Below are 56,364 nucleotides of genomic sequence, written 5' to 3'. Positions count from 1 at the left end.
GCAGCACCTCGCCCTTGGTCGTCCCGGTGTCCGGGTAGAGCACCTTGTCGAGATTGCTGAGCGCCAGGCGCCGCCCCTCCACCTCCGTGATCGGCGTCATACGATAAGAATCACATGAAATCGCATGAATGAGGTCATGTCGGGTGTAAGGGGTGAACGGTGAGGTCCATCTGGAACGGCTCCGTCTCGTTCGGTCTGGTCAGCATCCCGGTCAAGCTCATGAACGCCACCGAGAACCACACGATCTCCTTCCGGCAGATCCACCTCGCCGACGGCGGCCGGATCCGCTACCGCAAGGTCTGCGAGCTGGACGAGGAGGAGGTGCCGGCCTCCGGGACCGTCAAGGCGTACGAGGACGCCGACGGCACGGTGATCCCGGTGACCGACGAGGACCTCGCCTCGCTCCCGCTCCCCACCGCCAGGACGATCGAGATCGAGGGCTTCGTGCCGGCCTCGGCGATCGACCCCCTCCAGCTGGACTCGGCGTACTACCTCCGCGCCGACGGCGTCCCGGCCGCCAAGCCGTACGCCCTGCTGCGTGAGGCGCTGCGGCGGAGCGGCAGGGTCGCCGTGGCGAAGTACGCCCTGCGCGGGCGGGAACGGCTCGGCATGCTGCGGGTGGCCGACGACGTGATCGTGATGCACGGTCTGCTGTGGCCGGACGAGATCCGCGCCCCCGAGGGCGTCGCCCCCGACTCCGGCGTCACCGTGCGCGACGCGGAGCTGGACCTGGCCGACGCGCTGATGAACACCCTCGGCGACGCCGATCTGGACACGCTCCACGACGACTACCGCGCGGCGGTCGAGGAACTGGTCGCGGCGAAGGCGGCGGGCGGGCCCGTCGCGCGGGAGGAGGCGGAGGAACCCGGGGGCACGGTGATCGACCTGATGGCGGCGCTGGAGAGCAGTGTCCGCGCGGCGAAGGAGTCGCACGGCCAGGACGGCGGGAACGCGTCGCCCGGGGAGGACGGCGGGGTCGCGGACGTCCACCCCATCCGGTCGGGCGGGGGCGCGGGGAGGAGCGGGAGGTCCTCGAAGCGGGCCCCGAGGACGGCACCGAAGAAGACGGCACCGAAGAAGGCGGCACCTGAGACCGCGGCCAAGGAGACGGCGGCCAAGGAGACGGCGTCGAGGACGGCGGCCCGGCGGACCGGCGGGAAGGAGCGCGAGGCCGGGGGCCCCGCGGCGAAGAGGACGGCCCCCGCGAGGAAGGCCACCTCGAAGAAGGCGTCCGCGAAGAAGGCCGCCTCGGAGGAGACGGCGGCGAAGGGGGCGGCGCCGAAGAGGACGGCCGCCGGGCGGTCCGCTCCGGAGCGGACGGCGAAGAAGCGGGCTTCGGGAGGCGGCGCCCGGAGGCGCACCTCGGCCTGAGCCGTGACCGGTCCGGCCGGGCCCGGGACATGGCGGGCGGTCCCGGGGGCCCGAGCCGCTCGTACAGGTGATGAATCGGCCGTTTCCGTGGCCGGGGGCCACGCGCGGACCATGATGGACACCGGTCCGACGCCCGGCCTCCCCCTGGTCCGGCCGGAGTGCCGGAGCAGTCCGGGGCACACAGGTCCCGGACCGCTCCGGAACGCCGTGCCGCCGACCCCGCGCGCCCGCTCTGCGCCCTGTGCGGGGGGCGGCCAGCCGTAGAGGCTGGGGGAGCAAGGATGCCGGAGGGGTGAACAGAGGGGGCACGATGCAGGATCTCAAGGTCACGTCATGGCAGCTCTTCGGGCACGACCGGCTCTACGTGAACCTGCCGGACGGCACCGCGATCGGATGGGCGGACCGGGGCAGCGGCACGATCACGGTCCTGCACCCGCGTTACCGGGACGCCGTGACCGACGCACTCGCGCGCCAGGTCCCCGGCCTGCCCGCCCTCGTCGGCGAGGACGTCCCGCCCCTGCCGCCGAGCCCGCCCGCGCCGCCCACGGCGCCGAGGATCCCGTCCATGCGGGGCATGCGGAAGCGCGGAGCGGGGCGGGAGACGGCGGCCGGGCCGCCCCCGGTCCCCGGGCCGGCCTCCGTACCGGGGCCGAGGACGGAGCCGGGGGCGAGGACGGAGCCGGAGGCCGCGCCCGGGGCGGACGCGGAGACCGCGCCCGTGTCCGGAGCGCAGGCGGAGGCCGCGCCCGGCCCGTCCGTACCGCCCATCCCGCCCGCCCCGTCCGTCCCGCCTGCCCCGCCCGCTCCGTCCGTCCCGTCGGAGGGGCCGGGGCCGGCGGCCGGTCCCGGCCCGGAACGGACCCGGCGGGCGGACCTGCCCGCGCTGACACCCGCCGGCGACCTCGCGTCGCGACGGCCGGGGGCCGCGCTCCGGGAGCAGCTCGGCGAGAGCGGTACCGGGGCGCTCGTCCGGGTGGCCACCGGCGCGATCCGGCGGCACAAGGACGCGGACCCCCGGCGCGGTGCCCTCGCGGGGGAGCGGCGGGTGGGGGCCGAGCTCAAGCGGCTGACCCGGCACGGCTGGAGGGTGCTGCACTCCGTCCCCCTGCCGGACGGCACCGAGATCGGGCACCTGCTCATCGGGCCCGGCGGGGTGTTCGCCGTGCGCACCGACCACCGCCCCGGGGCGGCCGTACGGATCGGCGACGGCACCCTGCGGATCGACGACGGCGACCCGCAGCCGTACCCGCTCGACGCCGCGCCCGGCGCCCGGCGTGCGCGGGCGGTGCTGGAGGCGCACTGCGCCTTCGAGGTGCCCGTGCGGACCGTGCTGGTGCTCACCGGCGTCACGGCGCTGGAGGTGGTCGCCGCGCCGGCGGACGTGAGCGTCTACCGGGAGCGCCAGGTCTCCGCCCTCGCCCCCCTCACGGGCGTGCTCACCGCCACCCAGGTGGAGCGCGTCTACGACGTCGCGCGGAACGCGGAGGCCTGGCTGGACGCGTGAGCCGGAGGCACGGCCGGTAGATTCCCCCCAGCCGGCCGTGCCGCCGCGGCCCGGAAGGGGAGAACCGCCATGAGACTCCGCTGTGCCGTGCTCGACGACTACCAGTCCGTCGCGTCCACCGCCGCCGACTGGTCCCCCGTCGCCGCCGACGTCGAGGTGGTCAGCTTCGCCGGGCACTGCGACACGGAGGACGAACTGGCCGAGCGGCTCGCCGGGTTCGACATGGTGGTCACCCTCCGGGAACGGGTGCCGTTCCCCGCGACCCTCATCGAACGGCTGCCCCGGCTCCGCCTGATCGTCGCCTCCGGCATGCGCAACACCTCCATCGACTACGCCGCCGCCGAACGCCACGGGGTCACCGTCTGCGGCACCGCCAGCACGGCGGCCCCGCCGGCCGAACTGACCTGGGCCCTGCTGCTGGCCCTGGCGCGCGGCATCGTGACCGAGGCCGACTCCCTGCGCCGGGGCGGACCCTGGCAGTCCACGGTCGGTGCCGACCTGCACGGGCGCCGGCTGGGCATCCTCGGGCTGGGGAAGATCGGCGGCAGGGTCGCCGCGGTCGGCCGTGCCTTCGGCATGGACGTGGTCGCCTGGAGCGCCCGTCTGACGCCGGAGCGGGCGCGGGAGGCGGGCGCCGGGTTCGCCGCCTCGCTGGAGGAGCTGCTGGAGACCAGCGACTTCGTCACCGTGCACCTGGTGCTCGGCGAACGCACCCGTGGGCTGCTCGGCGCGAAGGAGCTCGGGCTGATGCGGCCCGACAGCTACCTCGTCAACACCTCCCGGGCGGCGATCGTCGACCAGGACGCACTGCTGGACGTCCTGCGCAGGGGAGCCATCGCGGGCGCCGGGGTCGACGTGTTCGACACCGAGCCGCTCCCGGCGGACCACCCGATGCGCGGCGCACCGCGCCTCCTGGCCACCCCCCACCTGGGCTACGTCTCCCGGGCCAACTACGCGGCCTACTACGGGGAAGCCGTCGAGGACATCCGCGCCTTCCTCGCCGGAAGGCCCGTCCGCCGGCTCGGCTGACCCGCGGGCCGCGCGCGGGTCAGGGGAGCGAGCGCGTCTCCAGCGGCGCTGCAGCCGCGCCCGGCAGCCTGGTGGTGACGGCGGCAGCCAAGAGGGCGGCCGCCGCGAAGGGAGTTGCCATGTCTCAGCCCGTCGGGACCCTCCGCCCGCAGGTCACCGGTGACCTGTACGCCGAGGTGCAGACCTTCTACGCCCAGCAGATGCGACGGGTCGACGCCCTCGACATCGAAGGCTTCGCCGACACGTTCACGGCCGACGGAGAGGTCGTGCACGCGGGCGGCCAGCGGCAGAGCGGCCGGGCGGAGATGATCGCCGGGATGCGGGCCAACCTGCCCCGCTACCAGGACATCGCCGTGCGGCACTGGTTCGGGCACCTGCTCATCGACGCCGACCCGGCGGACGAGGACACGGTGCGCGTCTCCTACTACACGCTGGTCACCCAGACCGACCGGGAGGGGAAGGTCTCCTTCCAGCCGACCTTCACCGTGGACGACGTGCTGGTCCGCCGCGACGGCCGGCTGCTGACCCTGTCCCGTGTCATCCACCGCGACAGCCCGGTCGCTCCCGCCGCCTCCTGAACGCGGTATCCGGCGCATGGACGAGGGGCCCTTCACGAAGGGCCCCTCGTCCATGCGCCGGACGTCCGCCCGGCAGGCCGTCAGTCGATGCCGCGGCAGATGTGCGGTTCGCTCCCGTCGTCGTCCGGGTCCCCCGCCAGCAGCAGGGGGACCCATCCCGGCGGCTCCTCCGGGGGCGCGGGTGGCGGTACCACCGTGACGCGGTCCAGCAGCATCGTCTCCATCGACGATTCCTCCTTGAGTTGCGCGAGGGGTGCGGTGTGCGGGGCGTACGGTCAGGCGTGGCAGGCCGGCAGCCCCCCGTTGAAGACGACCATCTCCTTGAAGGACGCCGCCACGTCGATGCGGGCCCCCGGGGCGAGCCCTTCGAGTTCCGCGTAGGCGCGGTGCAGGTTCCCCACCAGACGCTCGGGGTCCAGGAACCCGGCGAACGCGCCGATGTCCGCCTCCCGGGCGGCCCGCAGCGGGTCCACGCCGCGCCGCAGACCGTCCTCGGCCAGCCGCTGGAGCAGACGCAGGTACGCCTCCGTCGCGTCGATGAGCTCCGGGCCGCCGACCGGGCCGTGCCCGGGGACCACCACCGCGGGGCCCAGCGCCCGCAGCCGCTCCAGCGCCCGCAGCGAACCGGTGACCGACCCCATCAGGACGTACGGGGTCACCCCCGACCAGACGACGTCACCGGTGAACAGCACCCCGCGCTCGGGCACCCACGCCACGACGTCGTTCGCCGTGTGGGCGGGCCCCACGTGGAGGAGCTCGGTGCGCGGCCCGCCGCCGTGCAGGGTGAGCTCGTCCCGGAAGGTGAGCGTGGGAAGCGTCAGCGGGGTCTCGCCCCACTCCACGTCCGGCCACAGGTGGCGCAGCCCGAGCCCCGCCTCCTCGGTGTCCGCCCGGGTCCCCGCGTGCGCCACGATCACCGCGCGGGGTGCGAACAGGCCGTTGCCGAAGGTGTGGTCGCCGTGGAAGTGCGTGTTGACGACGTGGTCCGGGCCGTCGGGCACGATCCGGGCGATCTGCCGGCTCAGGTGCCGGGTCCGGGACTCCGTCGCCGCCGTGTCCACCAGGACGGAGCGGCCGCCGCCCGCGACCAGGCCCGCGTTGTTGAGGCACCAGCCGCCCTCGGGCTGGACGAAGGCGTACACGTCGTCGGCGACCGGGACCAGCGATCCGGGCGGCGCCACCCGGCGGGTCGCCGTCGTCACCGGTCCTCCCCGTGCGCGGCGGGGGTCAGCCGGCCGAAGCGGCCGTGGTGGAAGAGGAGCGGGTCGGGGGCCGACCGGCCGCCGGACAGGGCGACCACCCTGCCGATGAGCAGCGTGTGGTCCCCGGCCGCGTACTCCGCCTCCAGGACGCACTCGAGATACGCCTCCGCGTCGGGCAGCACGGCGTTCCCGGTGATGCCCTCCTCGGCGGACAGCCGCAGCATGGCCTCCGTGCCCTCGGACCGGTCGGGGCGGCAGAAGTGCTGCGCCAGGCCGCGCTGCGCCTCGCTCAGGACGTTCACCGCGAAGCTCCCGGCACGGGAGATCCGGGGGCGCATCCGGCCGTCGGCCTTCACGGACACCAGGATCAGCATCGGGTCGAGCGACACCGAGGTCAGGCTGTTGAGCGTCATGACGATGGTGTCCTCGCCGCTTCCCCGCGTGAGCAGGGTGACGCCCGTGGGGAATCTGCCCATCGCGGTGCGGAAGGCGGCCGCGTCGGGTTCGGCCAGCAGTGCGCCGGCGGTCACAGGAGGCATGTCGGGTACTCCGATTCTGCTCGTGCCCTCAGGGCCGTGGATGACGTGCGGATGAGCACGGCGGGCTCAGTAGTTGCCGAGTCCGCCGCAGACGTTCAGCGCCTGGGCGGTGATCGATCCGGCGGTGTCGGAGGCCAGGTAGCCGACCAGGCCGGCCACCTCCTCGGGGGTGGAGTAACGGCCCAGCGGGATCTTCGCGTTGAACTTGTCCTGGATCTCCTGCTCACTGACGCCGTAGTGGCCCGCGTAGCCCTGGCGCACGCGCTGCGCCATCGGCGTCTCGACGTACCCCGGGCAGACGGCGTTGACGGTGATCCCGGTCGGGGCGAGTTCCTTGCCCACGGCCTTGGTGAAGCCGATCACGCCGTGCTTGGACGCCGAGTAGGGAGCGGCGAGCTCCACGCCCTGCTTCCCGCCGGTGGACGCGATGTTGATGATCCGGCCCCAGTCGCCGTCCCGCATCAGGCCGGCCGCGAGGACCTCACGGGTGACACGGAAGGTGCCGTTCAGATTGGTCTCGATCACGTCGTCCCAGAGGGAGTCCTCGATCTCGGCCGTCACCCCGCCGCCGCCCCGGCCCGCGTTGTTGACCAGGATGTCGATGCGCCCGTACGCGGCGACCGCGGCGCGCACCGCCTCCTGGATCTGCTCCAGGGACGTCACGTCGCACACCGTGCCCGCCACCTCGAGGCCCTCCTCGCGGAGCTGCTTGACCATGGTCCGCACGTTCTCGGCGCCGCGCGCCACACCGAACACCGCGACGCCCTGCCGGGCGAGCAGCTCGGTCACGGCCAGGCCGATACCGCTGGTCGCACCGGTGACGAAGGCAACTCGTCGTCCCGCGTCTGTCATCGTGCTCTCCTCATCGCTCGTGCCGGTCCTGTCCGGAGGCTCGACGGTGGGCCCGGGGCCTTGCGGGGTTCTCGCACGCCGGTGGACCCGGGGTGGAGCGCGGGCCCTCCAGCCGGACTGGACACGGGGCCTAGCGCGGACCGTCAGCGTGGGCGCCATTCGATGCGGCGACCGGGCGGACACCCGGCTGGAGCGAGGAGGCCCCGTGGCCGAGCAGACGCAGACCCTGCCCGACGTCAGGAAGTCGGTGACCGTGGCGGCGACGCCCGACGACTGCTTCAAGGTCTTCACCGAGCGCCCCGGGGACTGGTGGCCGCCGAGCCACATCCTGGTGCGCAAGGAGCGGGCCGGCCTGGCCTTCGAGGCGGGCGTGGGCGGGCGGTACTACGAGTGGGACGTGGAGGGCACCGAGGTCGCCTGGGGACGCGTCCTGGAATGGGTGCCCGGCCGCCGCGTCGCCATGACCTGGCGGATCGACCCCAACTGGCAGTCCATCCCCACCGACGACGGGGCGAGCCGGATCGAGGTGGACTTCGAGGCCGTCGACGAGGGCCACACCAAGGTGTCGCTCGCGCACGTCGAGCTGGACCGGCACGGTCCGGGCGCCGACCGCATCTTCAGGGCCCTGGACGGGCCGAGCCCGGGGGAGACGCTGGAGCGCTTCGCGCGGGCCGTCGCGAACGGGGCCGCGGCATGAGCGTCATCGACGCCCCGGCGGTCACCGGGGCCACGGACACGGACCTGGTCACGGCCGCCGGCCGGCTGCGGCTGCTCGCGGCCCTGCACGCCGCCGACGCGGACACCGGGCGCGTGCTCTCCCGCGAGGTCACCGAGGCGATACGCGAGGCCGGGTTCGCCCGGCACTTCGTGTCCGCCCGCTTCGGCGGAACGGAGGGCTCCTTCGCGGAGCTGACCCGGGCCGTCGTCTCCGTCGGCGAGGGCTGTGCCGCCTCGGCGTGGTGTGCGTCGCTCGCCGCGTACTCGGCGCGCTTCGCCTCCCACCTGCCGGAGGAAGGGCACCAGGCGCTGTGGGGCGCCGGCCCCGACACCGTCGTGGCGACCGGCCTGATGCCCGCCGGGCGGGCCAGGCCCGTGGACGGCGGCTGGCGGGTCACCGGCCAGTGGGCCTACGTCAGCGGGATCGACTTCGCGGACTGGGCGATGGTCTGCGCGGCCGTCGGCGGCGGGGAGGGCCCGCCGCAGCTGCGCTTCTTCACCCTGCCCCGGGGCGCGTACACCGTGCGGGAGACCTGGGACAGCGTCGGCATGCGGGCCACCGGCAGCCACACGGTGGCCGTCGACGACGTGTTCGTGCCGGCCCACCTGTCGTTCGACCGCACCGACATGCTCACCGGCCGCAACGCCACCTCCCGGGTGGACTCCCACAACGTGCCCTTCCAGGCCGTCGGCGGACTCACCTTCATCGCTCCCGTCGTCGGCGCCGCCACCGGCGCCCTGGCCGCGTGCGCGGGTTCGGTCACCGGCCGGCGCCGCAACCAGACCGCCGAGCTGACCATGGTCCGCGCGTCCGGCCGGGTCGACGCGGCACGGCACCTCGTGGAGCAGAACGCCCAGGTCCTGGACGGGCGGCTGTTCACCCCCGAGCACATGGCGCGCAACGAGCGCAACGCCACCTACGCCGCCGAGACCCTCCGTGAGGCGGCCGCGCTGCTGGTCGGCGCGGCCGGCACCGGGGGCCTCGGCGAGGGGCACGCCCTCCAGCGGTTCTGGCGGGACATCACCTCGGCCACCAGCCATGTCGCGCTCCAGTACGACACCGCGGCCCGGAAGAACTACGCGGCCGTGCTGCTGGGCCCCGCCGAGTGAGGCGGACCGCCGCACGGCGGGAGGGGGCGTCCGGGAGGTTCCGGGCGCCCCCTCCCGCGTGTGCGGGCGCCCGGCGGACTCCACTTCGGGGCGACTTGGCCTCCATCGGCGGTCCGTACGTTGAGGCCCGACCCGTAACGCCCCAAGCGGAGGTTTCGTCGTGACAGTCACCCAGGAGACAGCCACCCAGGAGACGGCGCCCCAGGGCACCGGCTGCCCGGTGGCCGGCACGTTCCCCTTCACCGGATCCAGCTACCGCGGCCCAGCCCCCGAGTACGGCCGGCTGCGCGCCCGGCAGCCGGTGGTGAAGGTGCCCACCGCGGGAGGTGTGGACGCCTGGCTGATCACCCGTTACGAGGACGTGCGCAGGCTCTCCGCCGACCCCAGGCTCAGCCGCGCACAGGCCTGCGGCGACGGTGCGCCACGGGTGGGCGGCACGATGCACACCACCCCCGAGATGATCATCTCGCTGGACGCCCCCGAGCACTCGCGGCTGCGCAAGCTCGTCGCCGGCGCGTTCACCATGCGGCGGGTCGAGCGCATGCGGGAGAACGTCCAGCGGGTCACCGACGAACTGCTCGACGACATGGAGGCCAAGGGCGGCTCCGTGGACCTCGTCCAGCAGCTGGCGGTCCCGCTGCCGCTCACCGTCATCGGCGAGCTCCTGGGCGTACCGTCGCAGGACCTGAGGGAGTTCGAGCAGTGGGCCCGTGCCTTCGCGACGGTCGACGACCGGGCCGGCGGTGAGGCGTCCCTGCACGCGCTGGGCAAGCTGAGCGAGTACATCGTCGGGCTGATAGCCGAGAAGCGGGCCAACCCCTCCGACGACATGCTGTCCGAGCTGATCGCGGCCCGCGACGACGACGACCGGCTCAGCGAGCCGGAGCTGGTCACCTTCGGCTTCACCCTGATCGGGGCCGGGTTCGACACCACGGCCAACCAGCTGGCCAACTCCGTGCTGGCCCTGCTGGCCGACCACCGGGGACAGTGGCGGTACCTCGTCGAGGACCACTCCCGCATCCCGAAGGCGGTCGAGGAACTCCTGCGCCACGTCAACCTGTTCGCCACCGACACCTCCGGCTTCCCGCGCATCGCGGCCGAGGACATCGAGGTCGGCGGCGTGACCATCCCGAAGGGCGACGCCGTCCTGCTGTCGCTCGCCTCGGCCAACCGGGACGCCGACGTCTTCGACGACCCGGACCGGCTCGACCTGGCCCGCGAGCGCAACCCGCACATCTCGTTCGGCCACGGGATGCACTACTGCCTGGGCAAGCACCTGGGACGGATGGAGATGGAGATCGCCATCGAAGGCCTCGTACGCCGCTTCCCGGACCTCAGGATCGCGGTCCCCGAGAGCGAACTGCCCTGGCACACCGGGGAGATCAACCACACGCTGACCAGCCTCCCGGTGGTACGGGGCGACTGAGCCGGCGCGGGAACGGCCCCGGCCCCCTCCTCCTTCACCAGCGCGGCCGAAGGAACGAGGGGGCCGGGGCCGTTCCGCGCGCCCGGGGCCCGGCGGCACGGGCCGCGCCCGCCTCCCGCTCGCGGGAGCGGGAGGCGGGCGCGTGGGGCGGGCGCGGACGGTACGTCAGGAGGCCGGGAGCCCGGAGACCCGGGTCGCCGTGGAGTCGACGTCGACCGGGCCCTGGAGCGGCTGGTTCGCGGCGACCATGACGAAGGCGTACGCGGTGGTGCTGAACGTCCGGCCGGTGATCCGGCCCATGTGGACGGCCTGGACGTCGCCCGGGATCGCACCGCCCTCGGCGCCCCCGTGGTTGATGTAGAAGGCGATGGTGCCGTCCGCCTTCTCCGTCCAGAACCCGGTGGCGGCGTACAGCGGCTGGCCGTTCCCGTCCGGCGGGCCCTCGGCGGTCAGCTGGTGGTTCGCGAGGAAGACGAACCTCGGGGTCGTGGTCGATATGCCGTCGGGCGCGTGGACGTTGACCGTGAGGTCCCAGACCCCGGCCAGCGAGACCCGGGCACGCGGGTGGTGCGCCTTCTCACCGGCGGCCGCCGACGCGGTGCCGAAGCCGGCCAGCAGTGCCAGCACGGCCAGCCAGACGCCGAGGACCCGCATCGGGACCGGACGGGGGCGCCGGGACGGCGCGGGGGCGGTGGACGTCGCGCCCGCGGGCGCCGACGTGGTTTCAGGCATGGACGGACAGCCTTTCCTCGGTGGTGGTGCGGGACGGTGATGCGGTGGTGGGGGTGCGGGGGAGCGCCTTGAGGTCGAAGCCCGGCCGGCGGACGGTCCCGGGCGACAGGTCGGTGCCGGCCGTGAGCAGCCGGCGCGCGATGCCGTGGTCGGCCGGGCGGTTCACCGACTCGACGCCGGTCAGCCGGCCCCCGCGGAAGCAGAAGACGGAGAAGCCGCCGCCCGCGGGGTCGCCGACCGTGACCGTCTCGTCGTGGCCCGCCGTCAGCCCCGCGATCTGCAACCGGAGCGCGTACTGGTCGGACCAGAACCACGGCACCGCGCTGTACGCGTACGGCTCACCGCAGATCGCGGCGGCCACGCACCGGGCCTGGTCGGTGGCGTTCTGGACGGACTCCACGCGGACGTGGCGGCCCGCGTGCGGGCTGGGGAAGCGCGCGCAGTCGCCGAGGGCGAAGATGTCCGGGTCGCTGGTGCGCAGCCCCGCGTCGACGACGACGCCGTCACCGACCAGCAGGTCGGCGGCGGCCGCCAGTTCCTGGTTCGGCAGCACACCGACGCCGACCACGATCAGGTCCGCGGCGATCCGCTCACCGCCGTCCAGCTCCATGACCTGGACCCGGCCCTCGCCGTCGCCGGACAGCGCGACCACCTCGCGGCCCAGCAGGACGCGTACGCCCCGCGCACGGTGCTCGGCCACGATCCGGTCCGACATCCCGGGGGTGAGCGCCCGGGCCAGGGCCCTGGGCTGCGCCTCCACCACCGTCACCTCGTGGCCGAGGCCGCGCGCGGTCGCCGCCACCTCCAGGCCGATGAAACCGGCGCCGACCACGACGAGTCTGCGCGGCGGCCCGCTGAGCCGCAGCCGCAGGTCCTCCGCGTCGGCCAGGCCGCGCAGCGTCAGCACCCCGGTCAGCGAGGCACCGGGCACCGGCAGGGTGCGGGGGCGGGAGCCGGTCGCCAGGACCAGGCTGCCGTAGGGCAGCCGCAGCCCGGAGTCCAGCAGGACGGTGCGCCGTTCGCGGTCCACGGAGGCCACCCGGTCACCGGTCAGCAGCTCGATGTCCTGCCCGGCGTAGAACGACGGGGGCCGCAGGGCGATCTCCTCGGCCGGCACCGTGCCCGCCAGGTAGCCCTTCGACAGCGGGGGACGGCTGGAGGGGCCCGGCCGCTCGTCGCCGATGAGCGTGATCCGGCCCCGGTAGCCCCGGCCGCGCAGGGCGCAGGCGGTGTCGGAGCCCGCCTGGCCCGCGCCGACCACGACGACCGCGTGCGCGGCCATCAGCTCTGCGCCTCGGGCAGGTGGACCAGCAGCCCGTCGATCTCGTCACCGACGGGCAGCTGGCAGCTCAGCCGGCTGAACTCGGTGCGCTCGCAGGCGGTGCCGTACAGCACGTCGTCCTCGACGGAGTCCATCTCGGGCAGCGGCAGCGTGTTCGCCTCGTCGACGTACACGTGGCAGGTGCCGCACTGGGCGGAGCCGCCGCACTGTGCCTCGATGCCGTCGATGTTGTTGAGCTTCGCACCGCGCATGACCGTGTTGGGCGCCTGGACGTCGACGACGGTGACGGTGCCGTTCGGATGCTTGTAGGTGATCTTGGCCATGGCGAGCTCTCCTCGTGGAATGGCGGCCGGCCGTCCGGAAGTACGGCTCCGGACTGTGGGATACGGCCCTTCAGTCCCGGTGGAGGGGATCTCGACCGGGACGGCCCGCGCGACCGGGGCGCCGCACGGGGTGCACCGGCGCTCGACCACGCGTCCACACGCGGTCCGGCGGCGGTCCATCAGGGGGGCGCAGCGTGCCCGCATGACTGTGACCGATCGGACACGACAGACGCCCGCCCCGCCCGGCAGGGCCGCCCCCCGGACCGGCCTGGTGCTCGTCGCCTGCTGTCTGGGCCAGTTCATGAACGTGCTCGACGCCTCGGTGGTGAACGTGGCGCTGCCCGTCATCGCCGGCGACCTGGACTTCGACCGGCACAACCTGCAACTCGTCAACAACGCCTACACCGTGGTGGTCTGCGGTTTCCTGCTGCTCGGCGGCCGGCTCGCCGACCTGTTCGGCCAGCGCAGGATCTTCCTGTGCGGCGTCGCGCTGTTCACGCTCGCCAGCGCCGTCGGGGGAGTGGCCGGTGCCCCGGGGACGCTGATCCTCGCCCGCGCCTTCCAGGGGCTCGGCGCCGCCGTCATGGCGCCCGCCACGCTCACCGTGCTCGGCACGACGTTCACCGAACCCGGCGCGAGGGCACGGGCCTTCGGCTGGTGGAGCGCGGTCTCCGGCACGGCCGGGGCGATCGGGGTGCTGGCCGGCGGTGTGATCACCGAGTGGTTCTCCTGGCGCTGGATCTTCCTGGTCAACGTGCCCATCGGGCTCGCCCTGCTCGCCGCCGTCCGCTGGGTGGTGCCGGAGACCCGGCCGCAGGGCGAGGGCCGGGCCCTGCACCGCCTGGACCTGCCCGGCGCGGTCACCGTCACCCTCGGGCTGATGAGCACCGTGTACGGGGTCTCGGAGTCCCACGTGTACGGCTGGACCTCCGCGCGGGTGCTCGGACCGCTGCTGGCCGGGGCCGCGCTCCTCGCCGCCTTCCTGGTGATCCAGGCACGGTTCGCCCGGCACCCCCTCGTACCGCTCGGAATCTTCCGCAACCGGTCCGTCGCCGCCGCCAACCTCGTCGCGTTCTTCGGTATCGCGGCCCTCTTCAGCACCTTCTACTTCTTCACCCTGCTGCTCCAGCAGGTGCTCGGATACAGCCCGCTGGTCACCGGCCTGAGCTATCTGCCGCTGTCGCTGGGCATCGCCCTCGGCGGCTGGGGCATCTCCTCCGTCGTGCCCCGCACCGGCCCGCGCCCGGTGCTGCTCGGCGGCCTCGCGCTGTCCGCCGTCGCCCTGTTCTGGCTCTCCCTGCTGGACGCGGACGCCACGTACACCGTGGACGTGCTGGGTCCCGCCGTCCTGCTCGGCTTCGGCATGGGCGCGGTGCTCAACGCCACGACCAACGCCGCCACCGCGGGGCTCCCCGGCCACCAGGCCGGGCTGGCCTCCGGGCTGCTCAACACCACCCGGCAGCTCGGCAGCGCGGCCGGGCTGGTGACCCTGGCCGCCCTGTCCGCGGCCCGCACCGACGCGCGCCTCGCCGCCGGGGCGGGCACCACGGACGCCCTCGCCTCCGGCTACGGGCTGGCGCTCACCTGCGCGGCCCTGTTCGCCGTCGCCGGGCTGGCCGCCGCCCTGTTCGTGCCGGTCCGGGAACGTTCCAGTGCCTCTCTAGGCGGACCGAAGAGGCTGGCGGCCTGACGAGAACGGAGGTGTGCGGCGGTGAGCGAGTTCCACACACAGCGGCCGGCCTGGTCGCCCGCACCGGACGACGACCGGACCGAGCACGCGACGATCGAGGTCCCCCGCGACTACACGGACCCCGGGGGAGAGCGGATCACCCTCGCCCTCAGCCGCCGCAGGGCCACCGACCCGGCGCGCCGGCGCGGTGTCCTGCTGGCCGTCAACGGCGGCCCCGGCGGCGACTGGGGACACGGCCTCGGGCTGCCCGGCCGGTTCGCCGGGACCCCCCTGGAGGAGGTGTACGACCTCATCGGCTTCGACCCGCGCGGCACCGCCGGGTCCACCCGGCTGTACGCCGAGGTGGCCGTTCCCTCCCAGCCGTTCGACTCGCGCCCGCCGGACGCCGCGTTCGCCGGGCTGGCCGAGGACATGCGGCTGCGCGAGGAGGCGTGCGCGCGGGGCGGCGGCGAGCTGCGCCGCCACATCAGCACCCCCAACACGGCCCGGGACATGGACGTGATCCGCGCCGTGCTCGGCGAGGAGCGGATCAGCTTCGTCGGCTACGCCTACGGCGCCTACGTCGGAGCCGTCTACGGCAGCCTCTTCCCGGCCGGCCTGGACCGCCTGGTCCTTGACTCCTGCGTCGGGCCGCAGTGGACCTGGCGTGAGCAGTTCCTCCAGCAGGGCGACGCCGTCCAGCGCAACGTCGACCTGTGGGCCCGCTGGACCGGCGAGCGGCACGGCAGCTTCGGCGTCGGCGCCTCGGCCGAGCAGGTGCTCACCACCGTGGAGGAGGCCGTCGCCGCCCTGGAGTCGCTGCCGCGGGACGCCGTACGGCTGCGGACCCTGTTCGACGGGGCCGTGGGCAACCGGGCCGCCGACCGCGGCCGGTGGGCCGACCTCGCCGTCCTCGTCGCCGGGGTGCGCCGCGCGGCCGGCGAGGGCGACACCGCGGCCTGCCGTGACCTGCTCGCCGAACAGGGGACCTGGCGGCCCGCGGACAACGAGGGCGATCTGCGCGTCGGCGTCCTGGAGGCCATCACGCTGGAGCACGCCTGGCCGGTGGACCTGGAGGTGTACTACCAGGACATGCGGGAGTTCCGTAAGCGGTTCCCCTACGGCTACGGGGTGCTGCGGGCCTCGCCCTGGGTCGGCGCCTTCCGCGCCTTCGAGGCCGCCGAGGAGCCGGTGCGGATCACCCGCGACGGCTACGCGCCGGGGCTGATCGTGCAGGCCGACGGCGACCCCATGGACCACTACGACGGCGGCGTGGCCATGGCCGGGCTGACCGGCCACCACCTGCTCACCGTCGAGGACTCGGGGGAGCACGAGGTGTACGTGCTGGGCGGCAACCCGCACGTCGACGCCGTCGTGCACCGCTACCTCGTGGACGGCACCCTGCCGCCCGCCCGCTCCGCGTGCCCGGGCCGCACCCCGCGCCCGGACGTCCCCGCGGACGCGGCCTGAGCGGTCGGGTCCGAAGCGGCCCCGTGCGAGGCAGCGCCTCCACGGTGCCGCGCAACCGTGTCAACTGTGGAGGTGCTGTTGTGACCGTGACCGAGTACGGGAGCCCGTCGTCGCCGGCCGGCGAGGACCGGGAGACGGACGTGTTCCCCCTCGCCGGTTCGTCCTACCGCTGCCCCGCCCCGCGGTACGCCGGGCTGCGGGCCGGCCGGCCCGTCGTACGGGTGCGTACCGAGGGCGGCGTGGACGCCTGGCTCGTGACCGCCTACGACGAGGCCCGGGAGGCACTGGCGGACCCCCGGCTGAGCCGGGCCGAGACCGTCAGACCCGGTGCGCCCCGGATCGGCGGGGCGATGACCTCGACGCCCGAGATGATCATCTCGATGGACGGGGCCGAGCACTCCCGGCTGCGCCGGCTCGCCGCCGGGGCGTTCACCGCCCGCCGGATCGAGATGATGCGCCCGGGCATCCAGCGCATCGCGGACGGACTGCTCGACGGACTCGCCGGGGCCGAGGGGCCCGTCGACCTGGTGGAGCGGTTCACCGTGCCGATGCCGCTGACGGTCATCGGTGAGCTGCTGGGCGTGCCGATGAGGATCCTGCGGCTGTTCGCCGCCAACGCGCGGGACTTCGTCACCGTCGACGACCAGGCCGAGGGCTCCGACTCGGTCAACGGGCTCGCCAAGCTCAACGAGTACATGGTCGAGGTCGTCGCGGAGAAGCGTGAGAACCCCACCCAGGACCTGCTGTCGGACCTGATCACGGCCAGGGACAGCGGGGACCGGCTCAGCGAGACGGAGCTGGTGACCTTCGCCTTCACCCTGATCGGGGCCGGCTTCGACACCACGGCCAACCAGCTGGCCAGCTCGGTCCTGGCGCTGATCGCGCACCACCGCGACCAGTGGGACCGGCTGGCCGAGGACCGTTCCCTGATCCCGAGGGCGGTCGAGGAACTCCTGCGGCACGTCAACCTCTTCTCCACCGACTCGGCGGGCAACCCGCGCATCGCGGTGGAGGACATGGAGCTCGGCGGGGTGCGGATCGCCAAGGGCGACGCGGTGGTGATCGCGATCTCCTCGGCCAACCGCGACGAGCGCGTCTTCCCCGACCCGGACCGCCTCGACCTCGGGCGCTCCCCCAACCCGCACCTCTCCTTCGGCCACGGCATGCACCTGTGCCTGGGCAAGCAACTGACCCGGATGGAGCTGGAGATCGCCCTCGACGGCCTCGTCCGGCGCTTCCCCGGCCTCCGGCTCGCCGTGCCCGAGAGCGAGGTCCCCTGGCACCTGGGCGGGATCAACCACGCCCTGGAGACCCTGCCGGTCACCTGGTAGTCCCCGGACCGAACCGGCCGAGCCCCCGCCCTTCCCGGGCGGGGGCTCGGCGCCGTACGGGGCCTTCGTCAGCCGATCGGCGCGTCCTGCTGCACCGCGGCCGGGTCGGCGCCGGCGATCCACGCGTCCATGGACGGCTTCATCAGGGTGTTGAGCAGCTCCACCCGGATACCGCCCAGCCCGCGGTGGTACACCCACATCAGGGCGCCGTCGCTCTCCGCGTCGTTGGAGGCCTCCACGTCGAGACCGAGCTCCACGAGCGCGGCGGACATGGCCTCGATCCGGTCGCTCTCGGCCCAGTAACCCACGTGGTGGGCCCCGTTGCCGCCGTCGGACACCCAGACGGTGCCCGGGATCGCCTCGACGAGTTCGAGCCTCGGCTCCTCCAGCGAGAGCACGAAGCGCTGGTCGCCGTGCTGGAGGCCGCCCGGGGTGCGCGCCGTCACCTGGAGCTCCATCACGCTCGTCCAGTGGTAGCCGGCGAGTTCGCCGAGCGTCTTCATGGCCAGCTCCAGGTCCTCCACGACGAGGCCCGTGTGGAACAGGGCCTCGGGGGTGAGGACCGGGCCCGCTGCGGGGCCGCCGTCCCGCCGGCCGGCTGTCTGCGACATCGGTGTGCCGTCCTTTCCTTCTCGGGTTCCGGTTTCCTGGGCCCGTGGGGGCTCAGACCTGCTTGGCCCGCACGAGGTCGGCGCCGCCGTCCATCGTGAGGATCTGGCCCGTCATCCACGCGCTGCTCGGCGCGGCCAGCAGCGTGATCCACTGCGACACGTCCTCGGGCACGCCCGTGACGCCCAGCGGCACGCTCCCCGCCGCCTGCGCGAAGAGCTCGTCGACCTGCTCGGGGGCCATGCCGTGGCTCTCGTACACCTCGGTACGCACCCAGCCGGGCGCCACCGCGTTCACCCGGATGCCCCTCGGGGCCAGTTCCAGGGCCCAGGAGCGGGTGAAGGTGTTCACCGCGGCCTTGCTCGCCGCGTACACCGAGGCCATCGGAGTCGGGTTGTGGCCGGCCGGGCTGGTCACGAACACGATGCTGCCGCCCGGCGAACGGAGCGCCGGGAGGAGGCGGTTGGTGAGGATCACGGTGCCCAGCACGTTGACGTCGAACAGCTCGCGGGCCGCGTCCGGGTCGATGTCGCCGGCCGCGCCGATGGTGTGGACGCCGGCGTTGTGGACCAGCACGTCGAGGGTGCCGCCCAGCTCGCCGACCGCGTCGGCGACCGCGTCCGCGCCGCTGCGCGTGCTCACGTCGGCGCGGACCGGGACGATGGCCGGGTGCAGCGCCGCCACCTCGGCCAGGCGGTCGGCCCGGCGCCCGGTGACGATCACCCCCGCGGCGCCCTGCTTGGCGAAGTCGAGTGCGGTGGCGCGGCCGATGCCGGTGGCACCGCCCGTGACCACGACGTACCGGCTGGTGAACGGATGGTCGGTCATGTCCCGTCCTTTCGGGTCGGCTCGGGGAGTCAGACGTAGATGGACTTCGACGTCCAGTCGGGGGCGGGCAGCGCCTTGCGGTCGGTCTTGCCGTTCCCGGTGATGGGCAGCTCCGGCAGCGCGACGAAGGCCGCGGGGATCATGTGCTCCGGCACCCGGGCGCGCAGGTAGGCGCGCAGCGCGCGCCGGTCCAGGACGTCGGCCTCCGGTACCACCCACGCCACCAGCCGGCGGTCGCCCAGGTGGTTCTCGCGGACCCCGGCCGCCGCGCCGCGCACCTGCGGGTGGCCGGTGAGGACGCTCTCCAGCTCACCGGGCTCGATGCGGAAGCCCCGCAGCTTGAACTGGTCGTCGTCGCGGCCGAGGAACTCCAGGACCCCGTCGGGGCGCCGCCTGGCCAGGTCCCCGCTGCGGTAGAACCGTCCGGCGGCGCTGTCCCAGGGGGCGGTGACGAAGGCCTTCCCGGTGAGGTCGGGCCGCCGCCAGTAGCCCCGGGACACCCCGGCGCCGCCGATCCACAGTTCGCCGGGGGTGCCGTCGGGCAGCGGCATCCCGGAGCCGTCGACGATGCGCACGTCGACGTTCTGGAGCGGGGTGCCGATCGGCACGGCGTGGCCGAGGTCCTCCCGGGCGCCGATCCGGTGGCAGACGGCGAACGTGGTCGTCTCCGTCGGCCCGTACCCGTTGACGATGCCGCAGCCGGGCACCGCCTCCCGCAGCTCGCGGATGTGCGGGACGGAGAGCACGTCGCCGCCGGCCAGCACCGTGCGCAGCCCGCTGAAGGCCTTGACGTCCACGTCGATCTGCCGGTGGAAGAGCGCGGCGGTCAGCCAGAGGACGGTGATGCCCTCGTCGCGCAGCAGGGCGCCGAGCTCCTCGGCCTGGATCTGCCGCGGCGGGGCGAGCACCAGGCGGGCGCCGTTGAGCAGGGCGCCCCAGATCTCGAAGGTGGCGGCGTCGAAGGCGACGGGCGCCAGCTGGAGGATCCGGTCGCCGGGGCCCAGTTCCACGTAGTTGGGGTCCGTCACCAGGTTGGTGATGTTGCGGTGCTCGACCATCACGGCCTTCGGGCGGCCCGTGGACCCCGAGGTGTACATCAGGTAGGCGAGGTCGTCGGGCGCGACCGCGGCCGTGGCCTCCGGCACGGGCCGGTCCGCCGCGGGCCGGTCCGGCACCCGCAGGACCGGGAGGCCGTAGGGGGCGAAGCGGCCGGCGGCGTCCGGCTCGCACAGGACGGCACGGATCTCCGCGTCCGCGAAGACCTCGGCCACCCGCGCGTCCGGATCGTCCGGGCCGACGGGCACGAACGCCGCGCCCGCTCCGAGCACGCCGAGCAGCGCGGCGACGAGTCCGGGGGAGCGCTCCAGGCAGACCGCGATCCGGTCGCCCGGCGCCGCCCCGGCGCCGTCCGCGAGCTCCCGCGACACCTCGCGCGCCCAGCGGTCGAGCTCCGCGTAGGTCAGGCGGTCGTCACCGGCGGAGACCGCCACGGTGTCGGGGGCCTCGGCGGCCCGTCGGCGAAACGCTGCGACTACCGATGTCATCGGCCTGTCTCCTCTCGAGGTGCCCGGGGCGGCAGGGTCCGCGAACCGGCTCGAATGCCGGTGGAACCGGCCCTCCCCCCGCGCGGGTCGAGGCGCGCGCGAGCGGGACCCGTTTCACTGAATCACCGGCTCCGCATAGGGACTTACGGCTGTGAGCAGCCGGACGGCCCCTCAGGGCCGACGGGATTCCCCGTCGGCCACCCCACCACCCGGGCCGGTACCGCAATCGATGGGAGTTCCACTGTGACCATTCTCGTAACCGGGGCACGCGGCAACGTCGGACGCCGCGTCCTGGAGCGTCTCCACGCCGCGGGCCACCCCCTGCGCGCGTCCGGCCGCACACCCGCGGAACTGAGCGTTCCGGCCGGGGTGGACACCGCCCGGCTGGACCTGAACGGTCCCGACACCTTCGAGGCCGCCCTGCGAGGGGTGGACAAGGTGTTCCTGTACGCCGAGTCCGACGGTGCCAAGGAGTTCTTCGCCGCCGCGGCCGAGGCCGGTGTCCGGCACGTCGTCCTGCTGTCCTCGTCGACGGTCGGCGGCCAGGACGCCGCGTCCGACCCCCTGGCCCAGCACCACGCGGCGGTCGAGGACGCGCTCCTGGCGTCCGCGCTGCCGGGCACCGTCCTGCGGCCCGGCGCCTTCGCCGGCAACGCGTTCGGGTGGAGCGACGCCATCCGAACGGGGAAGCCCGTGGAGCTGCCGTACGCGGACGCCCACACCGCGCCCGTCCACGAGGACGACATCGCCGACGTGGCCGTGGCCGCCCTGGCCGGCGAGGCACACCTCGGGCGCACCCTCACCCTCACGGGGCCGGAGTCGCTGACCTTCCGGGAGCAGCTCGCCGTCCTCGGCGAACTCCTCGGCCGCGAGGTCCCGGTGCGCGAGCTCACCCGGGACGAGGCCGTCGAGCGGATGGGCCGGTTCGTGCCCGAGCCGGTCCTGACCTCGCTGCTCACCCAGTGGGCGGCCGCGGTCGGGAAGCCGGCCGGGACCACCGGCACCGTGGAGGACCTCACGGGCAGGCCGGGGCGGACGTTCCGGCAGTGGGCCGGGGAGAACCTCGGCGCCTTCGCCGCCCAGGACTGATCGAGCGGGTCTCTAGAAGAGGCTGCGAAGGTGCCCTCAGATTGCTCCTAAGCCGGCGGGCCGGGCGTCGTGCGCCCGGCCCGCCGGCGAACCGAGGGGCATGTCCGTGACTTGGAGGTCCGGAATGTACGACGTCATCGTGGTGGGGGCTCGCGTCGCGGGTGCCGCCTCCGCTCTGCTCCTGGCGCGGGCGGGCCATCGGGTGCTGCTCGTCGACCGGGCGCGGTTCCCCAGCGACACGCTCTCCACGCACTACATCCACCAGCCCGGCATCGCCCGGCTCGCCCGCTGGGGGGTGCTGGACGCCGTACGCGCCACCGGCTGCCCGGCGCTGGAGCGGACGGTCTACCAGGTCGAGGACGTCAGGCTGGACGGCGGCACCGTCCCCCACGAGGGGCAGTCGGCGGCGTACGCACCGCGCCGCTACCTGCTGGACCAGATCCTGGTCGAGGCGGCCGTGGCCGCCGGGGCGGAGTTCCGGGACGGCTGCTCGGTGTCCGGGCTCGTCTTCGACGGCGACCGGGTCGTCGGGGTCAAGTGCCGGGCGGCGGACGGCAGACCGGTCGAGGAGCGGGCCCGCCTCGTGGTGGGCGCCGACGGGATGCGCTCGGCGGTGGCCAGGGCCGTCGACGCCCCGTACACGGTCAAGGACCCGCTGATGTCCTGCATCTACTTCACCTACTGGCAGGGCATCAGCTCCGGCTTCGAGCTGTACGAACGGCCCGGCCGCTGGATCGGGGCGATCCCGACCAACGACGACGCCACCCTGATCGCCGCGTACTTCCCGCAGGCGGAGTTCAACCGGGTGCGCGGCGACGCGCTCGACCACTACCTGGAGAACATCCGCACCACCGCGCCCGACCTTTACGCGCGTGCCGCGGACGGCGGCGAACGCGTCGAGCGGCTGCGCGGCACCGGGGACCAGCAGAACTACTTCCGCGCACCGGCCGGCCCCGGCTGGGCGCTCGTCGGCGACGCCGCGCACCACAAGGACTCGATCACCGCGCGCGGCATCAGCGACGCCTTCCTCCAGGCCGATCTGCTGGCCGCCTCGGTCACCGGCGTACTGGACGACCCGGCACGCCTCGCGGCGGGCCTGGCCCGGTACGCCGAGGAGCTCCAGGACGAGCTCTTCGAGGGCTACCGCAACACCCTGTTCGTGAGCCGCCTGGAGGTCACCCCCGACCGGCTGGCGATGCTCCGCATGGTCCAGGACTCCCCGGAGCTGACGGAGCGCTACTTCGCCGTGGCGGCGGGCGGCATGTCCGTCGACGAGCTGTACGACGAGGAACTGCACAGCCGGCTCGAAACCTCAGCGGCATGACCGCGACCGCGCCCCGGGACCGGGGCCACCGACCGACACCCAGGACAACGGAGGCACCAGTGACCGTGACGGAGTGGGAGAGGGAGCTCTGCCTGCTGTTCGGCGAAGTTCTCGGCATGCCCGACATCGACGGGGGGGACAGCTTCTTCGACCTGGGCGGGCACTCCCTCCTGGCGTCCAAACTGACCCGGCGCGTCCAGGAGGCGTTCGGGATCCGGGTCCCGGTGCGCCGCATCTACCAGGCGCCCACCCCCGCGACCCTCGCGGCGTACCTCCACGCCTCCTGAAGGAGAGACTGACATGCGCTGGAACAACCTGTACGTCGCCGGTGTGGGCGCGTACCTGCCGGAGCGGATCGAGACCGCCGAGGAGGCGATAGCCGCGGGCCGGTACACCGAGCAGAAGCGGGCGCTGAACGGCTTCCGCTCGGTCCACGTGGCCGCCGACGACGAGACCGGCCCCACCATGGCCGCCGTGGCCGGGCGCCGGGCGGTGGCCAGGTCCGGACACGGGCACGACGAGTTCGGGCTGGTCCTGCACAGCTACATCGGACACCAGGGGCTCGACTTCTGGACGCCCGCGAGCTTCGTGCAGCGCGAGACGGTCGGCGGCAGCGGACCGGCGTTCGAGATCAAGCAGGGCTGCAACGGCATGCTGGCGGCCTTCGAGGTCGCCTCCTCGTACGTCACCTCCCGGCCCGACGTCACCGCGGCGCTCATCACCGGCGGCGACGCCTTCCGGATGCCCTACATCGACCGCTGGGGCTCGGACGAGCAGAACGTCGACGGCGACGGCGCCGCGGCCCTCGTCCTGTCCGCCCGCGGGGGCTTCGCCCGGGTCCGTGCAACCTTCTCGCACGCGGACCCTTCGCTGGAGCCGATGGGCCGCAGCGGGGCCGGCTGGACGGACGCGCCGTTCTCCGGCGGGGGCCCGGTCGGCGTCAGCGAGCGCAAGTCGGACTACCTGCTCGCCGAGGACATGGACTTCGACGACGCGATCGAGAAGATCTCCGCCAGTGTGCAGCTCTCGATGAAGCAGGCCCTGCACGAGGCCGAGGTGGAACTGCCCGACGTGCGGTACTTCCTCCACCAGAACCTCGCCCTGTCGATCGTCACCCACGGGCTGTACGGCCTGCTGGGCGTCGACCGGGACAGGACGACGCACGAGTGGGGCCTGGGCACCGGCATGGTCGGCACCGCCGACCCGGTGCTCGGCCTGAACCGGGTCATGGAGAGCGGCGAGGCCAGGCCCGGGGACGTGGTGGTCCTCCAGGCCGCCGGCGCCGGCTACGTCTGGACGACGACGGTCCTGGAGATCCTCGACACCCCGGAGTGGCCGAACTGACGCCCCACGACGGCGGGGGAGGTACCGGGCTTCCGGTGCCTCCCCCGCCGCCGTGCGCCGTCAGCCGAAGCGGATGTCGCGCGTGGTGGCCGAGGCCGCCGCGAAGGCGAGGAGGGCGCTCCCCTCCTCCGCGAGCGCGTCGCGGTCCTTCGTGCCCAGCGGGGCGAACGGCTCGATCACCAGGGTCGCCGCCCGGCGCTTCTGCTCGATCCGCCACAGCCCGCGCACGAAGCCGTCCACCAGGAACGTCGACCTGATCAGGCCGTTGCGGGTGAAGACGAGCCGGCGCTGCTCCTCGGTGAGGATGCGGCCGCGGTCGGCGTGCGAGAGCAGGATGTTGTCGAACTCCGGCAGGAAGCGCACCGGAACGGGTGTCCCGGGGTCGGGCAGAGGCGCGTCGAGGAGGTCGAGCAGCTCCTGTCCGTTCTCGTCGCGGAAGCTGCGCAGCCGGGGCCTGAGCCGGCCCACCGACTCGGCCAGCCTGGTCATCCCGGACCAGGTCTGGATGTCCTTCACGGTGGCGGGCCCGAAGGCCGCGAGGTACCGCTCGACCATGGCGTCCGGCGAGGTGCCCTCAGCGAGCCGCCCGCCGAGCCAGGACTCCGCCGTCGTGTGCACCGCCTGCCCGCTCTCGCCCCACAGACCGCGCGGCGGCACCTGCACCAGCGGCACGAGATTGCGTACGGCGTTGGCCAGGGCGAACGGGTCCCGGTCCGGCCAGCGTTCGGCGAGCCGGGTGCCGAGGCCGCCCAGGGTGAGCGGCTCCTTCTCGACCAGCTCACGGCCCAGCGCCGCCACCTCCGCGGTGTCCAGCCCCGCCAGCTTCCGGCCGAAGGTGCCCTTCAGGCCCTGCTCCAGGGAGGCCTGGAGCACCGGCCGCAGCGCCAGGCAGTCCCGCGCGGTGACCAGGTGGATCGTGCCCCGCATCAGGACCAGCCTGACCACCCCCCGGTCGCCGACCCGGTCCGCCAGGTCCTCGATGCGGAACCCCGCCAGCCGGGTCCACAGGCCGATGTAGGGCGGGTTGGGTGCCTGGGCCTGCATCCCCACCAGATGCCCCACCGCCTCCACGGCCGGCAGGGCGGAGCGCTCCAGGAGCAGCTGACGGGCCAGCAGGCCCCGGTTGAGCGCACGCCGGTCCAGCACGTTCGGGTCTCCTGTCACCATGACCGGATCCTTTCCTCGTCGTTCATGAAAAGACGGTGGTGCCCCGGGACACGCGCCCCGGGGCACCACCGCAGCACACCTGCCGGTCTCAGCTCATCCTGACCAGCACCGTGCCGCTGTACTTCCGGCCGAGCAGGGACACGAAGGCCTCCGGCAGCGCCGCGACCCCGCCCTCGACGACCGTGTGCGGGAAGACGATGCGCTCCTCGCGCAGCCAGGCGCCGAACCGGTCGTTCCAGTCCTCGATCTGGTCGGGCGTGTGCAGCGTCGCGAAGCCGCGCAGCGTCAGGTCCTTGGTGATGGCGGACATCAGGGGCAGCCGGGGGCTGCCGCCGTCACCCGTGCCGTGCTGGCCGGACAGGACCCCGCACAGCGCGAACCGGGCACCGCGGGCCGCGACCTGGACCGCGGCCTCGAACTGCTCGCCGCCCACGTTGTCGAAGACCACGTCGAGCCCGTCGGGGGCCAGTTCGGCGAGCTGCTCGGCGACCGGCCCCTCGTGGTAGTCGAACGCGGCGTCGAAGCCGAGCTCCTCCACGAGGAAGTCGATCTTCTCCTTGGAGCCGGTGCTGCCGATGACGCGCTTCGCGCCCCGCAGCTTCGCTATCTGCCCGGCCAGGGCCCCGACACCGTTGGTGGCGCCCGACACGAACACCGTGTCGCCCTCGGCCACCGCGGCGGTGCCGACCATGCCGTGCCAGGCCGTCGGGCCCTGGGACAGGAAGTACTCCGGGCCCGGCAGCAGCGAGCGGTCCCGCTTGAAGAACCCGTGGGCGTCGCCGGCGGCGTAGTCACGCCAGCCGGAGAAGTGCTCCACGAGATCGCCGACGGCGAGGGCGGGGCTGTTCGAGGCGACCACCGTGCCGACGGTGCGGCCCCACATGGCCACGCCCGGCTGGAAGACCGGGATCGGCAGCGTGGTGTCCGGGTTCATCTGGTCGCGGGCCACCGAGCCCAGGGTCATCCAGTCGTTGCGTACGACGACCTCGCCCTCGGCCGGCGCGGACAGCTCCGACTCGCCGAACTCGAAGTGGTCCAGGGTCACCTCGCCGCGGGGGTAGGCCGCCAGACGGACCTCCCTGCTGACGGCGGGAAGCTCGACGCTGCTCATGTGGTGCTCCTTCTCAGGTGGACGGGGAGGCTGACCAGGTTGTGGTTCACGTCGCCGGCCCTCCAGAGCAGCTCGCCCTCCGGCACGGCCAGCCGCGCGTCGGGGTAGCGGGCGGTCAGCTCCTCCAGGGCGACGGCGAGCTCCACCCGGGCCAGCGGCGCACCCAGGCAGTGGTGGATGCCGTAGCCGAAGGCGAGGTGGGGGTTGGAGGTCCGGCGGAAGTCGGCGGTGTCCGGGTCGGCGAACACCGACGCGTCGCGGTTGGCCGAGGCGAAGGAGAGGAACACCGCGTCCCCGGCCGGGATGACGGCGCCGCCGATCTCCACGTCCTCGGTGGCGATCCTCGGCAGCCCCGAGGTGTCGTTGCCGGTCAGGTTGACCGTGCGCAGGAGTTCCTCCAGCGCCTCGGGAACCTCCTCGGGGTGCTCCCCGAGCCGCCGCCAGACATCGGTGTGGCGGTCCAGCAGTGTCAGCGCGAAGTTGGAGATCTGTCCGGCGGCCGAGTCGAAACCGCCGCCCAGCAGGGTGTAGCCGAGCCCGACCAGCTCCTCGAAGCCGAGCCGGTCCTCGCCGTCGCGGGCGGTGATCAGGGCGGAGAGGACGTCGTCGGAGGGCTGCGCCTGCTTGCCCGCCACCAGACCGGCGATGTACGCACCGAGGTTCTCGCGCCCCTCGACGGCCAGCTCCTCGGGGCCCGAGACGTCGGCGAACTGGCGTACCCAGGTGAGGAACTGGTCCCTGTCCTGCTCCGGCACACCCAGCAGTTCACAGATCACGGCCATGGCCAGCGGGGCCGCGAAGCCCTCGACCAGGTCCACCGGGGCGCCGTCCGGCTCCTTGTCCAGCGTGTCCAGCAGCCGGCCGGCCAGCTCGCGCACCCGGGGCCGCATCCCCTGGATCCGCTCCGGCGAGAACGCCTGCTCGGCCAGGACGCGCAGCCTGGTGTGGTCCGGCGGGTCGAGCGAGATGATCATTCCGGGCGGGGCCTGGAACAGCCCGCTGAACGAGGGGGCCTCCGGCGCGTAGGACGCGGCCCGGCTGAAGCGGGTGTCGTCCAGTACCGCCCTGATGTCGTCGTGGCGGGTCACCAGCCAGGCATGACCGCCTCCGCTCCACCGCACCCGCACGACGGGCCGTTCGGCGCGCAGCCGCGTGAAGATCGGGTCGGGGCCCCGGTAACTCGTACCCGGGAAGGGGAATTCGGGCAGGCCTTCGCTCACCCCGGTCGTTCGGGCGGTCATGGGCAGTGCCTCCAGACGGCAGGTCGCGGGTCTCAGGTCAGGGTGCGGAAGAAGGAGCGCAGCTCGGCGACGAGCAGCTCCGGCTGCTCCAGCGCGGGGAAGTGCCCGCCGTGCTCGTGGTCGGTCCACCGGCGCAGGTCGGTGAAGCGGTGCGCGCACCAGGCGCGCGGCATCCGGCCGTCCCGGGGGAAGACGGAGCAGGCCGTGGGCACGTCGACCCGGCCCAGAGCCATCTTGTTGTGGCTCTCCCAGTAGATCCGGGCGGAGGAGGCGCCGGTCCCGGCCAGCCAGGCGAGGGTCACGGCGTCCAGCAGCCGGTCGCGCGGGATGGCCTTCTCGACGTCGCCGTCGTGGTCGCTCCAGGCCCAGTACTTCTCGATCATCCAGGCCAGCTGGCCGGCGGGCGAGTCCGAGAGGCCGTACCCGAGGGTCTGCGGACGGGTGGCCTGCAGCACCGAGTACGCGCCCTCGTCGCGCTGGAACTCCTTGAGCGCGGCGAGTCCGGCCAGGTCCCTCTCGTCCAGCTCCACCTGCTCCTGCGGAGGCCGGGCGAAGGGCATCGCCAGGTGGATGCCGATCAGGTGCTCCGCGTCGGTCTCGCCCAGGATCCCGGTGAGGAAGGACCCCCAGTCGGTGCCGTGCGCCGCGTAACGCCCGTACCCGAGCCGGCTCATCAGCTCCGCCCAGGCGGCGGCGGTGCGCTCCACCGTCCAGCCCGTCCCGTCCGGCTTGTCGCTGAAGCCGAAGCCGGGCAGCGACGGGCAGACGACGTGGAAGGCGTCCGCCGGGTCCTCGGGGTCGGTCAGCGGGCCGATGACGTCCAGGAACTCGATGACGGATCCGGGCCAGCCGTGGCTGAGCAGCAGGGGCCGCGCCCGCGGGTGGGGCGAGCGCACGTGCAGGAAGTGGATGCCGAGGCCGTCGATCTCGGTGCGGAACTGGGGCAGGGCGTTCAGCCGCGCCTCGGCCGCCCGCCAGTCGTAGGTGTCCCGCCAGTACGCGGCGAGCTCCTGGAGATACGCCAGCGGCACACCCTGCGACCAGTCACCGACGGTCTCCTTGTCCGGCCACCGGGTCCGGGACAGCCGCTCGCCGAGGTCGGCGAGGTCCGCGTCGGGGAACCCGGCGCGGAAGGGCGTGGGTGCGGTGCTCATACGTCTTCCTCCTGGACTGCGGCCGGGGCGTGGTGCCTCGGCACCCTACGGACGGCTGCTCGAGCACGGCTGGACCTCACCACGCCACCGGCAGCTCCCACAGCCCGTAGATCACCGCGCCCTCCTTCCGGGGTATCTCCAGGAAGGGCTTGGCCAGCCGCAGCGTCGGAATGCGCTGGAACAGCTTGCTCCACACGATCTCCAGTTCGAGGCGTGCGAGGTCGGCGCCGATGCAGTGGTGCACGCCGTGGCCGAAGCCCAGGTGCTTGCGGCTGCCGCGGGTGATGTCGAGCTTCTCCGGCTCGGGGAACACCTCGGGGTCCCGGTTGGCGGCGAGGCCGAGGCAGAGGATGCCGTCGCCCTTGCGGATGGTGACGCCGCCGATCTCGATGTCCTCCAGGGCGACCCGGGGCACCGCGGTGTCGCCGATCGTCGCGAACCGCACCAGCTCCTCGACGGCCGGCTTGACCAGCGAGGGGTCGTTCAGGAGGAGTTCGAGCTGGTCGGGGTTCTCCAGCAGGCAGGCCGTGCCGAGCGAGATCTGGCTCGCCGTGGTCTCGTGGCCGCCGTTCATCAGGAGGCGGACCATGTTGAACAGGTCGCGGTCGGTGTACTCCTCGCCGGACGCCTCGTAGTCGGCCATCGCGCGGCTGAGCAGGTCCTCCCCCGGCTCGCGCTTCTTCAGCTGGATGAGGTCGCTGACATAGGCGTTGACCTCGACGATCGCGGCCTGGCGCTCCTCGGTCGTGCTGTGCCCGCCGAGCAGTGCCGTGCCGTGCTTGATGAAGAACTCGTGCCGGTCCTGCGGGATGCCGAGCAGCTCGCAGATGACGGTCATCGGCACCGGCAGCGAGAACGCGTGGTGGAAGTCCACCCCGGGCTCCATCGCCAGCAGCTTGTCGAGGTGGTCGTCGACGATCTCCTCGATCCGGGGCCGCAGCCTGCGCACCTGCCGGCTGGTGAACGTCAGGGCGGCCTTGCGGCGGGTGTCGCTGTGCGCCTTCCCGTCGTAGCCGATGAAGGACGTCTCCGTGCGGTACTCCGGCGGGGCGATGAAGTAGAACGGGAAGTTGTCGTGCCGCCGCGAGGCGCTGACGCGGGGGTCGGTCAGCAGCTGCCGGATCGTCTCGTAGCCGGCGATCGTCCAGATGCGCAGGCCCGAACCGGTCAGCGTGACCTGGGAGACGTCCTTCTCGACGATCTCCGCGTACTCCGCCGGGGGAGTGAAGGGGCACTGCCGTTTGTAGGGGAAGGTGCTGGTCTCCGCCTCGGCGGTGCCCGGCTCCGTAGCACTGGTGGTCACAGGGGATCCTTCCTCGTGGGGAATCGTTCCTCATGAAGGACGTCAGGGATCTGACGGCACGAAGTTCCCGGTGCACGGTGCCAGCGCCCGCTCGGGCACAGCTGGAGCCCGCGCGCCGGGGCGCGAGCGGCGCCCCAGCGCGGTTCGAGCGGGCCTCAGGACCGGCTCCCTAGCCTCCCGGGATGGGCATTGCAGCGAGTGAGGGCCGGTCCGCGCGGACCGGGCCCCTGAGCGGGCTGAGGGTGGTCGAACTGGCGGCGATCGGGCCGGCGCCCTTCGCCTGCATGGTGCTGGCCGACCTCGGCGCCGAGGTGATCCGGGTCGACCGGGCCGACGGGCGCCGCTCCTTCGAGGAGTGGCACCGGGTCCTGGACCGGGGACGCCACCGCATCGCACTGGACCTGAAGAGCCCGGACGACGTCGCGGAACTCCTGGACCTCCTGGAGAGCTCCGACATCCTCGTCGAGGGCTTCCGGCCGGGCGTGGCCGAGCGGCTCGGCATCGGCCCCGGGGTGTGCCTGGAGCGCAACCCCGGCCTGGTCTACGCCCGCATGACGGGCTGGGGGCAGGAGGGCCCGCTCGCCAGGACCCCCGGACACGACATCAACTACCTGGCGCTCAGCGGCGCCCTGTTCGCGATCGGCGAGGCCGGCGGGCCGCCCGTCGTCCCGGTGAACTTCCTGGGGGACTTCGCGGGCGGCTCGATGTTCCTGGTCGCGGGCGTCCTCGCGGCCCTCCACGAACGGCAGCGGACCGGCCGGGGCCAGGTCGTCGACGCCGCGGTCGTCGACGGCGCCGGGGCGATGCTCGGCATGCTGGTCGGCATGGCGGCGGCCGGCCGGTGGCGGCACGAGCGCGGGGTGAACCTGCTGGACGGCGGAGCGCCCTTCTACACCTGCTACGCGTGCGCCGACGGCGGGTACGTCGCCGTCGGCGCCCTGGAGGAACGCTTCTACGCCGCGCTGCTGCACGGGCTCGGCCTGGACGGCGCGGCCCTGCCCGACCGGGACGACCCGCACAACTGGCCCCTGCTGCGGCGGGAGTTCGCCACCCGCTTCATGGCCGGCGGCCGGGACCACTGGGCACGGCTGTTCGACGGCACCGAGGCGTGCGTCACGCCGGTGCTGAGCGCGGCGGAGGCGGCATCCCACCCGCACCACCAGGCACGCGGAAGCGGCCCCGCCACCGTGGCCCCACGGTTCAGCCGCACTCCAGCGGAATTCCACTGACACCGGGCATCCTGCGCTCCGATGGTCCAAGGCTGTCCGGTCACGTGCGGAACCCCCCAAGGACTACCCCGGTCCCACCAAGATCTGAGAGGTACACCATGGCTATTTCCTCCGAGCAGGCTTCGTCCAGGGGGACGGAGGTGGCGAGGGACGAACCGGCCGCGGAGACGCCGACCGGAGCGGCGCTGCCGGACCCGAAGCGCTGGATGGCCCTCCTGGTGCTGCTCGTCGCCGCCTTCATGGACATGCTCGACGGCACCATCGCCAACGTGGCCGCCCCGGCCATCCAGCACGGCATCGGCGGCGGATACTCCGTCATCCAGTGGGTGCTGGTCGGCTACCAGCTCAGCTTCGCGCTGCTGCTGATCCTCGGCGGCCGGCTGGGCGACATCTACGGCCGCAAGCGGATGTTCCTCCTCGGCGTCGTCGGCTTCACCGTCGCCTCGCTGGGCGCGGGAATCGCGCAGGAGCCCTGGCAGCTCGTCGCGTCCCGCATGGTCCAGGGCGCCTTCGCCGGCATCATGGTCCCGCAGATCCTCGCCATCATCCACGTCACCTTCTCCGCCAAGGAGCGGGCCGGCGCCTTCGCCATGTACGGCGGCGTCTCCGGTCTGGCCGCGGCGGTCGGCATGGGCGCGGGCGGGCCGCTGGCCGAGTGGGACCTCTTCGGCCTCGACTGGCGCCTGATCTTCCTCATCAACATCCCCGTCGGCATCCTCGGCATGATCTACGCCCCGCGCGTGCTGCGGGAGTCCAAGGCGCCGCACGCCCTGAAGCTCGACGTCAGGGGCGTCGTCCTGGCCACCGCCGGCCTGCTCCTGCTGATCTTCCCGCTGCTCCAGGGCCGCGAGATGGGCTGGCCGGTCGGCGGCTTCGTGTCGATGGCCGCGTCGGTGCCGGTGCTCGCCGCCTTCATCCTGTGGCAGAAGAAGAAGACCCGCCTGGACAACTCACCGCTCGTGGAGCTGGCGCTCTTCCGCATCCGCAGCTTCTCCTCCGGGCTCGGCGTCAACCTGGCCTTCTACATCGGCATGGGCATGTTCAACATCGGCTGGACCGTCTACATGCAGGTCGGCCTCGGCTGGTCGCCGATGCGGGCGGGCCTCACCAGCCTCCCGTTCTGCATCGGTGCCTTCCTCACCTCCTCGGCGGCCATGGTCGTCCTGGTGCCCAAGTTCGGCCGCAAGGTCCTGCAGAGCGGCGCGGTCGTCGCCGCGGCCGGAGCCCTCAGCTTCCTGTGGGCGGCCGGCGAGTACGGCAGCGGCATCAGCTCCTGGCAGCTCGTGGTGCCGATGCTCCTGGTCGGCCTCGGCTTCGGCCTCATCGCGGCGCCGCTGCCGCAGATCGTGATCTCCGAGGTGCCGCAGAAGGACGCCGGCTCCGCCTCCGGCATCGTCCACACCAACGCCCAGCTCGGCTTCGCCGTCGGCGGCGCCCTGGTCAGCGTCGTCTTCTTCGCCGGACTCGTGGGCAACACGGGCACCGCGATCGACGACCAGGCCGCCGCGCTGCGCAAGGACCTCGTCGCCACCGCCCAGCTCACCCCGGGCGACGCGGACGCCACCGTCGCGGCGTACCGCACCTGCGCGGTCGACCGGGTGGACGAGAAGGACCCGTCCGTCGTCCCGGAGAGCTGCACCGTGCCCGCGCTCCGCAACCAGCAGGCGGCCCCGGTCCTGGCCGGCTACTCCAAGGACGCCACCGGCACCTCCTTCGCCGGAAGCCTTCAGACCACCCTGTGGGTCTTCGGCGGGATCATCGCCCTCGCCTTCCTCCTGATGTTCGCGATCCCGCGGCAGATGAGGCTGGAAGCCCCCGAGGACGAGGACGAGCCCGGCAAGGCCACCGAGGCGGCACCGGCCACCTGACCGCGCACCACCCCGCTACACCCGCTCATGGTGCGGCGGGAGCGGACGGCCCCGGCCGCCCGCTCCCGCCGCACCGTCGTGTGCCCGGTCCATCACCGCTCCAGCCTTTCTCCGGCCCCCCGCCGGACCGTGGGGGGAGTATCCCGACAGCAGCCGGCCGGCGCCGGCGCACACACGACAAGGGAGGGGCGATGGCCGAGCAGAGCTTCCAGCTCTACGACACGACCCTGCGTGACGGCACTCAGCAGGAAGGCATGGTGCTGACGGTCGAGGACAAGCTCGCCGTCGCACGGCGGCTCGACGACCTCGGGGTGGGCTTCATCGAGGGGGGCTGGCCCGGGGCCGTGCCCAAGGACACCGAGTTCTTCCGCCGCGCCCGCACCGAACTCGACCTGAAGCACGCCGTGCTCGCCGCGTTCGGCGCCACCCGCAGGCCCGGCGTACCCGCCCCCCTGGACCCGCAGGTGGGGGCCCTGCTGGCGGCGGAGACCCCGGTGGTGACCCTGGTCGCCAAGAGCCACACCGGACATGTGCGCCACGCGCTGCGCACCACGCTCGCCGAGAACCTCTCCATGATCAGCGGGACGGTGCGCCACCTGGTGCACGCCGGCCGACGGGTGTTCGTCGACGCCGAGCACTACTTCGACGGCTACCAGCTCAACCGCGAGTACGCGCTGGCCGTGGTCCGCGCCGCCGCGGAGGCCGGCGCCGAGACCGTCGTCCTGTGCGACACCAACGGCGGCTCGCTGCCCGACGAGGTACGGGCCGTCGTCGCCGAGACCCTCGCCCTGACCGGGGTCCAGCTCGGCATCCACTGCCACAACGACACCGGCTGCGCCGTCGCCAACACCATGGCCGCGGTGGACGCCGGGGCCGTCCAGGCGCAGGGCACCGCGCACGGCTACGGCGAACGGTGCGGCAACGCCGACCTGTTCACCGTCATCGCGAACCTGGTGCTCAAGCGGGGCCGCGAGGTCGTACCGCTGGAGAAGCTGAGGGACCTGGCCGCCACCGGCCGGGCCGTCACCGAACTGACCCAGGTGGCGGGCGACCCGGCCGCGCCGTACATCGGCGGCTCCGCCTTCACCCACAAGGCCGGACTGCACGCCTCCGCCCTGCGGGTCGACCCCGACCTCTACCAGCACACCACCCCCGAGCTGGTCGGCAACAGCATGCGCACCCTCGTCTCCGACATGGGCGGACGCTCGTCGATCGAGCTCAAGGCGCGCGAGCTGGGGTACGACCTGGAAGCGGGCTCCGACGAGGTGGCCCGCGCCGCGACCCGGGTGAAGGACCTGGAGAACAGCGGCTACAGCTTCGAGTCCGCCGACGCCTCGTTCGAGCTGCTGCTGCGCGAGGAGCTCACCGGCGGCCCCGCCCCCCGCCCCTTCGAGGTCGAGTCCTGGTCCGTGGGGGTGTCCGGGGCGCTCGGCGGCGAGGTCCGCACCGAGGCCGCCGTACGGCTCCTCGTGCAGGGCCGCAGCGTCACCGCGACCGGGCACGGCAACGGTCCCGTCAACGCGCTCGACACCGCGCTGCACACCGCACTCGACCCCTGCTTCCCGGCCCTGGCCAGGCTCGAACTGATCGACTACCGGGTGCGGGTGCTCAGCGGCGAGACCGGCAGCGGCGCCGCCGCCCGGGTGCTCATCTCCTACCGCGACGGGGAGCGGCGCTGGGGCACCGTCGGCGTGGACGGCAACACCACCGCGGCCAGCTGGCAGGCGCTCCTGGACGCCGTCCACTACGTCCTGCTCGACGGACCGCCCGGCCTGGTCCACGACACCCCGCCGCTCGCCGCCGCGACGAGCTGAGAGTCCCGACCTTCCTTGGAGTGACAGTGCGTCTGGAAGACGTCTACATACGGGGGACCTCCACACGGCTTCCCTCCCGCATCCCGGTGGCCGACGCGGTCGCCTCCGGGGCGTGCCCGCCCCGGGTGGCGGCGGGCGCCGACATGGACTCGGTGGCGTACTCGCCCCACGAGTCGGCCGCCGAGATGGCCGCGACCGCCGCGCGGACCGCCCTGGAGCGGGCCGGCACCCACGGCGGCGAGGTCGGCCTGCTGCTGCACGCGGACACCTACCACCAGGGCCAGGACCTGTGGCCCGTCGCCTCCTACATCCAGCGCGAGGCACTGGGCAACACCTGCCAGGCGATCGAGATCCGGCAGATGTCCAACGGCGGCCTCGCCGCCCTCGACCTGGCCACCGCCTACCTCGCCGCGGGCCACGGGCACGGCGACGCCCTGCTCACCACGGCCGACCGGTTCTGCGCCCCCGGCATCGACCGCTGGAACACCGACCCCGGCACCCCGTACGCCGACGGGGCCACCTCGCTCGTGCTCTCCCGGCGCGGCGGCTTCGCCCGGCTGGTCTCGCTCGCCCTGCACGCCGACCCCGAGCTGGAACCGCTGCACCGCGGCGACGACCCCTTCACCACGGCACCGTTCGGCCACCGCATGCCCGTGGACTTCGAGGCCGCGAAGCGGTCCTTCGTCGGCCGCGCCGGGATCTCCTACGCCATCACCCGCGCCCACAGCGGCCAGCAGACGGTCATCAAGCAGGCCCTGGCCGACGCCGGCAGCGAACTCGGCGAGGCCGACTGGGTGGTGCTGCCGCATTTCGGCCGACGCCGCCTGAACTCCATCTACTACAAGCCGTTCGGCATCGATCCCGCCCGCACCACCTGGGAGTTCAGCCGCACGGTCGGACACCTCGGCGCGGGCGACCAGTTCGCCGGCCTGGACCACCTGATGGTCTCCGGCCGGGCGGCGCCCGGCGACCGGTGCGTCCTGGTCAGCGTCGGCGCCGGATACAGCTGGGGCTGCGCCGTCCTGGACATCCTCGAACGACCCGGCTGGGCCGCCGCCGCCTAGGCGGCGGGTCCACCGGTTCTCCAGTTCCGCTTGAGCACTTCATGTCAGCCTTGTGATCCGCCTTGCCGCGGACTGTCGAAGGGAAGGTCTGCCGTGGCGCCGACCGCTACGTCCGAAACCGAAGCACTCCATGTCACGGAGCACTCCATCACCGTGGGGGCCTCGCCCGCCGCCGTGTACGCGCTGGTGGCCGATGTCGCCGAGTGGCCCCAGGTGTTCGGCCCCACCGTCCACGTCGAGGTGCTGGAGGAGGCCCCGGCCGACGGGGGCGAGCAGCTCCTGCGCATCTGGGCCGTCGCCGGTGACAAGGTCCGCACCTGGACCTCGCGCCGGGTCCTGGACCCCGCCGCCCGCACCATCACCTTCCGCCAGGTCGTCACGGCCGCGCCCGTCGCCTCGATGGGCGGCGAGTGGCGCGTCCAGGCGCTGGAGGACGGCGGCAGCCGCGTCACGCTGCTGCACGACTACCGCGCCGTGGACGACGACCCGGCCGCGGAGGAGCTGATCGAGAACGCCGTCGACAGCAACAGCCGGGCCGAGCTCCTGGCCCTCAAGAACACGGCGGAGCAGGGCGACGCCCGCGAGGAGCTCCACTTCACCTTCAGCGACTCCGCGACCGTGTTCGGCGCGGCCGGCGACGTGTTCGCCTTCCTGGACCGCGCCGACCTGTGGCCCGAGCGGCTGCCGCACGTGGCCCGCCTGGACCTCACCGAGGACGAGCCGGGCATCCAGCACATGGACATGGACACCCGCAGCCCCGACGGCTCCACGCACAACACCACCTCGGTCCGGGTCTGCTTCGAGGACCGCGCCGTCATCGTCTACAAGCAGATCCGGGTGCCGGTCGCGATGGCCGGCCACACGGGCCGCTGGGTGATCGAGTCGCTCGGCGACGGCACGGTCAGGGCCACCTCGTGGCACACCGTGACCCTGGACCCGGCGGGCGTACGCGCCGCGCTGGGCCCGCAGGCCACCCTCGCCGAGGCGCGCGCCCTGGTGCGCAGGTCACTCGGTACCAACAGCTCCACCACGTTGCGTCATGCCAAGCAGTTCGCGGAGGAAGCGCGTGCACAGTCGTAGTCAGGACACCCCCGTCACCGTGGTCAACCGCTTCGAGGTGAAGGGCGACACCGAGAGGTTCGAGCGTGAGTTCAGGGATCACTCCCAGTACCTGCGCAGACGCCGGGGCTTCGACTTCCTGGTGACCGTCCAGCTCGTCGAACGCCCGGAGGTCTTCGTGCACTTCGGGCACTGGCGGACCATGCGGGGCTTCCTCGACACCGTCCACGACGCGACCTTCCAGGCCCACGTCAAACAGCTCGGCCCGATGGCCGACACCGAGGTGGACCAGGCCGTCAGCGTGGCGCGGGAACTGAACGAGAACGCCGTGTCCGGGGCGGAGAACGTGGTCCTGACCCGGGCCCGGATCTACCGCGACCCGTCGCACTTCGAGCGGCTGTACGCGGGGGCGGACGACCACTTCCGGCGGCTCGGCGGCTTCGGCGGCAGCGATCTGCTGCGCTCCACGCTCCGGCCCGACGTGTACACCGGCATCCAGTGGTGGCGGGACTCCGACGCCTGCGAACGCGCCCTGGCCGACGGCGGGTACACCGCGCTGACCCGGCAGATGCGGGAGGGCGCCGACGTCGTCGTGGAACGCACCCGGCACATCGCCTACGAGCGCGTCCTGGGCTGACACCCCCGCGCCGGACCGCCTCCACCCGCGCCGGAGCCGAGGGCCACCAGGTCCTCGGCTCCGGCGCTTCCCGGGCACGAGCCCGCTTCGAGCAGGTGGGAGCACGCTGTCGTCATGGCGAATCCGATGCGCATCACCGTGCTCCGCGGCCGGCCCGACGACGCCGAGCTCGCGGCCGTGACCGCCGTGCTGCTCGCCCTGGTCCGCCGCTCCGGCGAACCGGACGAGGAGACCAGGGCGGCCTACGCCGGATGGACCGTCAAACGCGGCGGCTACCGGCCCCCGGTCACCTGGACCGCACCGTGAACCGCCGTGCGCCGCACATCCACGGGCGAGGTCGAGGACCCCTCAAGGGCGCCCCCCTACCTTGCCGACAGCAGAGCCGGCCGTGGCCCGTCCCAGGGGACGGCACCACGACACGGGAGGGGGAGGCGTGAGAGGTCACGGGACTTTTACGGAACACCTGCAGGCCCAGGCGGCCGCGACGCCGGACCGGGAGGCGCTGATCCTCCTCACCGAGCACGAGGGGAGCCTGCGTCCCCGGACGATCGCCTACGCGGAACTCGACCGCGCGGCCCGCACCCTGGCGACCGTGCTGCGCCGCCACGCGCGGCCCGGCGAGCGGGTGATCGTCGCGCACCGCTCGCGCGCGCTGTTCGTCACCGGTTTCCTCGCCTGCCTGTACGCGGGAGCCGTCGCCGTGCCCGTCGCCCCGCCCGGCGGCCGCGGCCACCACGACGAGCGGGTCGCCGGCATCGTCAAGGAGTCCGCCGCGGTCTGCGTGCTCACCTCCACCGAGGAGGCCGCAGAGGTCTCCCAGCTGCTCGCCCGCACCGGCCACGGCGGCGTGGTCTGCCTGCTGGCGGACGGGCCCGCCGCCGTCGCCCCGCCCGAGCCCTGGCAGCCCTTCGTCCCCGAACCGGACACGGTCGCCTACCTCCAGTACACCTCCGGCTCCACCCGCGACCCCCGCGGGGTGACCGTCACCCACCGCAGCCTGCTCGCCAACCAGCGGGCCATCCGGGAGGCCCTCGGCACCAGGCCCGGCATCAGGATGGGCGGCTGGCTGCCGCTCCACCACGACATGGGACTCGTCGGCCAGCTCCTGCACGCCCTGTGGCTCGGCGGCACCGCCGTGCTCATGTCGCCCGCCGCGTTCGTCAAGCGTCCCGCGAACTGGCTGGAGGCCGTCTCGCGCTACGGGCTCACGGTCAGCGGCGCCCCCGACTTCGCGTACGAGATGTGCGTGCGCAGGATCAACGACTCGCAGCTCGCGGGCCTGGACCTGTCGCGCTGGGAGGTCGCCGTCAACGGCGGCGAGCCCATCGACCCCGCCACCCTGGAGGCGTTCGCCGAGCGCTTCGCCCCGGCCGGACTGCGCCCCGGGGCCCTGGCGCCCTGCTACGGCCTGGCCGAGGCGACCCTCCTCGTCTCCGGGACCCGCACCGCCCCGGCCACCGCCGCCCGCACCGTCGACGCGGCCGCGCTGGAGGCCGGGCGCCTCACCGCCCCCAGCGGACCCGGCCGCACCCTCGCGCACTGCGGTCCCGCCGCGTCCGCCGAACTGCGCATCGTCGACCCGGAGACCCGGCGCGAACTCCCCGAGGGCCGGATCGGGGAGATCTGGGTCCGCGGCGAGAGCGTGGGGCCCGGCTACTGGGCCCGCCCCGCCGAGACGGCGGCGGCGTTCGACTGCCGCATCGACGGCGGCGGGGGCGGCTACCTCCGCACCGGTGACCTCGGCGCCCTGGACGACGGCCTGCTGCACGTCACCGGCCGGCTGAAGGACATGATCGTCATCGCCGGGCGCAACCTCTACCCGCAGGACCTGGAACGCACGGTGCAGCAGGTCAGCGGCCTCTTCGGGGCCGCCACGGCCTTCGCCGTGCCCGGTGCCCGCGAACGCGTCGTCATCGTCCAGGAACTCCGTGCCCGCAGCCGGTACGACATCGACCTGGCGGCCCTCGCGGCAGCGGTCCAGCAGCGCCTGGGCGAGGAGTACGAGATCCGGACCGCCGGGGTCCTGCTCGTGCGCCCCGGCACGGTGCGCCGGACGACGAGCGGCAAGGTCGAGCGCGCGGCCATGCGCCGGCTGTTCCTGCGCGGCGAACTCACGCCGCTGCACCAGCGGATCGACCCCGAGGTCGAACTGCTGCTGGCCGCGGGGAGGCCGCGATGACCACGGCCGAGGACCGGATCGACACCCTGGAGCGGGCGTTCGGCCCCCTCGACGACCCGGCGAACCCGCTCGGCACCGCCGCCCTGCTCGCCGCCGACGCCGGGGGAGAGGTACTGGCCGAGGCCGAACAGGTGCTGGACGCGTTCGACCTCAACGCCGAGTTCGTGCCCGCCGACGTGGGCGGCCGGCTGGAGCGGATGGACGTACTCGGCCGGATCCTGCGCCCCGTCTTCCGCCGGGACGCCTCGCTCGGCTTCGGCTACGGGCTCAACTGCTTCTTCGCCACCACCCCGGTGTGGACCGCGGGCGACCCCGAACAGCGACGGCACGCCGCCCGGCTGCTCCTGGCCGGGCGGCGCGTCGCCGTCGCCCGGCACGAGGTCGCCCACGGCAACGACTTCGTCCGCGACGAGTTCACCGCGCGCACCGTCCCCGGCGGCCTGGTCCTCGACGGCAGCAAGTCCGCCATCGCCAACGCCTCCCGCGCCACCGGCCTCGTCATCTTCGCCCGCACGGAGGGGGCCGCGCGCGGGCGCAGCCACACGGTGCTGCTCCTGGACCGCGACGAACTGCCGGCCGACCGGGTCGAGGACCTCGCCCGCCGCACCACCACGGGCATGCGCAGCGCGGAGTTCGGCGGTCTGCGGATCACCGGCTGCCCCGTGCCCGACAGCGCGGTGCTCGGAGAGGTCGGCGACGGCTACGAGCTGTCGCTGCGCTCCTCGCTGCTCATCCGGGGGCTGATCCCCTCCATCGTGCTGGCCGGCGCGGACACCGCGCTGCGCACCGTCGCCCGCTTCGCCGACCGGCCACGGGAGGACGGCCGTTCGTCCCTGGACGTGCAGCACGTGCGCGACGTGCTCACCGGCGGCTTCCTCGACCTGCTGGTCATCGACTGCCTCGCCCTGGTCGCGACCAGGGCGCTGCACCTGCTGCCCCGGCAGATGAGCGCCTACGCGGCGGCCGCCGCCTACCTGGCGCCCAAGCTGGTGGCCGAGAGCATGGACGAGATGTCGTCGGTGCTCGGCGAGGAGACGTTCGCCGAGGACGGGGCGTACGGGATGTTCCAGAAGCAGCGCCGCGACCTGCCCGTCACCTCGCTGGGCCACGCGGGCAGCGCCGGCCGGCAGGTCAGCATCCTGCCCCAGCTCCCGTACTTCGCACGGCACGCCTGGTTCGCGGATCCCGAACCACCGCCCGGACTGTTCCGCCCGCACGACCCGCTGCCGCCGCTCGACCTGTCCCAGCCCGTCCTGCTCGGGGACGGCGACCCGCTCGCGGCGACCCTGGTCGCCTGCACGGACCTGCTCGAAGCGGCCGGGGGACGGGGCGGTGACGGGGAGGGCGGCCCCACCCTGCGCTTCCTGGCCCGCGCGCTCACGGGGGAGCTCGCGGACCTGAAGAAGGCGTTCGAGAAGGTGCCGCAGGGCGACCGGGAGGCCCTCTCCAGCCCCTACAGCTTCGGCCTCGCGGACCGCTACACCCTGGTGCTCGCCGGAGCGGCCGCGCTCGGCGTGTGGCGCCAGCAGCGGCACGAGCCCCCCGGCCGCGCCGACGCCTTCCTGGCCGCCCCCGCCTGGGCCACCGCGGTGCTCTACCGGCTGGTCGGACGGCTCGGGCTGCCGCTGCCCGACCGCCCGGCCGACTGCGAGCGCCTCGCGCTGGACGAGGTCATGGCCAGGCTGCACAACCGCCGCAGCTACGACCTCTACCGCTCACCGCTGGCCTGACACCCCGGGCAGCCCCCCCGTACCCCCGACCGCCCCCGGGCGCCCCCCGCCCCAGAGCCCGACAGGGAGCAGACACATGCAGGACCAACCGCCCCGCGCGCAGGACGACTTCGCCGTGGCCCACCGGGAGTGGCTGCGCGAACGGGTCGCGCACTTCCTCGGCCGCCCGGTGGAGGACTCCGCCTCGCTGGCCGAGGAGGGCCTCGACTCGGTGGCCGCCCTCAGTCTCTACGGCGACATCGAGGAGGAGTTCGGCCCGCTCGTCGAGCCCGCCGACATCTGGGCCTACCCCACCGTGCGCCAGCTCGCCGACTTCCTCGCCATGCGCGACACGAACCAGCGCGAGAGCAAGGTCCGCGCCGCGTTCGTCTTCACCGGCCAGGGCTCCCAGCACCCGGGGATGACCTCCGGGCTCTACCTGAACTCCACCGGCTACCGCACCTTCCTCGACGAGGCCGACGCCGCGATCACCCCGTGGACCAGGCAGTCCATCGTGAAGCTGATCCTCGCCGACGACCCCGCCGTCCACCGCACCGCGCTGACCCAGCCCGCCCTGTTCGCCGTCGAGTACGCCCTGGCCCGGACCCTGGAGGAGGCCGGGGTGCGCCCCGTGGCCGTACTCGGCCACGGCATCGGGGAGTTCGCGGCGGCCACCGTCGCCGGGGCGCTGACCCTGGCCGACGCCGCGAAGCTGGTGTCGATGCGCGGCGCCTTCATGCAGTACCTGCCTCCGGGCGGCGGCATGATGGCCCTCTACGTCACCCCGTACGAGGCCGCCGAACTCGTCGCCACCGAACCCGAGGTGGGCATCAGCGCCATCAACGCGGCGAAGGCGATCGTGCTCTCCGGCGACCGCGCCGCCCTGGAGCGCATCGAGGCCCGGATCGGCGAGCGCGGCATCCGCTGCCGCCACCTGGCCGTGTCGCACGCCTTCCACTCCCCGCTGATGGCGCCCGTGGTGCCCAAGTTCGAAGCGGTCGTACGGCGGGTGCCCGGCGGCGCCGCCCGGGTGCCGTTCTACTCCACGGTGTACGGCCGGCTGGCCACCGAGCCGCTCTACGCCCCCTACTGGACCGAACAGATCACCGCCCCCGTCCGGTTCGCCGACGCCGCCCGCAGCCTGCTCGCGCAGCAGGTGCCCACGCACGTCGTCGAGATCGGGCCGCAGGCCGTGCTCACGCCGTACCTGCGGCGGATGGGCGGGGGGTTGCGCGGCCCCGTCTGCCTGCCCGTGTGCCAGGGGCCGGCGAGTGATGCCGTGGACCTGGCAGGGGTGATCTCCGCCCTCGACGCCGGGCCGCTGGCCGCGGCCCTCTCCGGAGCCTGAGGTGAGGGCACGGGTCGGGCGCCCGCTGCTCGCCGAAGGCCCCGGGGCCCCCTGGGACGGTGTCCACGGCGAGCTGTCCCGCACCGGAAGCGTCGTGGTGTACGCGACGATGCCCGCCTGGCGTCCGCGCGGGGACACGGACGAGGAGCTGCGCCGGCGGCTGGGGCGGGACTGGCGCCGCTACGAGAAGCTCACCCAGCCCCGGATGCGCGAGAGGTTCGTCGCCTCCCGGCTGTTCCTCCGGCACGCCGCGGCGGCGGTCCTGCGCACCGGTCCCGACCTGGTGGACCTGGCGTACCAGCCGGGCGGGCGGCCGTACGTGCGGGGCTGCGACCAGATCGACGTCAGCCTCAGCCACACCGAGGAGATGATGGTCGTCGGCATCACCCGCAGGGGGCGCATCGGCGTCGACGTGGAGCGCGCCGACCGCCGGCTCGCGCACACCGGCTCCGAACGCCAGGCGTGCACCCCGTACGAGAAGGGGCGGCTGGACGCCGCGGACGACGCGGCGCGCAACGACACCCTGGTGCGGCTGTGGACGCTCAAGGAGGCGTACAGCAAGGCGCTCGGGCAGGGACTCCGGTTCCGGTTCACCGAGTTCGGCTTCGCGCTGGACGGCGACCGCGGTGGTGACGGCACCCGGCTGGTCCGGCCGGACGGCTCGCCCGTCCCGGGCTCGGAGTGGCAGTTCGGCACGTTCCGGGCGGGGGAGGGGTACGTCGTGAGCGTGGCGGTCTGCGACACCGGGTTCGGCGAGCTGGCCGACCTGTCGGTCGGGACCACCCTGGACGACGGCATGCTCGACACCCTGCTGGGAGCACCCGGCGCGGGCCCCGGGCCCGGGCGGGCGGGGTCAGGGGAGCCAGCCGGCTTCCTCGGCGATCCTGATCGCGTCGATGCGGTTGCGCGCGCCCAGCTTGCCGACGATGGCCGTGAGGTAGTTGCGGACGGTGCCCTTGGACAGGTACAGGCAGCCGGCGATCTCGGCGGCGTCGGCGCCGCGGGTCGCGAGCCGTAGCACCTCCAGCTCCCTGGGGGACAGCGGGTTCTCCGGGGAGTCCCAGGCGGTCAGGGCGAGCTGGGGGTCCACGACCCGGCGCCCGGTCGCCACCGACCGTACGGCGAGGGCGAGCTGGTCCGGCGGCGAGTCCTTGAGCAGGAAGCCCGAGACGTGGGCGGTCAGGGCGCGCCGCAGGGTGCCCGGCCGCCCGAGGCTGGTCAGGATCAGGGTGCGGCAGCTGGGCAGCTGCTCGTGGAGCTCGGCCGCGGCCGTCAGTCCGTCGATGCCGGGCAGATCGATGTCGATCACCGCCACGTCCGGCTTGGACGCGAGGGCCGTCTCCACGATCGTGTCGCCGCGGTCCACCGCGGCGACCACATGCAGATCCGGTTCCAGCTGGAGCAGAGCCACCAGCGCGCCTCGGATCATGTGAACATCCTCGGCGAGGAGGATTCTCACGGACAACATCATTACCCCCGGTCAGATGATGTGAAGTCAGGCTACAGCGGATCTCTCCGGGGTCGCGGGATCGAGTACGAGCAGCTCGCCGTCGTGGTTCCGCGGCCTGACCGGTGCCCAGACCTCCAGATGGAACCGGCCGTCGCTCCGGAGTCCCGCGGTCAGCCCCCCGCCGATCGCGGCGAACCGGGTCCTCAGGTTGTCCAGCCCGCTCCCGCCGCCGGCCCGCGCGGAGAAGACGTCGGCGGGTTCGTGCGGGTGGTCGTTGGTCAGACCGAGACGGACCGTTTCTTCGTCGAGCTCGGCCTTGATGCTGCAGATCCGGACCCCGCTGTGCCGCAGGATGTTGGTCACCCCTTCGCGCAGCGCGGTGGCGAGGACCGTGTCGACGACCGGGTGCAGCCGGCCGCACTCCACCGTGACGTCCGCCCGGATGTCCGCGGCGGCGAGCACGGTCCCCGCCGACTCCGCCTCCTCGGACAGCGACATGTCGCGGTACCCGCTGGACACCAGCCGGACGTCGGCCAGCGCCTGGCGGGCCACCCGCAGCACCGAGGCGGTCTCCTCGCGGGCCTTGTCCGGACGGCTGCTGATCAGCCGGTGGATCAGTTCCCCCTTGAGCGTGATGGCGGAGAGGCTGTAGCCGAGCAGGTCGTGCAGGTCACGGGCGAACCGCAGCCGCTCCTGCGTCACCGCCATCCGGGCCAGTTCCTCCCGGGTGGCGTGCACCTCGTGCACCAGGTCGGTGAGACGGGTCAGGCCGTAGATGACGAGACCCGTCAGGATGCCGGCGATGGTGAAGTACAGCACCAGGTCGATGGTCGCCCCGGCCAGCAGGTTGTACGTGGGGATGAAGGCGATCAGCAGCCCGTAGCTGGGCCAGGCCCAGCGCGCCGGGAGGGTGAGCAGCAGGGAGGCGGCGAGTGGCCCCTCCATGCTGCCCCAGTTGGTGCCGAACCAGACGAGCGGTGTGAAGGTGAGCACCGCCTGCGCGCTCAGCACGAGCACTTTCCAGCCGGTGGGCCAGCGGCGGGCTTGCGGTGAGGAGACGGCGAACTGTACGCCGAACACCATCAGGACCAGGGTGACGCAGACGACGAGCTGGGTCGTGCCGGGACGGGTCCGCACCACGTTGAGCACCGTCATGGTGCCGTAGCAGACGAGGGCGACCACGATGATCGCGCGGGCCAGCCGCGGTGCCGGCGCCTGTGAACGGGGTGAGAACGGAACGACGTTCTGTTGTGGCATCGCCGCCTCCTCGCCTGGACCAACAGTGGCGGACGCATGCTATGTCTTCCCGTTGTCCGTGAGCTAGCGGCTGTGAGGGCCGCCGGGAATCAGACGAACAGCGGTACAGGGTTGATTTGTTCGTATGGGAGCGGGCGCTCGAGGCGTCCCAGTTTCACGGGTATGTCGAAAAGGCGGCCCGGGGCGAAACGGGCCCAGAAGTGCCGCATCCCCGGAATGATCACCTTCGCTACGGGAAGTCCCACGTCGGGCCGGGTCTGGTCGAGGACGAGCAGCTCCATTCCGTGACCGCGTACGAGGGTTTCGGCCAACTCGATGTCCTCCCGCAGATCTCCTCGCGCGGTGAAGGAGTAGTGCCCGGGGGTGCGCGGGCTTTCGGCTGGATCCGCGCTGAGGTATGGCTGATTCTTCACCGTCGCACCGCGCCACCAGGAACTCAGGTCGGCTTCCGCGGTGAGGAATTCGGGGGAGTCCTCCTCCGGAGGCAGCAGTTGGGCCATCTCCGTGACCGCTCTGCGCAGTGCCAGACGGGGATCGAAATGAGCCCCGAATCCGAAGGAGATCCCCTCGGCGGTGCGGTCCGTGCGACGGGACACCGCGGCCATCACGGGTATGCCGAAGTCCGCGGTGAGATCGAGGACCCAGACGTCCCGGTGCATGCGCGCGTAGGTCTGCCGGGTCCGGGCCAGCCACGGTTCGTCGAACGCGTCGAGGTCCACCGCGGGCTGCCGTGTGCGGTTGTACCACCACAGGGCGACCGCGTCCCGCTCCACGACCTCCAGGAAGCCCTGGACGACGGCGTCCTCCGGACTGCTGCCCGCCGCGTTGCCGTTGGAGTCGGCCCACGGAGCGGCCGGCACGCCGCCCGGACCGGGCCCGAAGTAGAGCATGGAGGTGGGCAGCAGCCGCTGGGTGCCGGAGGTGAGCGACCAGACCGGGGTCCACTCGGCGGGTGCGTGCGGGTCGAACGGCGGCGGGACCTGCTGGAACCGGGAGTGCCGCGCGTTCCACCGGTCCCGCTCCCGGAACTGCCGGCCGGCGAACAGCTGGCAGGAGTTGGGGTGCAGGGCCGCGTCCCCCAGCCCGGCCAGGGTGTCGAGCACGGTGGGCTCATCGCCCTGGCGGGTGCCGCAGTAACGTTCCAGCGCCTCGCACAGGGCGCCCACCTCGGCCTCCTGCGGCGTCGTCCCCTTGCCGCCGCTCTGCCCGCGCAGCCCACCGCGCAGCCCGGCCAGTGAACGGCTGTCGCCGAGAGCCATGTTGCGCCCGGCGACGTACCGGTTCAGCCCCTCCGGCGAGCCGGGCGCCGGGCGGAGCCCGGAGACGATGCCGGTGACCGGACCGGCCAGGTGCCGGTAGAGCGCGAGCACCGTCTCCGCGCTCTGCGCCCGGTCGTTGCCGCCCACCGTGTGCAGCTTCGGGCTGGATCTCGGTACGAAGGGTCTTCGTACCCGTTCGGGGACGAGCCCCGGATCACCGCACCGGGCGCACTGCGGGCGGCGGCTCACCGGGTGCCTGCTGGTGTGCAGGGTGCGGGTGTCGAGCGTGCAGATGGCCTGCTGGCCCTCGTACCGCATGCCCGCCACCCATTTCGTGGCCTCCAGCACCGCCGTGTGCAGCCCGAGGGCGCGCACGGTGGCGAACGAGGCCTCGGGCACCTGGACCGTGCCCGCGAGCCCCAGGGCGTGCAGGACCGGTGCCCGGGAGGCCCGGTGGCCGCGCAGCCGGTGTGCCAGGCACTCCCAGCAGGCACCCTGCTCCGACCCGAACACCGGGCCCACCCAGGTCTCCACGCCGCTCGGCTTGGCCAGCAGCCAGGGCCGGCCGGACGCCCGGTGCCGGGCGTCGAGCGAGGCCAGCCCGGGGTCCAGGTAGTCGTCGCACAGGACGAGGGAGAGCGCCGCCGGCTCCCCGTCGTCCGTCAGCCGCAGTCCGCCGGCCAGGCACTCCGCCCGGGCCGCCGCCGGGTCGGCCCGGCCCAGGACGACCAGCTCCACCGGCGTCGTACGGAACGACGCGGAGGCGCTCGGCCCGCCGACGCCGGCGTACTCCCAGTACGCCTCCGTGCAGGCGTCGGCGGCCGGGTCGTGATAGCCGATCAGATCGGCGCGGGCGAGCTCCGCGATGATGTGGGCCGCGGTCGCGGGCGGCAGCGTCGCCTCCGCGTCCCGCAGCACGCCGGTCAGGGTGCGGGTGCCGTCCAGCAGGGCCGCGAGTTCCTGAATCTCACGCCCCTGCAAGGCGGTCGTCCCCTGGTCCGACAGCAGGTAGACGGCGTCCCCCTCGATCGCCTCCACCCGCAGGTGCCTCTTGAACCCCACGGGCATCTCGATGCCCGCCCCCCCGGTCATGGTCATGCAAGCGCCGCCCCGGCCTCTTCCCCGGGCAGGGGCGCCATGCCGCTGTAGCACCCGTAGAGGGTGGCGGTGCCCGGCCGGTCCAGGTGGTCGATGACCAGACCCCGGCCGGAGGCGCCGGGCGTGCTGTTCTTGTGGACGTCCCCGTAGACCGGCTCCATCGCGGGCAGGCCGAACTCGGCGAGCACGGAGACCGGGTCGCTCGTGTAACGCTGCGCCAGCTCCGGCTCCAGACCGGCCCGTGCCGTCAGCAGGGCGAGCCGGTGATCGGACGAGAGCGGCCGGGCGGCGGCGGTGCCGGCCGGGGCGTCGGGTGCGGAGATGTGCACGGTGATGTTCATGGAATTCCCCCACGGAGTCCGTGAATACGAGACCGGATGCGTTTCCGTCGTTCACTCGTTTCCCGAGTGCCAGGATTCTGCGTCCCGCCGCGCCGCACCGCACAGTGCGAGGCTCACCACCGGGGCATGACATTTTCATGTGCGCCCTCGTGACCACCTCACTGGGACTCGAACACCACAGGTGTCAGGCTCGGCCCGGACTCCACAAGCCCGTGCCGGTCCGCTCCGGGGCCGGCCGGGCGGAGCACGAGAAGGAGGGGGCACTCATGGAGATCAAAGTCCTGGGACCGCTGGCAGCCCGTGAGAACGGGGTGTCCGTGGTGCCCACCGCAGCCAAGCCGCGCCAGATCCTGTCCCTGCTCGCACTGCAGGCCGACCGGGTCGTGCCCGTGGCGACGCTGATGGAGGAGATCTGGGGCGAGGACATCCCGCGCAGCGCGGCCACCACCCTGCAGACCTACATCCTCCAGCTCCGCCGCAAGATCGCGGCGGCCATCGAGGGGGACCCGTCCCGCCAGGCCAAGGACATCCTCATCACCCAGCACGGCGGCTACCTGCTCCAGGTGCAGCCGGGCCAGGTGGACGCCCACGAGTTCAGCCAGCTCGCCGCCTCGGGGCGGGCCGCGCACGAGGCGGGCGACCACTACGCCGCCTCCGCCCTGCTGGGCCGGGCGCTGGACATGTGGCAGGGCTCCGCACTCGTCGACGTACGCATCGGCACCGTGCTGGAGCTGGAGGTGCTCCGCATGGAGGAGGACCGGATGGCCGCCCTGGAGCGGCGCATCGACGCCGACCTCGTCATCGGCCGGCACACCGAGATAGTGCCCGAACTGCGCGTCCTGGTCGCCCGGCACCCCATGCACGAGAACTTCTGCGCCCAGCTGATGACCGCACTCCACCGCTCGGGCGGTGCCTGGCGGGCGCTGGAGGCCTACCAGCGGCTGCGCGTCACGCTGGTCGACGAGCTCGGACTGGAGCCCTCGGCCCGGTTGCAACGCCTCCACCAGGCCGTCCTCTCCGCGGACCCCGCCCTGGACCTCCCGGTGCCGGCCACCGGCTGACCTGCCGGCGGGAGGCCTCCGGCGGGTCCCGGGGGAGTTCTCCAGCACGTCTCTAGCCGGCGTTCCTACGTTCGGCCGATGACGATCCTCGACGACCTGACGGCCGCACCGGCCGCCCCCGCCGCCCCCGACCTGCGACGCTCCGCCGCCGAACTGCGCCGGCTCAAGGAAGAGGTGAGCCGAGGGCCCGACCCCGCGGCGACCCGGCGGCAGCACGGGAAGAACAAGCTCACCGCCCACGAGCGGCTGGAACTCCTCTTCGACGAGGACACGTTCACCGAGATCGAGCCGCTGCGCCGGCACCGGGCCTCGGGCTTCGGTCTCGAAGCGCGCAAGCCGCACGGCGACGGGGTCGTGATCGGCTGGGGGCTGGTACACGGCCGGACGGTGTTCGCCTACGCGCACGACTTCCGGGTCTTCGCCGGCGCGCTGGGGGAGGCGCACGCCGCGAAGGTGCACAAGGTGATGGACCTCGCCCAGGCCGCCGGAGCACCGCTGGTGAGCCTCAACGACGGGGCGGGCGCCCGCATCCAGGAGGGCGTGACCGCCCTCGCGGGCTACGGCGGGATCTTCCGCCGCAACGTCGCGGCCTCCGGGGTCATCCCGCAGATCAGTGTGATGCTCGGCCCGTGCGCCGGGGGAGCCGCCTACTCGCCGGCCCTCACCGACTACGTCTTCATGGTCCGTGACTCCGCGCAGATGTTCATCACGGGACCCGACGTCGTGCAGGCGGTGACCGGCGAGCGGATCACCCACAACGGCCTCGGCGGCGCCGACGTGCACGCGAGCGTCTCGGGCGTCAGCCACTTCGCGTACGACGACGAGGCGACCTGCCTGGAGGACGTACGGTTCCTCATCGCGCTGCTGCCGTCCAACAACCGTGAGCTGCCGCCCGCGGTGGCCTGCGAGGACCCCGCCGGCCGGCGTACCGACGCGCTCATGGACCTCGTGCCGGCCGACCCGGGGCGCAGCTACGACATCCGCGCGGTGATCGAGGAGATCGTCGACGACGGGGAGACCTTCGAGGTCCACGAGGCGTGGGCGCCCAACATCGTGTGCGCGCTGGCCCGCCTGGACGGCCACCCCGTGGGCATCGTCGCCAACCAGCCGGCCGCCCTGGCCGGGGTGCTGGACATCCACGCCAGCGAGAAGGCCGCCCGTTTCGTCTCGACGTGCGACTCCTTCAACATCCCGCTGGTCACCCTCGTCGACGTGCCCGGCTTCCTGCCCGGCGTCGACCAGGAGCACGACGGCATCATCCGGCACGGCGCCAAGCTCCTGTACGCCTACTGCAACGCGACCGTGCCCCGCATCTCGCTCGTCCTGCGCAAGGCCTACGGCGGCGCCTACATCGTCATGGACTCCCGGTCCATCGGCGCCGACCTCGCCTTCGCCTGGCCGACGAACGAGATCGCCGTGATGGGCGCGGAGGGCGCCGCCAACGTCATCTTCCGTCGGGAGATCGCCGCCTCCGACGACCCGGAGGCGCTGCGGGCGCAGCGCATCGACGAGTACCGGACCGAGCTGATGCACCCCTACTACGCGGCCGAGCGCGGCCTCGTGGACGACGTGATCGAACCCGGCGACACCCGCCGGATCCTCATCCGCTCGCTGGCCATGCTGCGCTCCAAGCACGCCGAAGTGCCGTCCCGAAAGCACGGGAATATCCCTACATAGTGGGGCGATTCACCAGGTCCACGCGCACGCGAGTCCCGGTCGAGGGCACAGACGTTCCATGGCTGCACCGGAAAAGGCGGCCCGCCACGAACGAGCGGCCGACCGGTCCGGCCGGCCGGGGGGTTCCCAACCCGAACCGCCCCGGCCGCCGACACCGCCCCACGATCAGCAGTGACACGGACGAAGGGATCGACAGTGACCCCCACAGTGCCAACCGGCAGGTGCGCACAGCCGCACCAGGCCCCGTCGAAGGCCAGGTAGACCATGCGCAGAGTCGCCATCACCGGCCTGGGCGTCGTGGCCCCCGGTGGGGTCGGTGTCAAGGAGTACTGGGACCTCCTCACGGCGGGCCGCACCGCCACCCGGAGGATCTCCTTCTACGACCCCTCCCCGTTCCGTTCGCAGGTCGCCGCCGAGTGCGACTTCGACCCCCTGGCCGCCGGACTCTCCCACCAGGAGGTCCGCAGACTCGACCGGGCCTCCCAGTTCGCGGTGGTCTCCACCCGGGAAGCCCTCGCCGACAGCGGCCTGGACCTCTCCGCCCTCGACCCGGGCCGCATCGGCACCGCGGTGGGCAGCGCGGTCGGCTGCACCACCAGCCTGGAACGCGAGTACGCGGTCGTCAGCGACGGCGGCCGCAAGTGGAACGTGGACCACGAGTACGCCGTACCCGAGCTCTACCGCCACTTCGTACCCAGCTCCATCGCCGCCGAGGTCGGCCTGGCGGCCGGCGCGGAGGGCCCGGCGGCGGTCGTCTCCACCGGATGCACCTCAGGCCTCGACTCGCTCGGCCACGCGGTGGAACTCATCCGCGAGGGCACCACCGACATCATGATCGCCGGCGCCACCGAGGCCCCGATCTCGCCGATCACCTCGGCCTGCTTCGACGCCATCCACGCCACCACGCCCCGCAACGACACCCCGGAGAGCTCCTGCCGGCCCTTCGACCGGACCCGCAGCGGACTCGTCCTCGGCGAGGGCGCGGCGATCCTGGTCCTGGAGGAGCTGGAGAGCGCGCGGCGGCGCGGCGCCCACATCTACGCCGAGATCGCGGGCTTCGCCTCCCGCTGCAACGCGTACCACATGACCGGACTCAAGCCGGAGGGACTGGAGATGGCCGAGGCCATCGACGCCGCCCTGGTCGAGGCACGCCTCGCTCCGGACACCGTCGGCTACATCAACGCCCACGGCTCGGGCACCAAGATGAACGACCGCCACGAGACCGGCGCGTTCAAGCGCAGCCTCGGGGAGCACGCGTACCGCACCCCGATCAGCTCCATCAAGTCGATGATCGGGCACTCGCTCGGCGCCATCGGCTCCCTGGAGATCGCCGCCTGCGCCCTCGCGATGGAGCACGGCGTCCTGCCGCCCACCGCGAACCTCCACGAGCCCGACCCCGAGCTCGACCTCGACTACATACCGCTGACCGCCCGCGAGAAGAAGACCGACGTGGTCCTCAGCGTGGGCAGCGGCTTCGGCGGATTCCAGAGCGCCATGGTGCTGGCCCGCCCGGAGAGGAGCACCGTATGACCACCGCAGTGGTGACCGGCCTGGGCATCACCGCCCCCAACGGCCTGGGAACCGAGGACTACTGGAAGGCCACGCTGGCCGGCGAGTCCGGCCTCGGTCCCGTCACCCGCTTCGACGCCACCCAGTACCCCTCCCGGATCGCCGGGGAGGTCGCGGACTACGTCGCCGAGGACCACATCCCCAGCAGGCTGATGCCGCAGACCGACCACATGACACGCCTCGCGCTGACGGCGGCCGACTGGGCCCTGGCCGACGCGGGCATCGACACCGCCGAACTGCCGGAGTACGGCATCGGCGTGGTGACCGCCGCGTCCGGCGGAGCCGTCGAGTTCGGGCAGCGCGAACTCCAGAACCTCTGGAGCAAGGGCAAGGAGTACGTCAGCGCCTACCAGTCCTTCGCCTGGTTCTACGCCGTCAACACCGGCCAGATCTCCATCCGGCACAAGCTGCGCGGACCCAGCGGGGTGCTGCTCACCGAACAGGCCGGCGGCATCGACGCCCTCGGCCACGCGCGCCGCCACATCCGCAAGGGCTTCCCCGCCGTCATCTCCGGCGGCGTCGACGCGGCCATCTGCCCCTGGGGCTGGGTACCGCAGATCGCCTCCGGCCTGATGAGCACGGTCGACGACCCGGCCCGCGCCTACCTGCCCTTCTCCGACGACGCCGCCGGATACGTGCCGGGCGAGGGCGGCGCCATCCTCCTCGTCGAGGACGCCGGTTCGGCCCGCACCCGCGGCGCCACCGTCTACGGGGAGGTCGCCGGATACGCCGCCACCCTCGACCCGGCCCCCGGCACCGGGCGCCCGCCCGGCCTGCGCAGGGCCGCCGAGAACGCCCTCGCCGACGCCGGGGTCACCGCCGCCGACATCGACGTCGTCTTCGCCGACGCCGCAGGCGTGCCCGCACTCGACCGGGAGGAGGCCCAGGCCCTCACCGCGCTCTTCGGCGCGAACGGGGTCCCCGTCACCGCACCCAAGACCATGACGGGCCGCCTGCTCGCCGGGGGCGCCGCCCTCGACGCGGCGACCGCCCTGCTCGCCCTGCGCGACGGGGTCATCCCGCCCACCGCCAACGTCACCGCCGCCGCCGCGGGCCACACCATCGACCTGGTGACCGAGGCCCGCGAGGCCGGACTGCGCAACGCGCTCGTCCTCGCCCGCGGCCACGGCGGCTTCAACGCGGCACTCGTCCTGCGCCGCCACGGCTGAACAGCCCCACGGTCCCGGGCACCACGAGCAACCCCCCACGCGCACCCATCCCCGCACCACCCACACGCCCAACCGAGAGGACGGCACCGACCATGAGCACCACGACCGCCACAGTGACCCTGGCCGACCTGACCCGCATGCTGCGCGAGAGCGCCGGCGAGGAGGAGGGCATCGACCTCGACGGTGACGTCATCGACACCCCGTTCATGGAGCTCGGCTACGACTCCCTCGCCCTGCTCCAGGTCATCGGGCAGATCCAGCGCGAGTACGGCATCGAGATCCCCGACGACGCCGTCGTCGACGCCGAGACCCCGGGCGCGCTCCTCGCCCTCATCAACTCCGGTCAGGCGCCCGTCGCCTGAGCCGGTCCCACACGGCCGTCCCGCCTTCCATCCCCCGGGGGCGGGGCGGCCGTCACCGCACCGAGCCACCTCCCGCTGCACCCCTGTCGTCCCCGTACCGCCGCCTACGTACCGAGTGGGGCCGGAGCCGCGGCCCACGAGGAGGGAACCATGTCGCCCACGAACCGGAGTGCGGTGGTCCGCCGGCTGATCGTCAGCCCGGGCTCCGCGCCCCAGCAGCACGTACGGGCCTCGGCCGCCGGCGTATCGGCGGTGCTGCGCGCCTTCGGCCGCTCTCCCGAGGACCTGCCCGCCCGTACCGTCGTCCTCCTCGGCGCGGCCGTCCTCGACCCCGGCATCAGGCCCGAGCACGAGGGCTTCACCGTCCGCACCGCCTCCACCCCCGGCCGCGCGCTGCGCCAGGCCCACCGGGAACTCCACGAGGGAAGCGCCGACCTCGCGCTCGTCGCGGGCTTCGGCGAACCCGACCCCCAGACCATCACCGTGTACGCGGTCAAGCGCGCCGCCGAAGCCGTGGCGGAGGGCGACGCGGTCCTCGGCGTACTCGATGTCACCGCCCCCGGCGACGAGGACACCGCCCCGCCGCTGCGTCCGCTGTACCAGGCCCCGCGCTCCACCGACCCGGACCGCCACCGGCTCATCCTCTGGTCGGGCCGCAACGCCGAGGACGAGGAGCGCGTACGCGGCGAACTCCTGCCGATGCTCAGCGGGGTGCACCGCGAGATCTTCCCCGCCCTGCCCGCCGCGGTGCCGTGCGGCACCGCCCCCGGCCCGGTCCGCGGCGCCGCCGTCTCGGTCTCCGCCCTCGCCTCCCGCGCCGTGCACACGGCACGCACCACCGACGCCTCGCACCCCCGGCCGGTCGCCCTGCTCTTCCCCGGCCAGGGCTCCCAGCACGCCGGGATGGCCGCCGGCCTCTACCGCCGTGAACCCGTCTTCACCGCCGCGGTCGACGCGGCCCTCTCCCACATGGGCGAGGAGGGCCCCCGCATCCGGGCCGACTGGCTCGACCCGGCGCGCGCCTCCATCGCCATCGACGACGTACGCCGCGCCCAGCCCCTCCTGTTCGCGGTCGACTACGCGCTCGGCCGCCTCGTTCTGAGCTGGGGCGTGCGCCCGACGGCCTTCCTCGGCCACAGCGCCGGCGAGCTCGTCGCCGCCACCTTCGCCGGAGTGGTGTCGCTGCGCGACGCGGCCCGGATGGTGTCGGCCCGGGTCCGGGAGGCCGTGAAGATACCGGCCGGCGGCATGCTCGCGGTCGCCGCGAGCGAGGAGCAGCTGCGCCCGTACCTCACCGACGATGTCGGCATCGCCGCCGTCAACGCCAACCAGCAGGTGATGCTGGCCGGTTCGAAGGGCCCGCTCACCGAGGTCGCCGCCCGCCTCAAGGCCGACGGGCACACCGTGGTCACGGTGCCCGCGACCAGCCCCTTCCACTCCCCGGCGATGGCCCCCGCCTCCGACGCGGTGGAGGCCTCCTACCAGGGCCTCCCGCTGCGGGAGCCGAAGCTGCCCCTCTACTCCGGATACACCGGGACCCTGATGAGCCCCGACGAGGCGCGCAGCCCGCGCTTCTGGGCCCGTCAGATCACCGACACGGTCTACTTCCGCAACGCCCTGGACGAACTCCTGGCCGCCGACGACGTCCTGCTCGTCGAGGCGGGTCCCCGCCAGACGCTCACCGCCTTCGCCCGCAGGCACCGCTCGATCCGCCTGGGCGCCGGCGCGGTGACCCCCCTCCTCCCGGCCCGCCCGGGTACCGCGGAGGCCGACCGCCAGTCGGTGCTGACGGCGGCGGCCCGCATCTGGAGCGAGGGCCACGACCTGGACCTGAACGCGGTGTCCCGGCTGTGGACGTGGGGCGAGGAGGAGCCGCGCACGGAACACGGGGCTCCGCGTGCCCGGGCCGGTGCGGAGGTACAGCCCGCATGAAGTACGTGACCAGGGCCCTGCGCGAGGTCTACCACTCGCTGACCGCGACGGGCTGGATCTGGCTGGGCCTGCCCACCATGGGACCGCCGGTACCGATGGTCCCGGCCCGACTGGAGGAACCCCCGGCGGGCCATCCGGAGCGGCTCTGCGCCGACGTCCCGCTGACCCGCACGGAACGTGCCCTTCAGGAACAACTCGTACCATCGATCGGGGAGCGGGAGTGAACGAGATTCACCGTCTGGACCGGGTGGTCATCCGTTTCGCGGGTGACTCGGGTGACGGTATGCAGTTGACGGGCGACCGGTTCACGTCGGAGACGGCGTCGTTCGGGAACGACTTGTCGACGCTGCCCAACTTCCCGGCCGAGATCCGGGCGCCCGCCGGGACACTGCCGGGGGTGTCGTCGTTCCAGCTGCATTTCGCGGACCACGAC

Annotated in this window: 51 protein-coding genes and 2 pseudogenes (1 of these 53 only partly in view); 33 read left to right on the top strand and 20 right to left on the bottom strand. The window is 73.3% G+C overall.

From position 1 onward, the window contains the following. Nucleotides 1–100, bottom strand: partial view of a non-homologous end-joining DNA ligase gene (gene ligD, locus ACFVS9_RS22580; RefSeq protein ID WP_383114327.1) — the start only. 794 nt of this gene lie to the left of the window's left edge; only the first 100 of its 894 coding nucleotides appear in the window; the start codon lies at nt 98–100; its stop codon lies off the left edge, out of view. Between the two features lie 59 nt (nt 101–159). Between ligD and ACFVS9_RS22575 the strand changes: the two genes are divergently transcribed. The 4 genes from ACFVS9_RS22575 to ACFVS9_RS22560 all read left to right on the top strand — a co-directional run bounded on the left by ACFVS9_RS22575 (nt 160) and on the right by ACFVS9_RS22560 (nt 4,482). Beyond that, complete coding sequence (locus ACFVS9_RS22575; RefSeq protein ID WP_389934829.1) at nt 160–1,371, top strand: Ku protein; 1,212 nt, start codon at nt 160–162, stop codon at nt 1,369–1,371. 310 nt (nt 1,372–1,681) lie between these two features. Beyond that, a complete protein-coding gene (locus ACFVS9_RS22570; protein ID WP_389934826.1) occupies nt 1,682–2,875 on the top strand; it encodes a nuclease-related domain-containing protein in 1,194 nt (397 codons plus the stop codon). Nucleotides 2,876–2,944: 69 nt separating this feature from the next. After that, entirely contained in the window at nt 2,945–3,904 is a 960-nt protein-coding gene (locus ACFVS9_RS22565) for a D-2-hydroxyacid dehydrogenase family protein (RefSeq protein ID WP_383114324.1), read from the top strand. A 119-nt stretch (nt 3,905–4,023) separates the two neighbouring features. Next, the gene (locus ACFVS9_RS22560; RefSeq protein WP_383114323.1) at nt 4,024–4,482 is read left to right on the top strand and encodes a nuclear transport factor 2 family protein; all 459 of its coding nucleotides are present in this window, start codon (nt 4,024–4,026) and stop codon (nt 4,480–4,482) included. 80 nt (nt 4,483–4,562) lie between these two features. On the opposite strand, the gene ACFVS9_RS22555 is transcribed toward ACFVS9_RS22560, so the two are convergent. The 4 genes from ACFVS9_RS22555 to ACFVS9_RS22540 form a co-directional block, all read right to left on the bottom strand. Continuing rightward, the gene (locus tag ACFVS9_RS22555; RefSeq protein ID WP_383118943.1) at nt 4,563–4,706 is read right to left on the bottom strand and encodes a hypothetical protein; all 144 of its coding nucleotides are present in this window, start codon (nt 4,704–4,706) and stop codon (nt 4,563–4,565) included. Between the two features lie 51 nt (nt 4,707–4,757). Further along, nucleotides 4,758–5,684, bottom strand: coding sequence for an MBL fold metallo-hydrolase (locus ACFVS9_RS22550; protein WP_389934821.1), 927 nt, complete (start codon nt 5,682–5,684; stop codon nt 4,758–4,760). After that, a complete protein-coding gene (locus tag ACFVS9_RS22545; protein ID WP_389934818.1) occupies nt 5,681–6,223 on the bottom strand; it encodes a flavin reductase family protein in 543 nt (180 codons plus the stop codon). Before ACFVS9_RS22545 ends, ACFVS9_RS22550 begins: the two co-directional genes overlap by 4 nt. 66 nt (nt 6,224–6,289) lie before the next feature. Beyond that, nucleotides 6,290–7,075 carry an SDR family NAD(P)-dependent oxidoreductase gene (locus ACFVS9_RS22540; protein ID WP_383118940.1) on the bottom strand — a complete coding sequence of 262 codons (786 nt, stop codon included), beginning with the start codon at nt 7,073–7,075 and terminating at the stop codon, nt 6,290–6,292. A gap of 205 nt (nt 7,076–7,280) precedes the next feature. Between ACFVS9_RS22540 and ACFVS9_RS22535 the strand changes: the two genes are divergently transcribed. From ACFVS9_RS22535 to ACFVS9_RS22525, 3 genes are all read left to right on the top strand, one after another. Next, nucleotides 7,281–7,772, top strand: a complete 492-nt coding sequence (locus ACFVS9_RS22535) for an SRPBCC domain-containing protein (protein ID WP_383118939.1) — start codon at nt 7,281–7,283, stop codon at nt 7,770–7,772. Beyond that, a complete protein-coding gene (locus ACFVS9_RS22530; RefSeq protein ID WP_389934814.1) occupies nt 7,769–8,902 on the top strand; it encodes a hydrolase in 1,134 nt (377 codons plus the stop codon). Before ACFVS9_RS22535 ends, ACFVS9_RS22530 begins: the two co-directional genes overlap by 4 nt. Nucleotides 8,903–9,062: 160 nt before the next feature. Further along, nucleotides 9,063–10,328 carry a cytochrome P450 gene (locus ACFVS9_RS22525; RefSeq protein WP_383118937.1) on the top strand — a complete coding sequence of 422 codons (1,266 nt, stop codon included), beginning with the start codon at nt 9,063–9,065 and terminating at the stop codon, nt 10,326–10,328. Between the two features lie 165 nt (nt 10,329–10,493). Here ACFVS9_RS22525 and ACFVS9_RS22520 read toward each other — a convergent pair whose 3' ends face one another. Genes ACFVS9_RS22520 through ACFVS9_RS22510 form a run of 3 tightly spaced genes read right to left on the bottom strand, consistent with a single transcriptional unit; the run spans nt 10,494 to nt 12,665 of the window. Continuing rightward, nucleotides 10,494–11,060, bottom strand: a complete 567-nt coding sequence (locus ACFVS9_RS22520) for a hypothetical protein (protein WP_383118927.1) — start codon at nt 11,058–11,060, stop codon at nt 10,494–10,496. After that, nucleotides 11,053–12,342, bottom strand: coding sequence for an NAD(P)/FAD-dependent oxidoreductase (locus ACFVS9_RS22515; RefSeq protein WP_383118926.1), 1,290 nt, complete (start codon nt 12,340–12,342; stop codon nt 11,053–11,055). Before ACFVS9_RS22515 ends, ACFVS9_RS22520 begins: the two co-directional genes overlap by 8 nt. After that, nucleotides 12,342–12,665 (bottom strand): 2Fe-2S iron-sulfur cluster-binding protein, encoded by a 324-nt coding sequence (locus ACFVS9_RS22510; protein WP_383118925.1) that lies wholly within the window; start codon nt 12,663–12,665, stop codon nt 12,342–12,344. The genes ACFVS9_RS22515 and ACFVS9_RS22510 overlap by 1 nt, the downstream gene beginning before the upstream one ends. Nucleotides 12,666–12,867: 202 nt before the next feature. On the opposite strand from ACFVS9_RS22510, the gene ACFVS9_RS22505 reads away from it, so the two are divergent. The 3 genes from ACFVS9_RS22505 to ACFVS9_RS22495 all read left to right on the top strand — a co-directional run bounded on the left by ACFVS9_RS22505 (nt 12,868) and on the right by ACFVS9_RS22495 (nt 17,135). Continuing rightward, nucleotides 12,868–14,355: an MFS transporter gene (locus ACFVS9_RS22505; RefSeq protein WP_389934810.1), complete on the top strand. Its 1,488-nt coding sequence runs from the start codon at nt 12,868–12,870 to the stop codon at nt 14,353–14,355. A gap of 21 nt (nt 14,356–14,376) precedes the next feature. Continuing rightward, nucleotides 14,377–15,804 (top strand): alpha/beta fold hydrolase, encoded by a 1,428-nt coding sequence (locus ACFVS9_RS22500; RefSeq protein ID WP_383118923.1) that lies wholly within the window; start codon nt 14,377–14,379, stop codon nt 15,802–15,804. Nucleotides 15,805–15,884: 80 nt separating this feature from the next. Then, complete coding sequence (locus ACFVS9_RS22495) at nt 15,885–17,135, top strand: cytochrome P450 (protein ID WP_383118922.1); 1,251 nt, start codon at nt 15,885–15,887, stop codon at nt 17,133–17,135. Nucleotides 17,136–17,203: 68 nt separating this feature from the next. Here the strand turns inward: ACFVS9_RS22495 and ACFVS9_RS22490 are convergent, their stop codons facing one another. Genes ACFVS9_RS22490 through ACFVS9_RS22480 form a run of 3 tightly spaced genes read right to left on the bottom strand, consistent with a single transcriptional unit; the run spans nt 17,204 to nt 20,116 of the window. Beyond that, complete coding sequence (locus ACFVS9_RS22490) at nt 17,204–17,746, bottom strand: VOC family protein (RefSeq protein ID WP_383118995.1); 543 nt, start codon at nt 17,744–17,746, stop codon at nt 17,204–17,206. Nucleotides 17,747–17,798: 52 nt separating this feature from the next. Continuing rightward, the gene (locus ACFVS9_RS22485) at nt 17,799–18,572 is read right to left on the bottom strand and encodes an SDR family NAD(P)-dependent oxidoreductase (RefSeq protein WP_389934807.1); all 774 of its coding nucleotides are present in this window, start codon (nt 18,570–18,572) and stop codon (nt 17,799–17,801) included. Nucleotides 18,573–18,601: 29 nt separating this feature from the next. Next, on the bottom strand, nt 18,602–20,116 hold the full coding sequence (locus ACFVS9_RS22480) for an amino acid adenylation domain-containing protein (RefSeq protein ID WP_389934805.1): 1,515 nt from the start codon (nt 20,114–20,116) through the stop codon (nt 18,602–18,604). Between the two features lie 243 nt (nt 20,117–20,359). On the opposite strand from ACFVS9_RS22480, the gene ACFVS9_RS22475 reads away from it, so the two are divergent. The 4 genes from ACFVS9_RS22475 to ACFVS9_RS22460 all read left to right on the top strand — a co-directional run bounded on the left by ACFVS9_RS22475 (nt 20,360) and on the right by ACFVS9_RS22460 (nt 23,873). Beyond that, entirely contained in the window at nt 20,360–21,205 is an 846-nt protein-coding gene (locus tag ACFVS9_RS22475; RefSeq protein WP_389934803.1) for an NAD(P)H-binding protein, read from the top strand. Nucleotides 21,206–21,329: 124 nt separating this feature from the next. After that, the gene (locus ACFVS9_RS22470; protein WP_383119046.1) at nt 21,330–22,529 is read left to right on the top strand and encodes an NAD(P)/FAD-dependent oxidoreductase; all 1,200 of its coding nucleotides are present in this window, start codon (nt 21,330–21,332) and stop codon (nt 22,527–22,529) included. Nucleotides 22,530–22,588: 59 nt separating this feature from the next. Further along, on the top strand, nt 22,589–22,816 hold the full coding sequence (locus ACFVS9_RS22465) for an acyl carrier protein (protein ID WP_383119047.1): 228 nt from the start codon (nt 22,589–22,591) through the stop codon (nt 22,814–22,816). Nucleotides 22,817–22,829: 13 nt separating this feature from the next. Further along, a complete protein-coding gene (locus ACFVS9_RS22460) occupies nt 22,830–23,873 on the top strand; it encodes a ketoacyl-ACP synthase III family protein (RefSeq protein WP_383119048.1) in 1,044 nt (347 codons plus the stop codon). A gap of 60 nt (nt 23,874–23,933) precedes the next feature. Here ACFVS9_RS22460 and ACFVS9_RS22455 read toward each other — a convergent pair whose 3' ends face one another. The 5 genes from ACFVS9_RS22455 to ACFVS9_RS22435 all read right to left on the bottom strand — a co-directional run bounded on the left by ACFVS9_RS22455 (nt 23,934) and on the right by ACFVS9_RS22435 (nt 29,849). Continuing rightward, a complete protein-coding gene (locus ACFVS9_RS22455; RefSeq protein WP_383119069.1) occupies nt 23,934–25,040 on the bottom strand; it encodes a winged helix DNA-binding domain-containing protein in 1,107 nt (368 codons plus the stop codon). 88 nt (nt 25,041–25,128) lie between these two features. After that, entirely contained in the window at nt 25,129–26,151 is a 1,023-nt protein-coding gene (locus ACFVS9_RS22450; protein ID WP_389934798.1) for a zinc-binding dehydrogenase, read from the bottom strand. Further along, a complete protein-coding gene (locus ACFVS9_RS22445; RefSeq protein ID WP_383118104.1) occupies nt 26,148–27,392 on the bottom strand; it encodes a cytochrome P450 in 1,245 nt (414 codons plus the stop codon). Before ACFVS9_RS22445 ends, ACFVS9_RS22450 begins: the two co-directional genes overlap by 4 nt. A gap of 32 nt (nt 27,393–27,424) precedes the next feature. After that, nucleotides 27,425–28,546 (bottom strand): epoxide hydrolase family protein, encoded by a 1,122-nt coding sequence (locus ACFVS9_RS22440; protein ID WP_389934794.1) that lies wholly within the window; start codon nt 28,544–28,546, stop codon nt 27,425–27,427. Nucleotides 28,547–28,622: 76 nt separating this feature from the next. Continuing rightward, nucleotides 28,623–29,849 carry a cytochrome P450 gene (locus ACFVS9_RS22435; protein WP_383118102.1) on the bottom strand — a complete coding sequence of 409 codons (1,227 nt, stop codon included), beginning with the start codon at nt 29,847–29,849 and terminating at the stop codon, nt 28,623–28,625. A 182-nt stretch (nt 29,850–30,031) separates the two neighbouring features. Between ACFVS9_RS22435 and ACFVS9_RS22430 the strand changes: the two genes are divergently transcribed. The 11 genes and pseudogenes from ACFVS9_RS22430 to ACFVS9_RS22380 all read left to right on the top strand — a co-directional run. Then, nucleotides 30,032–31,078, top strand: coding sequence for a CaiB/BaiF CoA transferase family protein (locus ACFVS9_RS22430; RefSeq protein ID WP_389934791.1), 1,047 nt, complete (start codon nt 30,032–30,034; stop codon nt 31,076–31,078). A 98-nt stretch (nt 31,079–31,176) separates the two neighbouring features. Continuing rightward, the gene (locus ACFVS9_RS22425; RefSeq protein ID WP_383118100.1) at nt 31,177–32,946 is read left to right on the top strand and encodes an MFS transporter; all 1,770 of its coding nucleotides are present in this window, start codon (nt 31,177–31,179) and stop codon (nt 32,944–32,946) included. A gap of 191 nt (nt 32,947–33,137) precedes the next feature. Beyond that, a complete protein-coding gene (gene cimA, locus ACFVS9_RS22420; protein WP_383118986.1) occupies nt 33,138–34,760 on the top strand; it encodes a citramalate synthase in 1,623 nt (540 codons plus the stop codon). Between the two features lie 26 nt (nt 34,761–34,786). Further along, on the top strand, nt 34,787–35,824 hold the full coding sequence (locus tag ACFVS9_RS22415; RefSeq protein WP_389934930.1) for a ketoacyl-ACP synthase III family protein: 1,038 nt from the start codon (nt 34,787–34,789) through the stop codon (nt 35,822–35,824). Nucleotides 35,825–35,917: 93 nt separating this feature from the next. Further along, nucleotides 35,918–36,904 (top strand): aromatase/cyclase, encoded by a 987-nt coding sequence (locus tag ACFVS9_RS22410; RefSeq protein ID WP_383118987.1) that lies wholly within the window; start codon nt 35,918–35,920, stop codon nt 36,902–36,904. Continuing rightward, nucleotides 36,891–37,520, top strand: a complete 630-nt coding sequence (locus tag ACFVS9_RS22405) for an antibiotic biosynthesis monooxygenase (protein WP_383118988.1) — start codon at nt 36,891–36,893, stop codon at nt 37,518–37,520. The genes ACFVS9_RS22410 and ACFVS9_RS22405 overlap by 14 nt, the downstream gene beginning before the upstream one ends. 114 nt (nt 37,521–37,634) lie before the next feature. Further along, a complete protein-coding gene (locus ACFVS9_RS22400) occupies nt 37,635–37,826 on the top strand; it encodes an acyl-CoA carboxylase subunit epsilon (protein WP_383118376.1) in 192 nt (63 codons plus the stop codon). A gap of 127 nt (nt 37,827–37,953) precedes the next feature. After that, a complete protein-coding gene (locus ACFVS9_RS22395) occupies nt 37,954–39,699 on the top strand; it encodes a fatty acyl-AMP ligase (RefSeq protein WP_389934782.1) in 1,746 nt (581 codons plus the stop codon). Then, nucleotides 39,696–41,429, top strand: coding sequence for an acyl-CoA dehydrogenase (locus ACFVS9_RS22390; protein ID WP_383118374.1), 1,734 nt, complete (start codon nt 39,696–39,698; stop codon nt 41,427–41,429). Before ACFVS9_RS22395 ends, ACFVS9_RS22390 begins: the two co-directional genes overlap by 4 nt. A 76-nt stretch (nt 41,430–41,505) precedes the next feature. Continuing rightward, entirely contained in the window at nt 41,506–42,756 is a 1,251-nt protein-coding gene (locus tag ACFVS9_RS22385; RefSeq protein ID WP_389934779.1) for an acyltransferase domain-containing protein, read from the top strand. Between the two features lie 109 nt (nt 42,757–42,865). After that, nucleotides 42,866–43,474: pseudogene (locus tag ACFVS9_RS22380) on the top strand (4'-phosphopantetheinyl transferase family protein); the annotation flags it as partial. Between the two features lie 135 nt (nt 43,475–43,609). Here the strand turns inward: ACFVS9_RS22380 and ACFVS9_RS22375 are convergent. The 4 genes from ACFVS9_RS22375 to ACFVS9_RS22360 form a co-directional block, all read right to left on the bottom strand. Beyond that, nucleotides 43,610–44,224: a DNA-binding response regulator gene (locus ACFVS9_RS22375; RefSeq protein ID WP_383118377.1), complete on the bottom strand. Its 615-nt coding sequence runs from the start codon at nt 44,222–44,224 to the stop codon at nt 43,610–43,612. Nucleotides 44,225–44,251: 27 nt separating this feature from the next. Continuing rightward, nucleotides 44,252–45,463 (bottom strand): sensor histidine kinase, encoded by a 1,212-nt coding sequence (locus ACFVS9_RS22370; RefSeq protein ID WP_383118372.1) that lies wholly within the window; start codon nt 45,461–45,463, stop codon nt 44,252–44,254. An 89-nt stretch (nt 45,464–45,552) separates the two neighbouring features. Then, a complete protein-coding gene (locus ACFVS9_RS22365; protein ID WP_389934776.1) occupies nt 45,553–47,820 on the bottom strand; it encodes a TOMM precursor leader peptide-binding protein in 2,268 nt (755 codons plus the stop codon). Then, nucleotides 47,817–48,161 (bottom strand): hypothetical protein, encoded by a 345-nt coding sequence (locus ACFVS9_RS22360; RefSeq protein WP_383118370.1) that lies wholly within the window; start codon nt 48,159–48,161, stop codon nt 47,817–47,819. The genes ACFVS9_RS22365 and ACFVS9_RS22360 overlap by 4 nt, the downstream gene beginning before the upstream one ends. A 266-nt stretch (nt 48,162–48,427) precedes the next feature. Here ACFVS9_RS22360 and ACFVS9_RS22355 point away from each other — a divergent pair, with 266 nt between their 5' ends. From ACFVS9_RS22355 to ACFVS9_RS22320, 8 genes and pseudogenes are all read left to right on the top strand, one after another. Beyond that, nucleotides 48,428–49,222, top strand: a complete 795-nt coding sequence (locus tag ACFVS9_RS22355; protein WP_383118369.1) for a BTAD domain-containing putative transcriptional regulator — start codon at nt 48,428–48,430, stop codon at nt 49,220–49,222. Between the two features lie 78 nt (nt 49,223–49,300). Continuing rightward, nucleotides 49,301–50,899: an acyl-CoA carboxylase subunit beta gene (locus tag ACFVS9_RS22350; protein ID WP_383118368.1), complete on the top strand. Its 1,599-nt coding sequence runs from the start codon at nt 49,301–49,303 to the stop codon at nt 50,897–50,899. Between the two features lie 264 nt (nt 50,900–51,163). Next, complete coding sequence (locus tag ACFVS9_RS22345; protein WP_389934772.1) at nt 51,164–52,429, top strand: beta-ketoacyl-[acyl-carrier-protein] synthase family protein; 1,266 nt, start codon at nt 51,164–51,166, stop codon at nt 52,427–52,429. Continuing rightward, on the top strand, nt 52,426–53,637 hold the full coding sequence (locus ACFVS9_RS22340; RefSeq protein WP_389934770.1) for a ketosynthase chain-length factor: 1,212 nt from the start codon (nt 52,426–52,428) through the stop codon (nt 53,635–53,637). Before ACFVS9_RS22345 ends, ACFVS9_RS22340 begins: the two co-directional genes overlap by 4 nt. A 92-nt stretch (nt 53,638–53,729) precedes the next feature. After that, on the top strand, nt 53,730–53,999 hold the full coding sequence (locus ACFVS9_RS22335) for an acyl carrier protein (RefSeq protein ID WP_383118365.1): 270 nt from the start codon (nt 53,730–53,732) through the stop codon (nt 53,997–53,999). Between the two features lie 150 nt (nt 54,000–54,149). Then, nucleotides 54,150–55,931 (top strand): acyltransferase domain-containing protein, encoded by a 1,782-nt coding sequence (locus ACFVS9_RS22330; protein WP_389934767.1) that lies wholly within the window; start codon nt 54,150–54,152, stop codon nt 55,929–55,931. Next, the gene (locus ACFVS9_RS22325; protein WP_383118363.1) at nt 55,928–56,155 is read left to right on the top strand and encodes a DUF6059 family protein; all 228 of its coding nucleotides are present in this window, start codon (nt 55,928–55,930) and stop codon (nt 56,153–56,155) included. The genes ACFVS9_RS22330 and ACFVS9_RS22325 overlap by 4 nt, the downstream gene beginning before the upstream one ends. Continuing rightward, nucleotides 56,134–56,364, top strand: a pseudogene (locus ACFVS9_RS22320) (2-oxoglutarate ferredoxin oxidoreductase subunit alpha); the annotation flags it as partial. The gene ACFVS9_RS22325 and the pseudogene ACFVS9_RS22320, both read left to right, overlap by 22 nt.

The organism is Streptomyces sp. NPDC058008, from assembly GCF_042886395.1.
In the GTDB taxonomy this organism is placed as follows: Bacteria; Actinomycetota; Actinomycetes; order Streptomycetales; family Streptomycetaceae; genus Streptomyces.
This window is presented reverse-complemented; position numbering and strand designations above follow the sequence as displayed.

Bases quoted from the DNA above. Each gene is read 5' to 3' on its own strand.
- ACFVS9_RS22570 (WP_389934826.1), top strand. From the start codon at position 1,682: ATGCAGGATCTCAAGGTCACGTCATGGCAGCTCTTCGGGCACGACCGG.
- ACFVS9_RS22565 (WP_383114324.1), top strand. From the start codon at position 2,945: ATGAGACTCCGCTGTGCCGTGCTCGACGACTACCAGTCCGTCGCGTCC.
- ACFVS9_RS22560 (WP_383114323.1), top strand. From the start codon at position 4,024: ATGTCTCAGCCCGTCGGGACCCTCCGCCCGCAGGTCACCGGTGACCTG.
- ACFVS9_RS22555 (WP_383118943.1), bottom strand. From the start codon at position 4,706: ATGGAGACGATGCTGCTGGACCGCGTCACGGTGGTACCGCCACCCGCG.
- ACFVS9_RS22545 (WP_389934818.1), bottom strand. From the start codon at position 6,223: ATGCCTCCTGTGACCGCCGGCGCACTGCTGGCCGAACCCGACGCGGCC.
- ACFVS9_RS22540 (WP_383118940.1), bottom strand. From the start codon at position 7,075: ATGACAGACGCGGGACGACGAGTTGCCTTCGTCACCGGTGCGACCAGC.
- ACFVS9_RS22530 (WP_389934814.1), top strand. From the start codon at position 7,769: ATGAGCGTCATCGACGCCCCGGCGGTCACCGGGGCCACGGACACGGAC.
- ACFVS9_RS22520 (WP_383118927.1), bottom strand. From the start codon at position 11,060: ATGCCTGAAACCACGTCGGCGCCCGCGGGCGCGACGTCCACCGCCCCC.
- ACFVS9_RS22515 (WP_383118926.1), bottom strand. From the start codon at position 12,342: ATGGCCGCGCACGCGGTCGTCGTGGTCGGCGCGGGCCAGGCGGGCTCC.
- ACFVS9_RS22510 (WP_383118925.1), bottom strand. From the start codon at position 12,665: ATGGCCAAGATCACCTACAAGCATCCGAACGGCACCGTCACCGTCGTC.
- ACFVS9_RS22505 (WP_389934810.1), top strand. From the start codon at position 12,868: ATGACTGTGACCGATCGGACACGACAGACGCCCGCCCCGCCCGGCAGG.
- ACFVS9_RS22490 (WP_383118995.1), bottom strand. From the start codon at position 17,746: ATGTCGCAGACAGCCGGCCGGCGGGACGGCGGCCCCGCAGCGGGCCCG.
- ACFVS9_RS22485 (WP_389934807.1), bottom strand. From the start codon at position 18,572: ATGACCGACCATCCGTTCACCAGCCGGTACGTCGTGGTCACGGGCGGT.
- ACFVS9_RS22480 (WP_389934805.1), bottom strand. From the start codon at position 20,116: ATGACATCGGTAGTCGCAGCGTTTCGCCGACGGGCCGCCGAGGCCCCC.
- ACFVS9_RS22470 (WP_383119046.1), top strand. From the start codon at position 21,330: ATGTACGACGTCATCGTGGTGGGGGCTCGCGTCGCGGGTGCCGCCTCC.
- ACFVS9_RS22460 (WP_383119048.1), top strand. From the start codon at position 22,830: ATGCGCTGGAACAACCTGTACGTCGCCGGTGTGGGCGCGTACCTGCCG.
- ACFVS9_RS22455 (WP_383119069.1), bottom strand. From the start codon at position 25,040: ATGGTGACAGGAGACCCGAACGTGCTGGACCGGCGTGCGCTCAACCGG.
- ACFVS9_RS22450 (WP_389934798.1), bottom strand. From the start codon at position 26,151: ATGAGCAGCGTCGAGCTTCCCGCCGTCAGCAGGGAGGTCCGTCTGGCG.
- ACFVS9_RS22445 (WP_383118104.1), bottom strand. From the start codon at position 27,392: ATGACCGCCCGAACGACCGGGGTGAGCGAAGGCCTGCCCGAATTCCCC.
- ACFVS9_RS22440 (WP_389934794.1), bottom strand. From the start codon at position 28,546: ATGAGCACCGCACCCACGCCCTTCCGCGCCGGGTTCCCCGACGCGGAC.
- ACFVS9_RS22430 (WP_389934791.1), top strand. From the start codon at position 30,032: ATGGGCATTGCAGCGAGTGAGGGCCGGTCCGCGCGGACCGGGCCCCTG.
- ACFVS9_RS22425 (WP_383118100.1), top strand. From the start codon at position 31,177: ATGGCTATTTCCTCCGAGCAGGCTTCGTCCAGGGGGACGGAGGTGGCG.
- cimA (WP_383118986.1), top strand. From the start codon at position 33,138: ATGGCCGAGCAGAGCTTCCAGCTCTACGACACGACCCTGCGTGACGGC.
- ACFVS9_RS22400 (WP_383118376.1), top strand. From the start codon at position 37,635: ATGGCGAATCCGATGCGCATCACCGTGCTCCGCGGCCGGCCCGACGAC.
- ACFVS9_RS22390 (WP_383118374.1), top strand. From the start codon at position 39,696: ATGACCACGGCCGAGGACCGGATCGACACCCTGGAGCGGGCGTTCGGC.
- ACFVS9_RS22385 (WP_389934779.1), top strand. From the start codon at position 41,506: ATGCAGGACCAACCGCCCCGCGCGCAGGACGACTTCGCCGTGGCCCAC.
- ACFVS9_RS22375 (WP_383118377.1), bottom strand. From the start codon at position 44,224: ATGTTGTCCGTGAGAATCCTCCTCGCCGAGGATGTTCACATGATCCGA.
- ACFVS9_RS22370 (WP_383118372.1), bottom strand. From the start codon at position 45,463: ATGCCACAACAGAACGTCGTTCCGTTCTCACCCCGTTCACAGGCGCCG.
- ACFVS9_RS22365 (WP_389934776.1), bottom strand. From the start codon at position 47,820: ATGACCATGACCGGGGGGGCGGGCATCGAGATGCCCGTGGGGTTCAAG.
- ACFVS9_RS22360 (WP_383118370.1), bottom strand. From the start codon at position 48,161: ATGAACATCACCGTGCACATCTCCGCACCCGACGCCCCGGCCGGCACC.
- ACFVS9_RS22355 (WP_383118369.1), top strand. From the start codon at position 48,428: ATGGAGATCAAAGTCCTGGGACCGCTGGCAGCCCGTGAGAACGGGGTG.
- ACFVS9_RS22350 (WP_383118368.1), top strand. From the start codon at position 49,301: ATGACGATCCTCGACGACCTGACGGCCGCACCGGCCGCCCCCGCCGCC.
- ACFVS9_RS22345 (WP_389934772.1), top strand. From the start codon at position 51,164: ATGCGCAGAGTCGCCATCACCGGCCTGGGCGTCGTGGCCCCCGGTGGG.
- ACFVS9_RS22340 (WP_389934770.1), top strand. From the start codon at position 52,426: ATGACCACCGCAGTGGTGACCGGCCTGGGCATCACCGCCCCCAACGGC.
- ACFVS9_RS22335 (WP_383118365.1), top strand. From the start codon at position 53,730: ATGAGCACCACGACCGCCACAGTGACCCTGGCCGACCTGACCCGCATG.
- ACFVS9_RS22330 (WP_389934767.1), top strand. From the start codon at position 54,150: ATGTCGCCCACGAACCGGAGTGCGGTGGTCCGCCGGCTGATCGTCAGC.
- ACFVS9_RS22325 (WP_383118363.1), top strand. From the start codon at position 55,928: ATGAAGTACGTGACCAGGGCCCTGCGCGAGGTCTACCACTCGCTGACC.